At 62.8% G+C, this 57182-nt stretch carries 54 protein-coding genes and 3 tRNA genes (2 of these 57 only partly in view); 24 read left to right on the forward strand and 33 right to left on the reverse strand.

The window, feature by feature from the left end; all coding sequences use genetic code 11:
* Positions 1–85: the 5' portion of a 50S ribosomal protein L34 gene (rpmH, locus tag PQ627_RS04435; RefSeq protein WP_011776797.1), read on the reverse strand. The gene continues 53 nt to the left of window position 1, outside the view; 85 of the gene's 138 nt are visible here — the first part of the coding sequence; its start codon is at positions 83–85; the stop codon falls past the left edge of the window.
* Between the two features lie 465 nt (positions 86–550).
* Between rpmH and dnaA the strand changes: the two genes are divergently transcribed.
* The 12 genes from dnaA to PQ627_RS04495 all read left to right on the forward strand — a co-directional run bounded on the left by dnaA (position 551) and on the right by PQ627_RS04495 (position 13749).
* Positions 551–1972, forward strand: a complete 1422-nt coding sequence (gene dnaA, locus PQ627_RS04440) for a chromosomal replication initiator protein DnaA (protein WP_274258769.1) — start codon at positions 551–553, stop codon at positions 1970–1972.
* A gap of 565 nt (positions 1973–2537) precedes the next feature.
* Complete coding sequence (gene dnaN, locus PQ627_RS04445; RefSeq protein WP_144660255.1) at positions 2538–3662, forward strand: DNA polymerase III subunit beta; 1125 nt, start codon at positions 2538–2540, stop codon at positions 3660–3662.
* The gene (gene gnd / locus PQ627_RS04450) at positions 3662–4588 is read left to right on the forward strand and encodes a phosphogluconate dehydrogenase (NAD(+)-dependent, decarboxylating) (RefSeq protein ID WP_274258998.1); all 927 of its coding nucleotides are present in this window, start codon (positions 3662–3664) and stop codon (positions 4586–4588) included. Before dnaN ends, gnd begins: the two co-directional genes overlap by 1 nt.
* Positions 4589–4611: 23 nt before the next feature.
* Positions 4612–5805 (forward strand): DNA replication/repair protein RecF, encoded by a 1194-nt coding sequence (gene recF / locus PQ627_RS04455; RefSeq protein WP_274258771.1) that lies wholly within the window; start codon positions 4612–4614, stop codon positions 5803–5805.
* Complete coding sequence (locus tag PQ627_RS04460; RefSeq protein WP_144660247.1) at positions 5792–6346, forward strand: DUF721 domain-containing protein; 555 nt, start codon at positions 5792–5794, stop codon at positions 6344–6346. The genes recF and PQ627_RS04460 overlap by 14 nt, the downstream gene beginning before the upstream one ends.
* A 337-nt stretch (positions 6347–6683) precedes the next feature.
* The gene (gene gyrB, locus PQ627_RS04465) at positions 6684–8762 is read left to right on the forward strand and encodes a DNA topoisomerase (ATP-hydrolyzing) subunit B (RefSeq protein ID WP_144660244.1); all 2079 of its coding nucleotides are present in this window, start codon (positions 6684–6686) and stop codon (positions 8760–8762) included.
* Between the two features lie 62 nt (positions 8763–8824).
* A complete protein-coding gene (gyrA, locus tag PQ627_RS04470) occupies positions 8825–11485 on the forward strand; it encodes a DNA gyrase subunit A (RefSeq protein ID WP_144660241.1) in 2661 nt (886 codons plus the stop codon).
* The gene (locus tag PQ627_RS04475) at positions 11482–12207 is read left to right on the forward strand and encodes a DUF3566 domain-containing protein (protein ID WP_144660239.1); all 726 of its coding nucleotides are present in this window, start codon (positions 11482–11484) and stop codon (positions 12205–12207) included. The genes gyrA and PQ627_RS04475 overlap by 4 nt, the downstream gene beginning before the upstream one ends.
* 113 nt (positions 12208–12320) lie before the next feature.
* Positions 12321–12394, forward strand: a tRNA-Ile gene (locus PQ627_RS04480).
* Positions 12395–12442: 48 nt separating this feature from the next.
* Positions 12443–12562, forward strand: a complete 120-nt coding sequence (locus tag PQ627_RS04485) for a DLW-39 family protein (RefSeq protein ID WP_222120623.1) — start codon at positions 12443–12445, stop codon at positions 12560–12562.
* 71 nt (positions 12563–12633) lie between these two features.
* Positions 12634–12706: transfer RNA gene (locus tag PQ627_RS04490), tRNA-Ala, on the forward strand.
* A 119-nt stretch (positions 12707–12825) separates the two neighbouring features.
* Positions 12826–13749, forward strand: coding sequence for a DMT family transporter (locus PQ627_RS04495; RefSeq protein WP_274258778.1), 924 nt, complete (start codon positions 12826–12828; stop codon positions 13747–13749).
* 33 nt (positions 13750–13782) lie between these two features.
* Here the strand turns inward: PQ627_RS04495 and PQ627_RS04500 are convergent, their stop codons facing one another.
* Complete coding sequence (locus PQ627_RS04500; RefSeq protein ID WP_274258780.1) at positions 13783–14658, reverse strand: glycosyltransferase; 876 nt, start codon at positions 14656–14658, stop codon at positions 13783–13785.
* Positions 14659–14786: 128 nt separating this feature from the next.
* Positions 14787–15776, reverse strand: a complete 990-nt coding sequence (locus tag PQ627_RS04505; RefSeq protein ID WP_274258781.1) for a hypothetical protein — start codon at positions 15774–15776, stop codon at positions 14787–14789.
* 153 nt (positions 15777–15929) lie between these two features.
* Between PQ627_RS04505 and PQ627_RS04510 the strand changes: the two genes are divergently transcribed.
* Together PQ627_RS04510 and PQ627_RS04515 are read left to right on the forward strand one after the other, a co-directional pair.
* Complete coding sequence (locus PQ627_RS04510) at positions 15930–16472, forward strand: peptidylprolyl isomerase (protein WP_144660229.1); 543 nt, start codon at positions 15930–15932, stop codon at positions 16470–16472.
* A gap of 21 nt (positions 16473–16493) precedes the next feature.
* Positions 16494–17348 carry a rhomboid family intramembrane serine protease gene (locus PQ627_RS04515; RefSeq protein ID WP_144660227.1) on the forward strand — a complete coding sequence of 285 codons (855 nt, stop codon included), beginning with the start codon at positions 16494–16496 and terminating at the stop codon, positions 17346–17348.
* Positions 17349–17375: 27 nt separating this feature from the next.
* On the opposite strand, the gene PQ627_RS04520 is transcribed toward PQ627_RS04515, so the two are convergent.
* From PQ627_RS04520 to PQ627_RS04550, 7 genes are all read right to left on the reverse strand, one after another.
* Positions 17376–17996 (reverse strand): GyrI-like domain-containing protein, encoded by a 621-nt coding sequence (locus PQ627_RS04520; RefSeq protein WP_274258784.1) that lies wholly within the window; start codon positions 17994–17996, stop codon positions 17376–17378.
* Between the two features lie 760 nt (positions 17997–18756).
* Positions 18757–19356 carry a DNA-3-methyladenine glycosylase I gene (locus PQ627_RS04525; RefSeq protein WP_274258786.1) on the reverse strand — a complete coding sequence of 200 codons (600 nt, stop codon included), beginning with the start codon at positions 19354–19356 and terminating at the stop codon, positions 18757–18759.
* A gap of 102 nt (positions 19357–19458) precedes the next feature.
* The gene (locus tag PQ627_RS04530; RefSeq protein WP_144660219.1) at positions 19459–20175 is read right to left on the reverse strand and encodes an alpha-ketoglutarate-dependent dioxygenase AlkB family protein; all 717 of its coding nucleotides are present in this window, start codon (positions 20173–20175) and stop codon (positions 19459–19461) included.
* Entirely contained in the window at positions 20172–20801 is a 630-nt protein-coding gene (locus tag PQ627_RS04535) for a methylated-DNA--[protein]-cysteine S-methyltransferase (protein ID WP_274258789.1), read from the reverse strand. Before PQ627_RS04535 ends, PQ627_RS04530 begins: the two co-directional genes overlap by 4 nt.
* A complete protein-coding gene (locus PQ627_RS04540; protein ID WP_274258791.1) occupies positions 20798–21325 on the reverse strand; it encodes an RNA polymerase sigma factor in 528 nt (175 codons plus the stop codon). The genes PQ627_RS04535 and PQ627_RS04540 overlap by 4 nt, the downstream gene beginning before the upstream one ends.
* Positions 21325–21834 (reverse strand): methylated-DNA--[protein]-cysteine S-methyltransferase, encoded by a 510-nt coding sequence (locus tag PQ627_RS04545; RefSeq protein ID WP_274258793.1) that lies wholly within the window; start codon positions 21832–21834, stop codon positions 21325–21327. Before PQ627_RS04545 ends, PQ627_RS04540 begins: the two co-directional genes overlap by 1 nt.
* Before the next feature lie 45 nt (positions 21835–21879).
* On the reverse strand, positions 21880–22134 hold the full coding sequence (locus PQ627_RS04550; protein ID WP_144660210.1) for a cell division protein CrgA: 255 nt from the start codon (positions 22132–22134) through the stop codon (positions 21880–21882).
* Between the two features lie 157 nt (positions 22135–22291).
* On the opposite strand from PQ627_RS04550, the gene PQ627_RS04555 reads away from it, so the two are divergent.
* Both PQ627_RS04555 and PQ627_RS04560 read left to right on the forward strand, forming a co-directional pair.
* Entirely contained in the window at positions 22292–23119 is an 828-nt protein-coding gene (locus tag PQ627_RS04555) for a class E sortase (RefSeq protein WP_274259000.1), read from the forward strand.
* 170 nt (positions 23120–23289) lie between these two features.
* Positions 23290–23931, forward strand: coding sequence for an aminodeoxychorismate/anthranilate synthase component II (locus tag PQ627_RS04560; RefSeq protein ID WP_144660206.1), 642 nt, complete (start codon positions 23290–23292; stop codon positions 23929–23931).
* An 18-nt stretch (positions 23932–23949) separates the two neighbouring features.
* Here the strand turns inward: PQ627_RS04560 and pknB are convergent, their stop codons facing one another.
* From pknB to PQ627_RS04595, 7 genes are read right to left on the reverse strand one after another with little or no spacing between them, the layout of a single operon-like run.
* On the reverse strand, positions 23950–25848 hold the full coding sequence (gene pknB, locus PQ627_RS04565; RefSeq protein WP_274258797.1) for a Stk1 family PASTA domain-containing Ser/Thr kinase: 1899 nt from the start codon (positions 25846–25848) through the stop codon (positions 23950–23952).
* A 6-nt stretch (positions 25849–25854) separates the two neighbouring features.
* Entirely contained in the window at positions 25855–27699 is a 1845-nt protein-coding gene (locus PQ627_RS04570; RefSeq protein WP_144660200.1) for a protein kinase domain-containing protein, read from the reverse strand.
* Positions 27696–29153 (reverse strand): peptidoglycan D,D-transpeptidase FtsI family protein, encoded by a 1458-nt coding sequence (locus tag PQ627_RS04575; RefSeq protein ID WP_144660197.1) that lies wholly within the window; start codon positions 29151–29153, stop codon positions 27696–27698. Before PQ627_RS04575 ends, PQ627_RS04570 begins: the two co-directional genes overlap by 4 nt.
* Entirely contained in the window at positions 29150–30577 is a 1428-nt protein-coding gene (locus tag PQ627_RS04580) for an FtsW/RodA/SpoVE family cell cycle protein (protein ID WP_144660196.1), read from the reverse strand. Before PQ627_RS04580 ends, PQ627_RS04575 begins: the two co-directional genes overlap by 4 nt.
* Positions 30574–32307: a PP2C family protein-serine/threonine phosphatase gene (locus PQ627_RS04585; RefSeq protein WP_274258803.1), complete on the reverse strand. Its 1734-nt coding sequence runs from the start codon at positions 32305–32307 to the stop codon at positions 30574–30576. Before PQ627_RS04585 ends, PQ627_RS04580 begins: the two co-directional genes overlap by 4 nt.
* A gap of 3 nt (positions 32308–32310) precedes the next feature.
* Positions 32311–32799, reverse strand: a complete 489-nt coding sequence (locus tag PQ627_RS04590) for an FHA domain-containing protein FhaB/FipA (protein WP_144660191.1) — start codon at positions 32797–32799, stop codon at positions 32311–32313.
* On the reverse strand, positions 32796–33545 hold the full coding sequence (locus PQ627_RS04595) for an FhaA domain-containing protein (protein ID WP_274258805.1): 750 nt from the start codon (positions 33543–33545) through the stop codon (positions 32796–32798). Before PQ627_RS04595 ends, PQ627_RS04590 begins: the two co-directional genes overlap by 4 nt.
* 374 nt (positions 33546–33919) lie before the next feature.
* On the opposite strand from PQ627_RS04595, the gene PQ627_RS04600 reads away from it, so the two are divergent.
* Positions 33920–34002, forward strand: a tRNA-Leu gene (locus tag PQ627_RS04600).
* Positions 34003–34127: 125 nt separating this feature from the next.
* On the opposite strand, the gene PQ627_RS04605 is transcribed toward PQ627_RS04600, so the two are convergent.
* The 13 genes from PQ627_RS04605 to PQ627_RS04665 all read right to left on the reverse strand — a co-directional run bounded on the left by PQ627_RS04605 (position 34128) and on the right by PQ627_RS04665 (position 47819).
* A complete protein-coding gene (locus PQ627_RS04605; protein ID WP_274258807.1) occupies positions 34128–35327 on the reverse strand; it encodes an aminotransferase-like domain-containing protein in 1200 nt (399 codons plus the stop codon).
* Positions 35324–36988: an ABC transporter ATP-binding protein gene (locus PQ627_RS04610; protein ID WP_274258809.1), complete on the reverse strand. Its 1665-nt coding sequence runs from the start codon at positions 36986–36988 to the stop codon at positions 35324–35326. Before PQ627_RS04610 ends, PQ627_RS04605 begins: the two co-directional genes overlap by 4 nt.
* 1 nt (position 36989) lies before the next feature.
* A complete protein-coding gene (locus PQ627_RS04615; protein WP_274258811.1) occupies positions 36990–37844 on the reverse strand; it encodes an ABC transporter permease in 855 nt (284 codons plus the stop codon).
* Entirely contained in the window at positions 37841–38794 is a 954-nt protein-coding gene (locus tag PQ627_RS04620) for an ABC transporter permease (protein WP_274258813.1), read from the reverse strand. Before PQ627_RS04620 ends, PQ627_RS04615 begins: the two co-directional genes overlap by 4 nt.
* Entirely contained in the window at positions 38791–40443 is a 1653-nt protein-coding gene (locus tag PQ627_RS04625) for an ABC transporter substrate-binding protein (RefSeq protein WP_274258815.1), read from the reverse strand. The genes PQ627_RS04620 and PQ627_RS04625 overlap by 4 nt, the downstream gene beginning before the upstream one ends.
* Positions 40444–40501: 58 nt before the next feature.
* Positions 40502–41899 carry an FAD-binding oxidoreductase gene (locus tag PQ627_RS04630; protein ID WP_274258817.1) on the reverse strand — a complete coding sequence of 466 codons (1398 nt, stop codon included), beginning with the start codon at positions 41897–41899 and terminating at the stop codon, positions 40502–40504.
* Between the two features lie 278 nt (positions 41900–42177).
* The gene (locus PQ627_RS04635; RefSeq protein ID WP_274258818.1) at positions 42178–42876 is read right to left on the reverse strand and encodes a FadR/GntR family transcriptional regulator; all 699 of its coding nucleotides are present in this window, start codon (positions 42874–42876) and stop codon (positions 42178–42180) included.
* A gap of 10 nt (positions 42877–42886) precedes the next feature.
* A complete protein-coding gene (locus PQ627_RS04640; protein ID WP_274258820.1) occupies positions 42887–44014 on the reverse strand; it encodes an L-talarate/galactarate dehydratase in 1128 nt (375 codons plus the stop codon).
* A 114-nt stretch (positions 44015–44128) separates the two neighbouring features.
* On the reverse strand, positions 44129–44995 hold the full coding sequence (locus PQ627_RS04645) for an AraC family transcriptional regulator (RefSeq protein ID WP_144660167.1): 867 nt from the start codon (positions 44993–44995) through the stop codon (positions 44129–44131).
* Between the two features lie 97 nt (positions 44996–45092).
* A complete protein-coding gene (locus PQ627_RS04650) occupies positions 45093–46028 on the reverse strand; it encodes an EamA family transporter (RefSeq protein WP_260842384.1) in 936 nt (311 codons plus the stop codon).
* Positions 46021–46626 carry a helix-turn-helix domain-containing protein gene (locus PQ627_RS04655; protein WP_274258825.1) on the reverse strand — a complete coding sequence of 202 codons (606 nt, stop codon included), beginning with the start codon at positions 46624–46626 and terminating at the stop codon, positions 46021–46023. Before PQ627_RS04655 ends, PQ627_RS04650 begins: the two co-directional genes overlap by 8 nt.
* 47 nt (positions 46627–46673) lie before the next feature.
* Positions 46674–47096: an NAD(+)--rifampin ADP-ribosyltransferase gene (arr, locus tag PQ627_RS04660; protein ID WP_144660162.1), complete on the reverse strand. Its 423-nt coding sequence runs from the start codon at positions 47094–47096 to the stop codon at positions 46674–46676.
* Positions 47097–47114: 18 nt separating this feature from the next.
* Positions 47115–47819, reverse strand: coding sequence for a TetR/AcrR family transcriptional regulator (locus PQ627_RS04665; RefSeq protein ID WP_274258828.1), 705 nt, complete (start codon positions 47817–47819; stop codon positions 47115–47117).
* A 107-nt stretch (positions 47820–47926) separates the two neighbouring features.
* Here PQ627_RS04665 and PQ627_RS04670 point away from each other — a divergent pair, with 107 nt between their 5' ends.
* The 3 genes from PQ627_RS04670 to PQ627_RS04680 all read left to right on the forward strand — a co-directional run bounded on the left by PQ627_RS04670 (position 47927) and on the right by PQ627_RS04680 (position 51777).
* A complete protein-coding gene (locus PQ627_RS04670; protein WP_274258830.1) occupies positions 47927–49300 on the forward strand; it encodes a flavin monoamine oxidase family protein in 1374 nt (457 codons plus the stop codon).
* Positions 49301–49384: 84 nt separating this feature from the next.
* Positions 49385–50251: a universal stress protein gene (locus PQ627_RS04675; protein ID WP_274258831.1), complete on the forward strand. Its 867-nt coding sequence runs from the start codon at positions 49385–49387 to the stop codon at positions 50249–50251.
* A 23-nt stretch (positions 50252–50274) separates the two neighbouring features.
* A complete protein-coding gene (locus tag PQ627_RS04680) occupies positions 50275–51777 on the forward strand; it encodes an APC family permease (protein ID WP_274258833.1) in 1503 nt (500 codons plus the stop codon).
* A gap of 60 nt (positions 51778–51837) precedes the next feature.
* Here the strand turns inward: PQ627_RS04680 and PQ627_RS04685 are convergent, their stop codons facing one another.
* Positions 51838–52389, reverse strand: a complete 552-nt coding sequence (locus tag PQ627_RS04685) for a hypothetical protein (protein WP_274258835.1) — start codon at positions 52387–52389, stop codon at positions 51838–51840.
* 518 nt (positions 52390–52907) lie between these two features.
* On the opposite strand from PQ627_RS04685, the gene PQ627_RS04690 reads away from it, so the two are divergent.
* On the forward strand, positions 52908–53288 hold the full coding sequence (locus tag PQ627_RS04690) for a VOC family protein (RefSeq protein WP_274258837.1): 381 nt from the start codon (positions 52908–52910) through the stop codon (positions 53286–53288).
* A 49-nt stretch (positions 53289–53337) separates the two neighbouring features.
* Here the strand turns inward: PQ627_RS04690 and PQ627_RS04695 are convergent, their stop codons facing one another.
* Positions 53338–53787: a DUF5997 family protein gene (locus PQ627_RS04695; RefSeq protein WP_274258839.1), complete on the reverse strand. Its 450-nt coding sequence runs from the start codon at positions 53785–53787 to the stop codon at positions 53338–53340.
* A gap of 33 nt (positions 53788–53820) precedes the next feature.
* Between PQ627_RS04695 and PQ627_RS04700 the strand changes: the two genes are divergently transcribed.
* Positions 53821–54549 (forward strand): LysR family transcriptional regulator substrate-binding protein, encoded by a 729-nt coding sequence (locus PQ627_RS04700; protein ID WP_274258841.1) that lies wholly within the window; start codon positions 53821–53823, stop codon positions 54547–54549.
* Here PQ627_RS04700 and PQ627_RS04705 read toward each other — a convergent pair whose 3' ends face one another.
* Positions 54550–55248 (reverse strand): GntR family transcriptional regulator, encoded by a 699-nt coding sequence (locus tag PQ627_RS04705; RefSeq protein WP_274258843.1) that lies wholly within the window; start codon positions 55246–55248, stop codon positions 54550–54552.
* Positions 55249–55357: 109 nt separating this feature from the next.
* Here PQ627_RS04705 and PQ627_RS04710 point away from each other — a divergent pair, with 109 nt between their 5' ends.
* Entirely contained in the window at positions 55358–56116 is a 759-nt protein-coding gene (locus PQ627_RS04710; protein ID WP_274258845.1) for a LamB/YcsF family protein, read from the forward strand.
* Positions 56117–56166: 50 nt separating this feature from the next.
* Positions 56167–57182: the 5' portion of an MFS transporter gene (locus PQ627_RS04715; RefSeq protein WP_274258846.1), read on the forward strand. It continues 334 nt past the right edge of the window; 1016 of the gene's 1350 nt are visible here — the first part of the coding sequence; the start codon lies at positions 56167–56169; the stop codon falls past the right edge of the window.

Below are 57182 nucleotides of genomic sequence, written 5' to 3' on the forward strand. Positions count from 1 at the left end.
GGCCGGCACGGGTGCGCATACGAAGGCGGAAGCCGTGCTTCTTGGCCCGACGGCGGTTATTCGGCTGAAAAGTCCGCTTGCTCACGTTAGTTACTCCAGTGGATCAAAGGTGCGCCCACCCGATCAAAAAGGGGAAGAACTGGCCGACGCTAAGTTTTGTATGTGTCTGCCGCCGTTGCCTTCCGCACGATGAACGTACGGGGTTACAACTGATCTCAAAAGCGGACACAAAGGACTTCACAACGTTAGGGCAAAAAAGGGGCCACAGTCAAACCGGGAGCCCGCGGCGCCGCTATCCACAGTTGTGTTCAGAGACGGCTGGAAGGCTGTGGATGAAGTGGCTCACAGGCCCGTTTCGAGAACCACAACGGTGTAATTATCCACAGGCAACTTCCCAGCTATCTTCTGGCGTTTCCATCCCCTAGAGTGGCTCAGTAGCCCATTTTCCACCCGCTGTGCATAACTCTGTGGATTAACGACCAGACCTGCGCCCGCCGGAGACACCTCGGCTGCAAGCAACGCCGGCAAGCAAGTATTTAGGAACTGATTGATGACAGTAGACGAAGCCAACCACGCCAACACTGTCGGAAGTTCCTGGCGCAGGGTGCTGAGCCTCCTGGAACAGGACGACCGTGTGACTCCCCGTCAGCGTGGTTTCGTCATTCTCGCCCAAGCCCAGGGCCTCATCGGCTCCACCCTCCTGGTGGCCGTCCCCAACGAGCTCACCCGCGAAGTCCTCCAGACGCAGGTCAAGGACGCTTTGGACGATGCCCTCCGGAACGTTTTCTCGGACGATATCCGCTGCGCCATCGACGTCGATACCGATCTGGTGCCCGTCCATGCTGAGCCGGAACCCGCCGTCGAGCTTGCCGCCGCGCCGGACCTGACGGTCGAGCCCAAGCCGCAACCGACGCCGCCGAGCACCTCGCATGAATTTGGCCGGCTGAACCCGAAGTACATCTTCGACACCTTCGTGATCGGTTCCTCGAACCGGTTCGCGCACGCTGCAGCGGTCGCAGTGGCAGAAGCGCCGGCCAAGGCTTACAACCCCCTGTTCATCTACGGCGATTCAGGTCTGGGTAAGACGCACCTGCTGCACGCCATTGGCCACTATGCCCGCAGGCTCTACAGCGGCATCCGGGTCCGCTACGTGAACTCGGAAGAATTCACCAACGACTTCATCAACTCGATCCGTGATGACGAGGGAACCAGCTTCAAGACCACGTACCGGAATGTCGATGTCCTCCTGATCGATGACATCCAGTTCCTGGCGGGCAAGGACCGGACACAGGAAGAGTTCTTCCACACGTTCAACGCCCTGCACAACGCCAACAAGCAGGTTGTCATCACCTCGGATCAGCCGCCCAAGATGCTTGCCGGCTTTGAGGACCGCATGACCTCCCGCTTCGAGTGGGGACTTTTGACGGACATCCAGCCGCCGGAACTTGAGACGCGTATCGCCATTCTCCGCAAAAAGGGCCTCAGCGAAGGCTTGTCGGCTCCCGACGACGCTCTGGAGTACATCGCTTCGAAAATCTCAAGCAACATCCGTGAACTTGAAGGCGCACTGATCCGCGTCACCGCTTTTGCAAGCCTGAACCGCCAGCCGGTGGACGTTGCCCTCGCGGAGATGGTCCTCAAGGACCTGATTACCGACGACGGTGCCCAGGAAATCACGGCGAAGCAGATCCTTGACCAGACGGCTGACTACTTCAAGCTCAGCATGGAAGAACTCTGCAGCAAGTCCCGGACGCGCACTTTGGTGACGGCCCGCCAGATCGCAATGTACCTCTGCCGTGAGCTCACGGACATGTCTTTGCCGAAGATCGGCCAGGAGCTTGGCGGTCGTGACCACACGACCGTCATCCACGCCGACCGGAAAATCCGCGAGCTGATGGCAGAGCGTCGTGTGATTTACAACCAGGTCACCGAGCTCACCAACCGCATCAAGCAGCAGCAGCGCGACTCCTGAATCCACATCGCAGCCGCCACTACATACCTTATTAACAGGCGCATGTGGATAAGCCTGTGGATACTTAAGGGGACAAGCGCGGTTAATGGGCTTAAAACCCTTAAGCCGTCTGTGGATCGTTAAAAACCGGCTTTGGAGTTGTCCCCATCCACACCCTGTTTAAAACCCAGTTAACGCACAGCCCATGAACAGGGCTTAACCGCGGATCTGAGCCTCAGGATGGGGTTATCCACAGTTTCCACAACAGTTATTAACACTACGAATCCCAAAAAATTGAAATCCCTCAAATAACAATCTCCATCCACCACCCGCCGGACCAGGCCGACAGCCTGGCCAAGGCCAGCCTTGCGGCTGTCCACATAGGACGGGTCCGGGCAAACGGGGATGGGTTAATCGCGGATCTTCCGGCTAAGCTGTCAGCAGCGCTCCCATCCTTGGGTCTTGTTTGTAGTTCGCTCAGTGCGGACCATGCAGGTTCCGATGCCGGACTGCGAAGATTCAGCGGGTTCCAAGCAGGGATCCGCGGCTACTACATGGCAGCAGCAATGAAAGGCGGCACCCCTCCGTGAAGTTCAGAGTCGACCGCGACGTCCTGGCAGAAGCCGTTACGTGGACCGCGCGGTCGTTGTCTCCGCGGCCGCCCGTACCTGTGCTCTCCGGCCTTCTCCTCAAAGCCGAGGCAGGAACCGTAAGCCTCTCAAGCTTCGATTACGAGACCTCAGCCCGTCTGGAAATCCCCGCCGACATCGCCGTCGAGGGCACCATCCTGGTCTCCGGACGCCTTTTGGCAGACATCTGCCGCAGCCTGCCTTCCGCGCCGGTAGATGTTGAAACCGACGGCAGCAAAGTCACTCTCACCTGCCGTCGAAGCAGCTTCCACCTGGCCACCATGCCGGAGTCCGAGTACCCGGCTTTGCCCGCGCTTCCGGCCATCAGCGGCACCCTGCCAGGCGACGCCTTTGCCCAAGCTGTTTCCCAGGTCATCATCGCGGCGAGCAAGGATGACACCCTGCCGATCCTGACTGGTGTCCGGATGGAGATCGAGGACGACCTCATCACCCTCCTCGCCACCGACCGGTACCGCCTTGCGATGCGGGAAGTCCCTTGGAAGCCCGTGACTCCCGGCATTTCAACGAGTGCGCTGGTGAAGTCAAAGACCCTGAACGAGGTTGCCAAGACCTTGGGCGGCAGCGGTGACATCAACCTGGCCCTTGCCGATGACGACAGCCGCCTTATCGGTTTCGAAAGCGGCGGACGAACCACCACTTCGCTTCTTGTGGATGGCGACTACCCCAAGATCCGCTCGCTCTTCCCGGACTCCACCCCGATCCACGCGACAGTCCAGACCCAGGAACTGGTGGAAGCCGTACGCCGTGTTTCACTGGTTGCAGAGCGGAACACCCCTGTTCGACTTGCCTTCACGCAGGGCCTGCTGAACCTCGACGCCGGTACAGGTGAAGATGCGCAGGCTTCCGAAGAGCTCGAAGCACAGCTCTCCGGCGATGACATCACCGTTGCCTTCAACCCGCACTACCTGGTTGAAGGCTTGAGCGTCATCGAGACCAAGTACGTTCGCTTCTCGTTCACCACGGCTCCCAAGCCGGCCATGATCACGGCCCAGGCTGAACCGGACGGCGAAGACCAGGACGACTACCGCTACCTCGTGATGCCGGTCCGCCTTCCCAACTAATCGGCACATACCCACCCGCTTCGCAGAAAAGAGTCCACACTGTGCACATCGGTTTGATCGGCCTTGGAAAAATGGGTTTCAACATGCGCGAACGCATGCGCAAGGGCGGCATCGAGGTCACAGGCTTCGACCGCAACCCGGATGTCACGGATGTGGCTTCAGTGGACGAGCTCATCGCCGCACTGCCTGCTCCGCGGGTCGTGTGGGTCATGGTCCCCTCAGGCGAGATCACTGATGCCGTGGTAACCGAACTCGGGGAGAAACTCAGCCCCGGCGATATGGTGATCGACGGCGGGAACTCACGGTTCACCGAGGACCAGAAGCATGCTGCCGCTCTGGCGGACAAGGGCATTCGCTTCGCTGACTGCGGTGTTTCCGGCGGTGTGTGGGGTCTCCAAAACGGCTACGGCCTCATGGCAGGCGGATCCGAAGAAGATATCGAACTCGCGATGCCCATTTTCGACGCCCTCCGTCCCGAAGGCGATCGGGCGGACAGTTTCGTTCACGTCGGCGGTGTGGGCGCAGGCCACTACGCCAAGATGGTCCACAACGGCATCGAATACGGGCTCATGCAGGCCTACGCCGAAGGATACGAACTCCTGGCGGCCAAGGACATCGTCAAAGATCTTCCGGGAACCTTCCGCGCGTGGCAAAAGGGAACGGTGGTCCGGTCCTGGCTCCTCGACCTCATGGTCAAGGCCCTCGATGAAGATCCCGGCCTGGCGTCGATTGACGACTACGTGGAAGACTCCGGCGAGGGACGCTGGACCGTTGAAGAAGCCATCGCCAACGCAGTTCCGGCACCGGCCATTACAGCCGCGCTCTTCGCCCGCTTTGCTTCGCGCGAAGACAACTCACCGGCCATGAAGATGGTCTCCGCTTTGCGTCACCAGTTCGGCGGACACGCCACCCGTCCGGCCAACTAGGCCGCAGGAGTCCTGCAAACGGCGTGTACCTCGAACATCTCTCGCTGACGGATTTCCGCAGCTACGCACAGGTGGACTTGAAGCTCGGACCAGGGGTGACGGTCCTGGTGGGTTCCAACGGGATCGGCAAGACCAACCTGATGGAAGCCATCGGATACCTGGCTACGCTCAGTTCCCACCGTGTCAGCACGGACGCTCCGCTGCTTCGTTTTGGTGCCGAACGCGCAATGATCCGCGCCAGGTTGGTCCGTGGTGAACAAGCCACGGTCATCGAGCTTGAAATCAACGCGGGTCGTGCAAACCGCGGACGCATCAATCGCGGAAATCCGGTCCGGGCACGTGACATACTCGGCATTTGCCACACTGTCCTGTTCGCTCCCGAAGACCTGGCCCTGGTGAAGGGCGACCCATCCAACCGCCGACGTTTCCTGGATGAGCTGCTGGTCAGCCTGGTACCCCGGCATGCTGCGACGCGTAGCGACTACGACCGTGTACTGAAGCAGCGGAACGCACTCCTGAAATCGGCCCGCACGGGCAAGTTCACGGCAGGCCATGAAGCAACCTTGGACGTCTGGGACCAGCACATGGCCAGGGCCGGGGCCGAATTGCTGCACGCACGGCTCGAATTGGTGGAACGGCTGCGTCCTCACTTGAACAGCGCATACGCGCAGCTCACGGACGGGTCCAAGGAAGCCGGCGCGGTTTACCGCTCCACCATCCAGGACATTCTTGACGACGACGGCGGTCCGGCCAACAGCGGAACGGAACCTCCGGCGTCGTTCGAGGACCTCCGGCTGCTGTCCGTCGATGAACTCACCGAACGCTACGTCCAGGCCTTTGCGGCGTCGAGGAAAAAGGAACTCGAACGGGGCATTTCCTTGGTGGGCCCGCACCGCGACGAACTGGAGCTGACCTTGGGACAAGCTCCGGCCAAGGGCTATGCATCCCACGGCGAAACATGGTCCATGAGCCTGTCGTTGCGCCTGGCTTCCTACTACGTGATGCTGGACGACGCCCGGACCGGCGGCACTGCTCCGATCCTTATCCTGGACGACGTTTTCGCTGAATTGGACGTCCAGCGCCGGCGTAAACTGGCTGCAATAGTCGCCGGCGCCGAGCAGGTTCTGGTGACTGCCGCCGTCGACGCCGACATCCCCGAGGAGCTGGCCGGACGGCGCGTAACCGTTGTTCCGGGAGGCATCGATGGCGAAGGATAGTCCCGACGGACTCCAACCGGGCCGCGACCCGGACGAAATCGATGCTGCCCAGGCGGCGCTGAACCGCATGCGGGAGGCCGCTGCTGCACGCGGCGAAGTGAGGCAACGTGCGCCCCGGCCGGGATCGGCCCCCAAGCGCAAAGGACTGCGGGATACGCGCGGCTTTTCCCAGTTTCACGGCAGCGGCCGTGACCCCTTGGGGCTTGGCAAAGTTGTTGGGCGCCTGGTAGCCGAACGCGGCTGGACTTCACCTGTTGCCGTTGGTTCTGTCATGGCGGAATGGGACACCTTGGTGGGTCCGGATATCTCCGCGCACTGCACGCCGGAGAGCTTCACCGACACAACACTGCATGTCCGCTGCGATTCGACGGCTTGGGCTACACAGCTGCGCTTGCTGAGTACCAGCCTGCTGGAACTGTTCCGGAATGAGTTGGGTGAAGGCGTTGTCACCAGCATTCAGGTCCTGGGCCCGTCCGCACCAAGTTGGCGGAAAGGTGGCCGCAGCGTCAACGGTCGGGGTCCCCGGGATACGTACGGCTGAACGGCGTGCAGGGCGTTTCAACGCCCCTGGGCCGTATAGGCACCCATCGGGACCTCCGCAGGGCCATTGCAGATAGGGCCAGCGGCCTCCCAGCGGCATATTCAGCTCTGGGCTGCCCCTGTATTTGCAAGGATTTACGTGTTTCCACGATAGAATTGGCGTAGATCACTGAGCGCCGGTGAAACGTCGCCGGATCCTGAATCCACTCTCGTGGCTTCCGGGAACCCCGTCGTCTTACCCATCGGCGCAATCAGTCACGTGCCCGTTGGCGGCCGCGGTCCGCCGTGCGCAGCTCCGGGAACGGCCGACATCGAGTACAGAGGAGTCGAAAGCGCCTGTGGCTAACGACAATGCAGAGACCTTGGCAGTAGAGCCCGAAGAGGAGACTGTTCCCACTCCTGACACGCCCGCAGAGGCGCCCAGGGAGTACGGTGCCAGCGATATCACCGTGCTGGAAGGCCTCGAAGCCGTGCGCAAACGCCCCGGCATGTACATCGGTTCAACCGGACCCCGCGGCCTGCACCACTTGGTCTATGAAGTGGTGGACAACTCTGTTGACGAGGCCTTGGCCGGTTACTGCAGCCATATCGAAGTAACTCTCCGCGCTGACGGCGGTGTCCAGGTGGTCGATGACGGCCGCGGAATTCCCGTGGACATCCACCCCACCGAGGGAAAGCCCACAGTTGAGGTGGTCATGACCATCCTGCACGCCGGCGGTAAGTTCGGCGGCGGCGGATACGCTGTTTCAGGCGGTCTGCACGGTGTTGGTATCTCCGTGGTGAACGCCCTTTCCCGCCGGGTGGATACCGAAGTCCGCCGTCAGGGTCACGTTTGGCGCATGTCCTTCGCCGACGGCGGCAAGCCGCAGGGTGAACTCGTCAAGGGTGAAGCAACCGAGGCAACCGGTACTTCGCAGACTTTCTACCCCGACGGCACGATTTTCGAGACCACCGAATTCGATTTCGAGACGCTCCGTGCCCGCTTCCAGCAGATGGCCTTCCTCAACAAGGGCCTGAAGATCACCCTGACTGACGAGCGCCCCGCCGCCCGCGACGGCGACGACGACCTGGACCTGGACGCCGTCGCGACCGAAGGCGAAGTGGCGGCCGAGCACCGCACTGTTGTGTACGAATACCCGGACGGCCTGCTCGATTACGTCAAGCACCTCAACTCGAACAAGAAGGTCGAGATCGTCCACGAGGATGTCATCGCCTTCGAAACCGAAGACACCGAGCGGCACATCGCCGTCGAGGTTGCCATGCAGTGGACCACTGCCTACTCGGAGAGCGTCCACACCTACGCGAACACCATCAACACCCACGAGGGCGGAACGCACGAAGAAGGCTTCCGCGCCGCGATGACATCGCTGATCAACCGCTACGCGCGGGAGAAGAGCATCATCAAGGAAAAGGAAGACAACCTTACTGGTGATGACATCCGCGAAGGCCTGACCGCGGTGATCTCGGTAAAGCTCTCCGAACCGCAGTTCGAAGGCCAGACCAAGACCAAGCTGGGCAACTCCGAGGTAAAGGGCTTTGTACAGCGCGTTGTCACCGACCAGCTTGGTGACTGGCTCGAGCGCAACCCCGGCCCCGCCCGCGACGTGATCCGCAAAGCAATTTCGGCTGCCCAGGCCCGCATGGCGGCCCGGAAGGCGCGTGACAACGCACGCCGGAAGAGCCCGCTGGAGTCGTTCGGCATGCCCGGCAAGTTGTCCGACTGCTCGTCCAAGGATCCCTCGCGCTGCGAGGTCTACCTGGTGGAGGGTGACTCGGCCGGCGGTTCGGCCAAGCGTGGCCGCAACCCCGAAACCCAGGCGATCCTGCCGCTGCGAGGCAAGATCCTCAATGTGGAGCGCGCCCGCCTGGACAAGGCCTTGGGCAACGCTGAAGTCCAGTCCATGATCACCGCATTCGGTACCGGTATTGGCGAGGACTTCGATATCGCCAAGTTGCGGTACCACAAGATCGTGCTGATGGCCGATGCCGACGTTGACGGCCAGCACATCACCACTCTGCTGATGACCCTGCTGTTCCGTTACATGCGTCCGCTCATTGAGAACGGATATGTCTACCTGGCGCAGCCGCCGCTCTACAGGATCAAGTGGTCCAACGCGGCCCACGACTACGTCTACAGCGACCGCGAGCGTGATGAGACCATCCGCAAGGGTGCGGCGTTGAACAAGCGCCTCCCCAAGGACAACGGAATCCAGCGCTACAAGGGTCTTGGCGAGATGGATTACACCGAACTGTGGGACACCACCATGGATCCGGAACGCCGCACCCTCCTGCAGGTCACCATGGACGACGCCTTGGCGGCCGACCAGACCTTCTCCGTGCTGATGGGCGAGGACGTGGAGTCACGCCGTAACTTCATCCAGCAGAACGCCAAGGACGTCAGGTTCCTCGATATCTAGGGTCCGGCAAGGACGCGAAATATTCCAGAACTGACATATACCTGAAACGGAAACCTTAGATTATGAGTGACGAAACTCCTGAAGTTCCGGCGGATTCCACTGCCGACGACGTCGTCCTTGAGGGCGATGTACTGACCGACCGCGTTGAGCAGGTTGACCTGCAGACCGAAATGCAGCGGTCCTACCTGGACTACGCCATGGCCGTCATCGTCGGACGCGCCCTCCCGGACGTCCGCGACGGACTTAAGCCGGTCCACCGCCGCGTGCTGTACGCAATGTTCGACGGCGGATACCGCCCGGACCGTTCGTTCAACAAGTGTGCCCGCGTTGTCGGCGACGTCATGGGTACCTACCACCCGCACGGTGACATGGCGATCTACGACGCATTGGTCCGCCTCATCCAGGACTGGACCATGCGTTATCCCTTGGCTCTCGGACAGGGAAACTTCGGCTCGCCCGGCAACGACGGCGCGGCCGCCCCGCGTTACACCGAAACCAAGATGGCCCAGCTGGCCATGGAAATGGTCCGGGACATCGACGAAGAAACCGTCGACTTCCAGGACAACTACGACGGCAAGAACCAGGAACCCACCATCCTGCCGGCGCGTTTCCCCAACCTGCTGGTCAATGGCTCCTCCGGTATCGCCGTCGGCATGGCCACAAACATCCCGCCCCACAACCTCCGCGAGGTTGCCGATGGCGTGCAGTGGGCACTTGAAAACCCCACAGCCACCCGTGAAGAGCTCCTTGAAGCCCTTCTGCAGCGCATCAAGGGACCCGACTTCCCGACGGGCGCCACCATCCTTGGGCACAAGGGCATCGAGGATGCCTACCGTACGGGCCGTGGTTCCATCACCATGCGTGCCGTGGTCAATGTGGAAGAACTGCAAGGCCGGACATGCCTGGTGGTCACGGAACTGCCGTACCAAGCCAACCCGGACAACCTTGCCATCAAGATTGCTGAACTGGTCAAGGACGGCAAGATCCAGGGCATCGCGGACCTCCGTGACGAAACATCGGGCCGTACAGGCCAGCGTCTTGTCATTGTCCTCAAGCGCGACGCCGTAGCCAAGGTTGTCCTGAACAACCTCTACAAGCACACGCAGCTGCAGGACAACTTCTCCGCCAACATGCTGGCGATTGTCGACGGCGTTCCGCGCACCTTGAGCCTGGATGCCTTCATCAGGCACTGGGTGGCACACCAGATGGACGTCATCGCACGCCGGACCCGGTACCGCCTCCGCAAGGCCGAGGAAGAAGCACACATCCTGCGTGCCCTCCTCAAGGCGTTGGACATGCTGGACGAAGTCATCGCGCTGATCCGTGCGTCCAGCACTACCGAAGCTGCCCGCGAAGGCCTGATGGAGCTCCTGGACATCGACGAGCTCCAGGCCCGCGCCATCCTGGACATGCAGCTGCGCCGGCTCGCAGCCCTGGAGCGCCAGAAGATCCAGGACCGCCACGCCGAGCTCGAGGCACTCATCAGCGAGTACAACGCCATCCTTGGCTCGGAAGAGCGCCAACGCCAGATCATCAGCGAAGAGCTGGCGGAAATCGTCGCCAAGCACGGCGATGACCGCCGCACGCACATCCTGATGGGCTTCGACGGCGACATGTCCATGGAAGACCTGATCCCCGAAGAGGAAATGGTTGTCACCATTACCCGCGGCGGCTACGTCAAGCGGACCCGTAGTGACAACTACCGCTCACAGCAGCGTGGCGGCAAGGGCATCAAGGGCGCCCAGCTGCGCGGCGACGACGTCGTGGAGCACTTCTTCGTCACCACCACGCACCACTGGCTGTTGTTCTTCACGAACCTGGGCCGCGTCTACCGGGCCAAGGCGTACGAACTTGCCGAAGCCGGACGTGACGCCAAGGGCCAGCACGTCGCCAACCTCCTGGCCTTCCAGCCGGATGAGCACATCGCGCAGGTCCTGGATCTCAGGGACTACCAGCAAGCTCCGTACCTGGTGCTGGCGACCAAGAACGGCCTGGTCAAGAAGACGCGACTGGAAGACTACGACACCAACCGCACGGCCGGCGTCATCGCCATCAACCTGCGTGACGGTGACGAACTGGTTTCTGCCCAGTTGGTCAGCGAAACGGACGACCTCCTCCTGGTCTCACGCAAGGGCCAGTCAATCCGCTTCACGGCAACGGATGATGCCCTGCGGCCCATGGGCCGCGCCACCTCAGGTGTCACGGGCATGAAGTTCCGTGAAGACGACGAACTGCTGGCCGCGGACGTGGTCCAGGAGGGCTCGTTCGTGTTCGTTGTGACCGAGGGCGGCTACGCCAAACGAACCGCTGTGGACGAATACCGGCTCCAGGGCCGCGGCGGCTTGGGTATCAAGGTAGCCAAGCTCGCCGAGGACCGTGGAGACCTTGTGGGTGCCTTGATTGTCCAGGAAGAAGACGAAGTCCTGGTGGTCATGGAAGGCGGCAAGGTGGTCCGTTCCGCCGTGGCCGGCGTTCCTGCCAAGGGCCGTGACACCATGGGTGTCATCTTTGCCAAGCCCGACAAGAATGACCGCATTATCGAAGTCGCCCGCAACAGCGAACGCGGTTTGGAGGGCGAGGAATCAGAGGACGCCGCCGACGATGACGTAACGTTGGCTGCAAACGACGGCGCCGCTGCGGTGACCGCAACGGAAAACGACGCTGACCCGGAAAACGAATCGGGCGCGGAGCTGAACGAAGACAATACCGGAGGTAACGAGTGAGTAATTCCGACTCATATCCCAAGCCGAGCACAGGTGTCCCCGGCGGACTCCGGCAGCCCTCAGGCAATGCGCAGGCCGGCACGCCCGCACGTCCCCAGCAACGCCCGGGGGCAGGATCCCCTGGCTCGGGCGCGGCAGGTGCGCGTCCGGCAACGGGTGCCAACTCTGCTCCTCGTCCAGCCGGCGCCCCGGGGCAACGCCCCGCCCAGCCGGGCCAGCGCCCCGCGGCTGCCGGGCAACGGCCGGCAGGTGCCCCGGGCCAGCGTCCGGCCCAGCCGGGCCAGCGTCCGGCCGGCGCTGCAGGACAACGACCCGCCCAAGGTGGTCCCGGACTGGTGAAGCCCGCTCCCAAGGCAAAGGTGCGCCGTGCACGCCTTCTGGTCAGCAAGGTCGATCCCTGGTCAGTGCTCAAGATGGCTTTCCTGCTGTCCGTAGCCTTGGGAATCGTCACCGTGGTGGCGGCAATTGTTTTGTGGACCGTGTTGGATCTCACAGGCATCTTCAATCAGGTGGACAGCCTCCTGGGCACGCTCGCCGGTTCTGAAGGCAGCGGTTTTGAGCTGAAGAAGATCGCTTCCCTGGGACAGGTGGCATCCTTCGCGACGATCATCGCCGTGGTGAATGTTGTCCTGCTGACGGCGCTGTCCATGCTGTCTGCCGTTCTCTATAACATTTCTGCAACGTTGGTGGGTGGCGTCGGCGTCACCCTGACGGACGACTAGGAAAAATCCGCGGAATTCCGCCGTTTCGGGCGGAATTCACCGGTGAAACTGCCTCGATTTGAGATCGGGCCGGGAAGTGCTGTACAGTCATATCTCGGCCCGATGAGGCATCGGGGCGTATAGCTCAGGCGGTTAGAGCGCTTCGCTGATAACGAAGAGGTCCCAGGTTCAAGTCCTGGTACGCCCACGGAACCTAAACAGGTTCAGGTAAAAACTGAACCGGAATGAGGTACTTGTGAAGAAGTTGCTGGTAGTTGTGGCAGCCGCAATCGCAGGTGTCCTGGTTTATAAAAAGAACCAGGAATCCGAAGCCCGGAAAGATGTCTGGAGCAAATCAACCGATACGGTTGACTAGCCGAGGAACCCGGTTCTGAACTGGTAAAACCCAGTCCGGATATGGGGTATGATAGACGGGTTGCTTCTTATGGGGGCATGGCGCAATTGGTAGCGCACCTGCTTTGCAAGCAGGGGGTTCGGGGTTCGAGTCCCCGTGCCTCCACTATAAGGAAAGTCCCGGTCAGAAATGACCGGGACTTTTGCATTTAACGCCTGGCCCGGGAAATTGGGAAACCGGGACTCGGGAACGGACGGGGAACCACGGCCCACTAGTGTTGGTCTGTGAACCTTCTCATCGCCGCCCTGGGAGTCCTGGGTGTGGCTTCCTCCGGACCCCTTATTGCAGGAACACTCGGCGCAACCTCGGTGACCGCATTGGCCATCGCGTTCTGGCGGAATGCGATCGGTGCGGCAGTGATGGCGGCGCCGGTGGCCATCAGGGAGCCCAAGGCGTTCGGCAGGATCAACCGGCGCGAGTTCGGCTGGTCGGTGATGGCCGCCGTCGCACTGGCCTTCCATTTCGCGTGCTTCATCACGGCGCTTCAATTGACGTCTGTCGCGGCGGCCACGGCACTCGTTTGCCTGCAGTCCGCCTGGATCGCTGTCTTCCAGATGTTCCGCGGCACGCGCCATCGCTGGCCCGTCCTGATCGGCCTTGGCATAGCCTTTGTGGGCGTCGTAGCCATCACGGGATTCGATATGGGTTCGTCCCCCGAGGCGCTCTTGGGTGACCTCCTGGCCGTTGCCGGTGGTGCCCTGGCTGGCCTGTACACCTTGGCCGGCGGGAAGGCCCGGCAATCCATGGCTACGGGGACCTACACCACCTTGTGCTACGGGATGTGCGCGGCGTTGGTGGCTGTGATGGCATTGCTCAGCGGGCAGCCGTTGTCAGGGTTCGACGCCGGTGGTTGGCTTGGGATCATCGCCATCACCGTCTGCGCTCAGTTGGTGGGGCACACAGCCTTCAACCATTTGCTGGCTACGATGAGCCCTTTGCTGGTGTCCATGATCATCCTGCTTGAAATCCCCGGCGCGGCCATTCTTGCGGCCATCTTCCTCAATGAGACTTTGCCAGCGGGGACCTATGCCGGCTTGGCGCTCATCCTTGCCGGCTTGGCCGTCGTCGTGACCGGCCAGAGGCGCGGCCGTGTAGGGCGCGGGGAAGACGAAGCTGACCGCAGGGAAGCTGAGCTGGGCACTGACTGAAGTCCCGGCGTCGTGGGTTGATCCCGCAGGGACTCAGAGCCCGCCGCGGCGGGCGCCCTGTGCGGCATTTGCCGTGTGGATGGCGCGGAGCAGCTTGGCAGGGAAATAAACGGAGAAGAACACCACCATGGGCGCCTTCAGGGCCATTTTCTTGACGTTGTGCGCCTTGTACGTACGGTCGAAGCGCTGCACGTAGTAGCGGTAGTCGCGGGGAGAATCCTCGAGCCTGCGTGCGGACATGCCCGAGACCATCTGTGGGACGTACTGGACCTTCAGGTCATGCTCAAAGAGGTGGAGCGAGAGGTCGATGTCCTCGTGCATCTCATCCTTCTCGTCCAGGCACGCCTCATCGCGGATGGTTTCCCAAGCAGACCGACGAAGGGCCATGTTGGAGCCGAAGAGGAAGTGGTACTGGTGCTTTGCCAGGCGGAGCATGAGCTGCCGCATCTTGTCGTCGGCCTTGAGCCCGAACCGCCGCATGGGCATGTCGTAGTAGACCACCGGTCCCGTGGCGGCGGCGACGGACTGGTCCATGAACGCCTTTTGGACCTGCTCGACCCAGTCCGGTTCCAGGACGGAGTCGGCGTCGATGCGGCCCACTACCTCCCCCGTGGCACTGTTCAGGCCGTGGTTGCGGGTGGGAATGAGGCCCTGGGCGCTGTCCTGCCGAAGAAGAAGGATGGGGCTCTCAGGGTATTCCTGCTGCATTTGCCGCACGATCCTGGCGGTCCGGTCCGTGGACAGGTTGTCCACCACGATGATCTCGTCAGCCGGCACGGACTGGTAGATGGCAGCGATGAGGCACTGGCGTATAACGCTTTCTTCGTTGTACGCCGGGATGACGATGGAGACGCCCGGAGGTTCCGGGGCATCCTGGAGGGCACCCGCCAAGGGTCTATCGGCTGACATCTCCTCAAATCTAACACCCGCATCTTTGCCCCTGGCGGAGGCTTTGGTTACAAGCCGGCAAACACTGAAGGGACCCCGGCTGCTGCCGGAGTCCCTTCAGGAGTGGACTGCTTTCCAGGTGAAAGCGCTTAGCTGTTGGTGCCCTTGGCGTCCGAATCAGAGCCTTCGCTGTCCTTGTTCAGGCTCGCCGCGATGTTCTTGACGGCCGTCTTGGCATCCGTGGCTACCTTTGCGCTGGAGTCCTCAACGTTCTTGAAGGCGTCCTTGGTTGCCTGCTCGGCCTCGGCCTTGGCGTCCTCCGGAGTAATGTCCGACGTGCCGGGCTTGGCAGCTTCAGCCCCAGTGGCGGAGGCAGCTGCGTCGGCCGGAGCCGGAGCCGCAGTTTCTGCCGCTGCAGGAGCGGCCGGAACCGGAGCCGGGGTCGGTGTGACCGGGGAAGGGGTCTTCCACGGATCCTCGACCGGCTTGGAAGCCTTCCACGCGGCAACACCGGCAGCGGCAGCTGCGGCGATGACCGTGAAGACCAGCCAACCGCGCTTCTTGGGTTTGGGTTCCTTGCCCAGCTTGGTGGCGACAGCCTTGGAAGCCTCATCTGCCACAGCCTTCAGCTGCTTGCCTGTGGCCTGGGCCTGCTCCTGGACGCTGTGCACAACACCGGAGTCAACAAGCTTCTGGGCAACCGCATCAACCTGCGCCGGAGCATTCTCCAGAACGTGGTGAACCGCTACGGAAGCCTGGCCCAGCTGTTCGGAAAGCTTGGGCAGGTACTCATCCACCACCTTGTCCCGTGCAATCCCCAGTGCCGGAGTTGCCTTGTTGAGGGTCTCCTGGATTTTCGGCGTTGCGTCCTCTACGACATCGTGGATCTTTGGCGCGAGGTGCGCCAGTCCATCCTGGATGCGCGGCGTAACGACTGCCACGCCGTCGGCGAGGTTGTGCGCGGCGGACTTCAGCCCCTCTTGGATCTTGGGGGAAGCGGTGTCAATGCCGTGCTGGATACGCGGAACAGCCCAGTTCACGGCTGCTTCCACACGGGGCGCAGCCCAGTCGCGTGCGTTATCCACACCAACCGCAACGGATTGTTCGAGTTCGCGGGCAATACGGTCTGTTTTCTTCACAACTACCTCCCGATACACGTGCTCGTTTGTTGCTAGCCTACGTCGCTTGGGGAACACCGGCTATTCATCTGGCCGATTCGGCCCGGATTTCACCGAGCGCGGAACCGGCTTTACAACTGCCCCGGCGTTGACCCTGCATGGAAGAATGGGCCTATGACCATTGCAACCGCAAAAGCAACGATCCACACTACCCTCGGCGATATCAAGGTTGACCTCTTCGGCAACCACGCGCCCAAGACCGTGGCGAACTTCATCGGCCTGGCTACGGGCGAGAAGTCCTGGAACCACCCGGAGACGGGCGAGGACAAGACCGGTACTCCCTTGTACAACGGCACCATCTTCCACCGGATCATCAAGGACTTCATGATCCAGGGCGGCGATCCCCTGGGCCGCGGCGTCGGTGGCCCCGGTTACCAGTTCGACGACGAAATCCACCCGGAACTGACGTTCAACGCTCCTTACAAGCTGGCCATGGCGAACGCCGGAATCCAGATGGGCAAGGGCACCAACGGGTCACAATTCTTCATCACCACGGTCAACACCGACTGGCTGTTCGGCAAGCACAGCATCTTCGGCGAGGTCACGGACGAGGAATCCCGCAAGGTTGTGGACGCCATCGAGTCCGTCCGTACCGGCATGGGTGACCGCCCGGTCGAAGATGTCGTCATCAACAGCATCGACATCGAACAGCTCTAGTCGCTCACTGACGCTGAATTAATGAGCTACGGAATCCCGTCGGCAGAGCCGTCCGCTGATATTCCGGTGTGCCCACGGCACCCGGACAGGCCCTCCTATGTGCGGTGCCAGCGCTGCGGGCGCCCTGCGTGCCCCGAGTGCCAGCGGACGGCCGCCGTCGGGTTCCAATGCGTTGACTGCGTCAACGAACAAAAACGTACGACGCCGGCCTACCGGTCCCCGTACGGCGGCGCCCTGGCCGTGGGCCGTCCATTGGTGACGTTCACGATCATCGGTCTCTGCGTGCTGGTGTACATCCTTCAGTGGATTGTGCCCGGCGACCTCATCTTCCAGGACTTTGCGTTTGCCAACGTCTTTGCCGCCACGGAACCGTGGCGCATGCTTACTGCGGCGTTCCTGCACTCCCAAGGCTTCCTTCTCCACATCGTCCTGAACATGTATACGTTGTGGATCTTTGGCCAAGCGCTTGAACCGTTGCTGGGGCGGATTCGTTTCCTGGCGGTGTATGTGATCTCCGCTATCGGAGGTTCAGTCGGCTATCTCCTGCTGACTCCCGATTACCCAATCTCGGGCGTGGTGGGCGCATCCGGCGCGATCTTCGGTCTCTTCGGCGCCATGCTCGTGGTCCAACGCCACAGGGGTGGCGAAACCAAGCAACTGTGGGTTCTGATCGCCATCAATGGCGTCATCGGTTTCTTTATCCCCAACATCGCCTGGCAGGCCCACCTGGGCGGATTGATTACCGGTGGCCTCGCCGCTGCTGCCATCGCCTACGCACCCCGCGGCAAGAACCAGGCTCTCCTCCAAACCGGCGGGTTGGTGCTGGTTGTGGGCTTGTTGGCAGTCCTGACTTGGTTCCGCGTTACCGCCGGCTAACCCTGCCTGGGGTTCCTTCCCTATGTGTCACTCCGCTGTGGGCGCGACGGGTTGCCGCAGGATGGTCCTGAGTTTCTCCGGCGCGCTCCGCCTGGGATCCCCTAGATAGATCTCGTGGTGCTTCCCTGTCATGGTCAGTGACTGTTCCGGTATGAACCGGTGATGCAGCTCATCCAGCACGGGCCCTTCATCATCGTACGGACCAATGTGCAGCGTCTGTACGCTCAGCCCCTCCTCCAGCGGTTCCAACCGGAGCCGCTCCAAGGCAGGGGCGGCTCCCTTTCGGTCCACAGCCTCGCACGCCGCCTCAAAGTGCTCTTGCGTGATCCAGTCCGGCACCATGTTCATCAGGGTCCAATCCCAGAGCGACTTGTCCCTGGCGCTGGTGAAGGCGTCCATGTCATCGGACCACCAGAGTGCCTCCAGCGGCATCACGCCATAGTCCTGGCCCAACTCCGCCTTGCTGAAGAACTTCAGTTTGTACGCCACGGGGTACAACGTGGACAAGGCGTCCTTGTACGACGCCGCAGTATTGGGGTCCCCTGAGCCGTCGATCTTCAAGTACTGAAGGGGCGGAACGGTCAGCACGGAGAACGTACCCCTCGTTGCACTGTAGCTGGGGATCAGCTTCTTGAAGTTGCTCTTCATGGGACAACCGTAAACCTGCCGATTGATGGGCTGCATGAGCTGGAAGACCGTGTTATCCACAGGCGTTATCCACACTGTGAGTAACTTACATGCATGTAGTTAAGGGCTTAACCCTCCAATGGGGCCGTTCCAGGGGCAGATATCCCCCGATTGGCATGGATTTCTCCACACCTGTGGATAACTATGTCCCCACCTATCCCCCTTTTGTGGACAAAGAGGGAGGATTTGAGAGCCCTGTGGACAAGGCTGTTAATTCCCCCGGGGTGAGGGGTCTATCAACAGGGTTATCAACACTGTTAATAACTTACATCTGTGTAGTTCGGCCGGTTGGCAGGGCAGGAAACCCCGGCATTTCAGGGTCTTTCGGACACCAACCCACATGTTTTCCCCATCTGTGGATAACTTGTGGGAACCCTGGTGTTGTTATGTGGGTAACCAGGAAGAGGGGCTCGTCCGCACACCCTCCGAGGCTATGGGGGCGGGCGGAAGGACCGGACTGGAAATGTCGGTTGAGGCCAACGCGGCAATCCCAACGGCTTGAACTTTCGATGAAGATTCGGCCACTATCCACAGCACAGTGCACAGTGGGTAAAACTGTCCCCCGGGCGACGTGGTGGCCTGCTTGGCCGAGGTGCCGGGGTTTTTGGGGCCAAGTGTGTGGATGTCCACAGAAGTTATCCCCGCTTGTGGATAACGTTACGCACTTCTGTGGACAAGAATTCAGGGGAAGGGGTGTTTCAACTGCCCGAGCGGCTTCCGCCTAGGTCCACACCCCTGAGGTCCCACGCCGGTGGCTGTCCACCAGATGGGTGTCGATGATGCCGACCGCTTCCATCAGGGCATACATGGTGGTGGGCCCGACGAAAGCGAAGCCCTTCTTCCTCAGGGCCTTGGAAAGGGCGATGGACTCCGGAGACGTTGTGGGGATCTCCGACAGGCTCCGGGGAGCGGGCGTGCTGTCAGGTTGGAAGGACCACACGAAGTCCACCAGTCCGCCTTCCTCACGCAGGGCAATGGTTGCCTTGGCGTTGGTGATCGCGGCGTGGATCTTCAATCGGTTGCGGACGATACCGGCGTCGAGCATGAGCCGTTCCACGTCAGACTCGGTGAACGCAGCGACACTCTCCGGATGGAAGTCCAGGAACGCCTTCCTGAACGCCTCGCGCTTGCGCAGGATGGTGGCCCACGAAAGGCCAGCCTGGAAAGCCTCCAGGCTGATGCGTTCGTACATCCCCTGCTCGTCGCGCACGGGCATGCCCCACTCGTGGTCATAATAGGCCTGCATCAGTGGATCGGACGCAGCCCACACTGGACGCGCCAGGCCGTCGGGTCCGATGATGCTGCCGTTATCCGGGGTCATGCAATCTCCTCTCAAAGCAACGCGGGGTCACTTATGGCCCCTGGTGAGGTCACTTATGGGCCATAAGTGACCCCGCGTTGCAGGTAGGGGAAGTTTATCTACCTAGGACAATCCCGTGACGCGCATGGTGATGTTGATCCGGCCGTGGTCCAATCCGCAGCCATCAGGAGCAGTGCCCGGGAGCACCTTGGGGATGCCGTGGTAGGCAAACCGGGAAGGACCGCCAAAGACGAAAAGGTCCCCTGAGCGCAGTTCCACGTCCTCATACGGTTTTGTGCGCGTCTGGGTGTTGCCGAACCGGAAAATGCACGACTCACCAATGCTGATGGAGACCACAGGAGCGTCGGAATGCTCGTCTTTGTCCTGGTGCATGCCCATGGCAGCCCCATCGGCGTAGTAGTTCACCAGAGCCGCGTCCGGGGCGTAATCCTCGGAGAGACCCAGCAATGACTCGTCAACGCCCACCTCCCGCGAGTAGGCAGCGGAGACCGCCTTTTTCCCCAGACGGACCATCCAGTCCGGAAAATCGAGGACAGCTTGCCCGTTCACGTCCGTAGCTGTCCGCGAGTAACGGTACGGCTGCCAATGCCAGCCGAGGCACACGGTGCGTACCGACATTTGGTGCCCGCCGGGAAGCGTGGCAGCCCGCAGCGGAACGGGTCCCTGGGACCATTCACCGAAACGGGCTACTATCCAGCGCTGCTGCTCCAAAGTCAGCCAACCCGGGACGTGAACCGCGCCGGGCCGCACCAGGCGAGGACCGGCGTCGTGCGTTTCCGGCTGAACCAGCTCACGCGGAAACAGGGCGTCGTCACTCACGCGGCTGCCTCCAGCGTGAGCAATGCCCGCTTGGCTTCGGGGCCGCCGAGGTAGCCACCGAAGCTGCCATCGGACTTGACCACCCGGTGGCAAGGCACGATCACAGGCAGAGGATTGGTGGCGCAAGCGGTCCCCACCGCGCGGACAGCGTTGGGGCTGCCCGCAGCCTGTGCCACCTGTGCGTAACTCGCAGTGTTTCCATAGGGAATCCTCGGCAGGTGCCGGAGGACGTTGAGACGGAAACCGCGGGACAAGCGGAAGTCGAGGAGGAGGTCGAAATCCCGGCGCTTGCCTGCGAAGTACTCGTCGAGTTCCCGTGCGGCGTCATCCAAGCGGAGGGGGGCTTCCAGGATGCGTGGGCTGACAGTGTCGGCAAGCAGCTGCAAAACGGAGTCGTGGTTTTCCAGTTCAAAGGCGACCCGGATGATTCCCCGGTCCGTTGCCGCGAGCAGCAGCTTCCCCACTGGAGAATCGATCGTACGGTAGGCGATGTCCATGGCGTGGGTCAGTTGGGCGTCGCGGGCAAGCCGGGCGTGGAGGTTGGCCAGGGCGGGCTGGAGCCCAACATCCAGGGGCTCCAGGAGGGAAACCACCTCGTCATGCGCAAGGCTGGGGTCGAGGGTCATTGGACTTCACCTTTCGATGATGAATGGACCAGCGAAGCAGGAGATTGGATAACTGTGCGGAGTGCTTTCACGCCATCGGCGCCTGCACGGCGTGCCGCCTCAGGCGAACTGCCGAGGAGAACGCCGATCTCCTTGTAAGGAAGGCCGGCGAGGTAGTGGTAGGCCACTGCCTGGCGCTGCTTCGCCGGCAGTTTGGCGACGGCGTCGAGAAGTTCGGTGTCCGTGTCGCCCGGCAGGCCCAGGCGGGTCGGCTGTTCGGGCGGATGGTCCACAGGCAGGGCGCGCCGGGCTCCGGCACGGAGGTGGTCAATGCACTTCCGGTGGGCAATGGTGACCAGCCAGGCTTCGACGTTGGCATCCACGGGCAGATCCGGATAGGCCTGGAGCGCCGCAAGGAAGGTGTCCGACCACGCGTCGTCGGCGTCGTGGACACCCAGGATCGCGCGGCACACCCGAAGCACGGTTGCACCGCGTTCCTGCACTACTGCCTCGAAGGGTTTCTTGCTGGCCTGTCCGTTCTCCATCAGAAGAGCTTGCCCTCTCTCACGGAGTCCGGTTCTTCGAGCTCCAAGAGGAAGCGCTTGTTCCGAAGTCCGCCCGCATATCCCGTGAGCTGGCCCTTCCGGCCCACCACGCGGTGGCAGGGGATGATGATGCTGATGGGATTGCGTCCGACGGCGGAACCGACTGCCTGCGCAAGGTGGGGATCTCCCATCTCCGCGGCGAGTTCCCCATAGCTGACGGTTTCCCCAAAGGGAATGTGTTGAAGGCGGGCCCAGACCTTCTCTTGGAAAAGGTTGCCTCGCGCCTCAAAGGGAACGCTGAATTCGGTGCGTTGACCGTTCAGGTACTCGGACAACTCGCTCCAGGCATGGGTGAAGACCGGGTCCTCAAGGGAGACCGGTTCCCCGAAATAGTCGGGCGCGGGCATATGCCAGTGCCCTTCGTAGAAAATGCCCGTCAAACACTCCCTGCGGGCGGTCAGCGTCAACTGCCCCAGCGGGGAATCCAACGTGGTGTGCCGGTTGCTCATATCCTGTAGACGCCAGCGGACACCGGAATGTGAGGTCCGGAATTCCTAGGAGCGCCAGCGGGTGGTCATGAGGAACCCAACAATCGCGATGCCGAAGCCCGCAACGATGTTCCAGGAGGCCCAGTCGCGGACCGGGAATTGGCCTTCAGTGATGTAGAAGGTGATGATCCAGAGGAGGCCGAGGATCATGAGGCCGAACATGACGGCCTTGTACCACACCGGGTTGGGCTTGTATTGCTGTGTGGCCGAGGTCTGTTGGGTCTGGCGGGCAGGCCGCTTGCGGGGCTTGGACTCGGGCACGGATCCTCCTGGACTGCTCTGTTGATACCCGTCGCGCTGGCCTTGATATCCTGCAGGAAGGAAATTTCCAGCGGTTAACGGCCACACGGCGTTCCGGGTTGGTTCTAGCTGTCAAGTCTAGCCGCAACTCGGGATACGCCAGTGACGCCCGCGCCCTATAAGAGGAGACCCTGTGGCGCACCAGCAGACGACGGCGGCATCTGCCGTGCCGTCCGCGAGCCAAGGGGAGGAATTGCGCCCCCGCAAGAAGCGCGGCGCCTCAAATGTCATCCGGAAGATCAGCCAGATCCTGGGTGAGCTGCTCATCACGGCGGGCATTGTCCTGCTCCTCTTCGTGGCGTGGGAATTGTGGTGGACCAACGTTGAAGCCGACGCCAAGCAGACCGAGGCCGTCAAGAGCTTCGCCCAGGAATTCACTGGACCGGTAGCCCCTGCAGCACCCGCGGGCCCTGTGGACTACGGAACACCCGTTGTCGGCAAGGCCCCTGGCCACGGCGGAACCATCGGCATCATGTACATCCCGCGTTTTGGCCAGGACTACACGCGCCCCATCATCGAAGGCACCAGCTCGGATGTCCTGGATACCTTGGGCCTTGGACACTACGGAAGCACCAGCATGCCCGGGGCGCCGGGCAACTTTGCGGTGGCCGGCCACAGGCAAACCCACGGCGCCGTCCTGGACAACATCCATACGCTGGTTCCCGGCGACAAGATCTACGTCCAAACTGCCGACGGCTACTACACCTACGTTTTCCGCAACAACCAGATCGTTCTGCCCGACCGCACCGACGTTCTGCTGCCCGTGCCCACGCAGTCGGGAGCCACCCCCACGGAGAGCTTCCTGACGATGACCAGTTGCAACCCCAGGTTCGGTGCGCAGGAACGCATCATTGCCTACTCCTTACTGGAGAGTTGGCAACCTGCCTCAGCAGGACCGCCGTCGGAAATTGCCGCCCAAGTAGCCCGTGCCCACGGAAAGGGGTAGCAGATGTACGCATGGATCTTCCGGAACTTGCCCGGCCCGCTGTGGGTGCGGATCCTCACTTCGCTGGTACTGGTGGGAGTAGCCCTGGTACTGATGGTCGAGTTCCTGTTCCCCTGGTTTTCCCAATTCACCACCCTGACTGACTCAACGATTGGTTTAGTGCAGCAACCATGAGCACAACAAAGATTTTGGTAGTAGATAACTACGACAGCTTCGTCTACACACTGGTGGGCTACCTCCAGGAACTGGGCGCCGAAACAACTGTCGTCCGGAACGACGACGTCACTTTGGCTGAGGCCACGGAACTGGCGGCAACCCGCGACGGCGTCCTCGTGTCGCCCGGGCCGGGCACCCCTGCCGAAGCCGGCGTCTGCATCGAGCTCATCAAGTGGTGTGGTGAAGCCTCCAAGCCCATGTTCGGCGTCTGCCTTGGGCACCAGGCCCTTGCCGAAGCCTACGGCGGAGTGGTGACCCACGCCCCTGAGCTCATGCACGGCAAGACCTCCCCTGTGCGGCACGAAGGGAAGAGTGTCTTTGCCGGCCTCCCCTCTCCCGTCACAGCAACCAGGTACCACTCCCTCGCAGCCGTTCGCGACTCCATTCCTGATGTCCTGGAGGTCACGGCGGAGACCACGAACGGTGTCGTGATGGGCCTCCAGCACAAGACCGCTCCGCTCTGCGGCGTCCAGTTCCACCCGGAGTCAGTGCTCACCGAGGGCGGTTACCAGATGCTGGGTAACTGGCTCGAATCCCTTGGCATGACCGGCGCAGCCGAGCGTGCCGCGCAGCTGAGCCCGCTGATCAAGCAGTAGCCGCCCGGCCCCCACAGGCTATTTTTTGGTGGGCGTGGGCTTCGGCGTCGGGGTGTCCTCAGTCGGCGTAGGAGTGGGCGTTGGCGGTGGGGCAGGAGCCTTGGCAACCGTAACGGTGACCGTCTTGCCCTGATCGACCTCGGTGTTGAAGACCTCGCTCTGTGCGGTGACCTTGCCCGGCTCTACCTGCGAGTTCTCCTGCTCCACCACCACCATGGTCAGGCCGTTGGCCTTCAGTGCCGCCTCGGCCTCGGCCTGGGGCAGCCCGATGAGCTGTGGCATCAGGACCTTGCCGGAGGAGATCTGCAGCTCCACCGTTGAGTTGGTGGCAATCGGGGCCCCCGGTGCCGGGGCTGTGCCTATGACCTGGCCCATGGGTACGGTGGCGCTGTGCGTCCGGACACTGTTGATATCGCCCGTGATGCCGAGTTTCCGGAGGACATCGGTGGCATTCGCTTCTGTACGTCCCACGATGTCCGCCGGTATGGTCACCGAGCTTGGACCGCTGGAGACCTTGAGGATCACTTCGCCGTCCTGGTTCACCATTGAACCCGCAGCCGGTGTGGTGCCTATGGCCATGTCCTTGGCGACAGTATTGCTGGCCTCGCGTACCGACTTTGGCACGAGCTTCAGTGAATAGAGCTTCTGGATCGCCTGGGATTCGGTCATGTTGGCCACCACCGGCACCTCGACCTTGGCAGGCTCGGCAGGCTTGGCGTTCATGAGGTTGTAGAGCCAGAAACCGCCGCCGGCCAACACCAGGAGCGTGAAGATCACCAGCGTCGCGATCCAAGCACGACGGCGGGACCTCTGCTGGGCAGGCCGCTCACGTTCCGGTGGGAGGCCCAGGGGAAGGGGTTCCTCATGTGCCCGGTCAAGGGGTTCTTCCTTGAACTGGTCCACATCCAGCAATCCCACGGCCGTGGCACTAAGGAGCTGCGTGGAGGGGTTATCGTCTTCCACAAGGTCGTTTGGATCGGTGGGGGCTTCGCTGGCCGCGACGGCGGGCACCGGGATGCCATTGCTCGCGGCACGAAGGGCCCGACGGAAGGCGGCGGCATCCTGGAAGCGATCCGTTCGGCTCTTCTGCAGGGCCTTGACCAGCACCGAGTCCAGCGCCTCGGTGACATCCGGGTTGTGTGCACTCGCAAGGTCCGGAGTTTCGCGGACGTGCTGGTAGGCCACTGACACCGGGCTGTCGCCCACGAAGGGCGGCCGGCTGGTCAGGAGCTCATACAGGAGGCAGCCGGCCGAGTAGAGATCGCTGCGGGCGTCCACGGTTTCGCCCCTGGCCTGCTCCGGTGAGAGGTACTGTGCGGTACCCACAACCGCCTGGGTCTGGGTCATCGTGGCCGCGGAGTCGGCCATGGCACGCGCGATGCCGAAGTCCATGACTTTGACTTCACCGGTGTCCGCGCAGACCATGACGTTGGCCGGCTTGATGTCCCGGTGGACAATCCCGGCACGGTGGCTGTACTCCAAGGCAGCGAGTACACCCAGCGTGTAGCCGATGGAATCCTCTACGCCCAGTTCCTTCGCCTTGATCATGTCCCTCAACGTGCGGCCCGAGACGAACTCCATGACGATGTACGGAACGCGCACATCCTCTCCGGGGCCACCCGGAACGGAATACTCTCCCGTATCAAAGATGGCGACGATGGAGGGATGGTTGAGCGCCGCGACGGCCTGGGCTTCACGCTTGAAACGGGCCTGGAACTGCGGATCGCGGGCAAGGTCCGCGCGCAGGACCTTCACCGCGATGGTTCGTCCCAGCAGGGTGTCTGTTCCCTTGTAGACGTCAGCCATGCCGCCACGACCGATCAACTCACCGAGTTCATAGCGTTCATTGAGGATGCGCTGTGAAGACACAGGTGTGCTCTCCTCTCGATGCGCGGGGCCGGGACGGGGCGTAGACATGGTGGTTTAGCGGCCTGTTGGGGAAGCAGAGCTTGACGGGTTGGCTTTTGTGGAGCCTGGGTTGGTGGGGATGAGCTCCTTGGACAGATAGTAGGTCACAGTGGAACCGGCCGGTACCTCGGTGCCTGCAGCCGGCGACGAACGAACGAACGTTCCGGGCTGCTGGCTGATGGATCCGTTGACGTCCTCACCCTTGACATACTTCAGTCCCGCGCCCTGCAGGGCTGCCTGCACTTGGCTTTCGGGAACACCCTCGCCAATGGTGGGCACCGCAACCATCTCGGGACCCGCGGAGTAGGTCACTGTAATGGTGGTTCCGGGGTCCACCGGACCGGTGGGATTGAGGCTAAGCACCGTTCCAGGTGCTGACTGATCGAATTTCTCTTGTCCGTCGACGCCGAGACCGAGCGCACGGAGCTTGGCGCTGACCGTCTCGAATGGTTGTCCCTGGAATTCCTCCGGGATGATGTTGATCTTCTGCGGGGTCGACTGGGTGGGCGACGGCGCTTCAGAGGTCTGGGTGGGCGTTGGTGACGGAGTGGCCGACGACGACGTGGGGCTGGGCGAGCGGCTGGTGCTGGCCGACGTCGACTGGCTGGGCGAAGGGCTCGGCGAGAAGAATCCGGACTGCGAAATCAGGAAACCAATCAGCGCGAACAACACCAGAAGGATCAACGCGACAAGCGGCCACGTCCAAGGGCTGCGTTTTTTGCGTTCCGGTTCCGGATCGTCGTAGCGCTCGTCATCGCTGTAGATGACTTCTTCATCGTCGTTCAGCTGCCGCTCTGCCTCCAGGGCGTTGGCACGCGTCAGGGGGTTGTCGGCGGAAGCCGCGGCGGCTCCCACAGCAGCTCCGGCTGCGCCGGCGCCCAGCACCGGAAGCGCGGAGGTCGCCGTCGACGATTGCTCCTTGCCGTACGGCGAAGCGACGACGCCGGTGGGTGCCGTTGCGGTGTTGACCGGCGCCGTGATGGGGCCGGTAGCGCCTTCGAACAACAGCATTCCGGGGACGGCGGCGTGTGCCGTGGCGATGTCGCCGTTGCGGATGGCTTCGGCTGCTTCTGCCAGCTTGATGGCGTTGGCCGGCCTGTTCTTGGGGTCCTTGGCCAGCATGGACATCAACAGCGCACGTACGGGAACCGGAAGGGTGTCCGGAAGCGGCGGCGGAGCGTCGTTGACCTGCGCCAGGGCGATGGCAATCTGGGATTCACCGGAGAACGGACGGTGGCCGGTGAGGCACTCGTAACCGATGACGCCAAGCGAATAGATGTCGGACGAACCCGTGGCCGTCTGGCCCGTGGCCTGCTCCGGCGCCAAGTACTGCGCGGTGCCCATGACCTGGCCGGTCTGGGTCAGCGGTACCTGGTCCGCCAGGCGGGCGATGCCAAAGTCAGTAACCTTGACCCGGTTGTCCGGTGTGATCAGCAGGTTGCCGGGCTTGATGTCGCGGTGCACCAGGCCTTGCGCGTGGGCCACGGCAAGGGCGCGGGCCGTCTGGGCGATGATGGAGAGCGTCATGTCCGGGGACAGCACCTGCTCGCGCTCCAGGATCCCGCTGAGAGGGTGCCCGGGCACGAGCTCCATCACGAGGTAGGCGGAGCCGGCTTCCTCGCCGTAATCGAAGACATTGGCAATGCCCACGTGGTTAAGGAGGGCTGTGTGGCGCGCCTCGGCACGGAAGCGCTGCAGGAAGCCGGGGTCCCCCGTGTATTCCTCCTTCAGCACTTTGATGGCCACGATCCGGCCAAGGATCTGGTCCTTGGCCTTCCAGACCTCGCCCATGCCACCAATCGCAATGCGACTGGTCAGCTGGAACCTGCCGCCGAGTGTGATTCCCGAAGTAGGCCTCACTTATTCAACACCGCCTCAAAAATCTTCTTCGCGTTCGGACTGGTTAGCTGGGCACCGCTGAGCACGTCCACACCTTCCATGACGATGGTGACGGCTACTTGCGGGTCGTTTGCCGGGGCGAACCCGGTAAACCAAGAGTTGTTCACACCGGAATCCCCGAGTTCGGCCGTGCCGGTCTTGCCGGCCACCTTGATGCCGGGAACGGCCGCGCCCTTGGCAATACCGTTGTCCACGGCACTGGTCATCCACTCGGTGATCTGGCTGGCAATCGGCTGGGTGGTGCTGGTGCGCAGCGGTTCGGGCTTGGTTTCGCTGATGACACGGAGGTCGGGAGCGCGCACCGTTTGAACCAGGTTGGGTTTCATCTGCACACCGCCGTTGGCGATGGCGGCCGTCATCATGTTGATCTGCAGCGGCGTGGCCTTCACGTCGCGCTGACCCACCGAGGACTGGGCCAGCTGGGCCTGGTCCAGGTCCTTGGGGAACACACTCTTGGCTTGCTGGAGCTTGAGCTGGTCGCCGAAGGTCTCGCCGAAGCCGAACTTTTCAGCCTGTTGGCGGATCGCGTCCTGGCCGAGGTCCAGTGCGATGCTGGCGAACGGCGTGTTGCAGGACTGCTCCAAAGCAAAAGCGAACGACGCCGTCTCCCGGACGTTGCAGTTACCGCCGGCATAGTTGGGGAGGCTGGCGTTCGACCCCGGAAGCGGGAGGCTGCTGGGGTTTGGCAGCTCGCTGTCCTTGTTGTACTTGCCCGAGTTCAGGGCTGCCGCAGTGTCAATGAGCTTGAAGACCGAGCCGGGCGAGAGCAGGTTGCCCGTGGGACCGCTGACATTCTGGTTCAGGTTGATGCCCGGGACCTGGTTCAGCTTGGCCATGTTCGCCTCCGCGGCAGCGGTGTCGTGCGTGGCTATCAGGTTGGGGTCGTATGACGGCTTGGAGACCATGGCAAGGATGGCTCCGGTCTTCGGGTTGGTGACCACGATTGAGCCACGCTGCCCGTCAGGAATGAGGTCGTAAGCCAGTTTCTGGATGGCAGGATCCAAGGTCAGCTCAACTGAGGCACCCTTGGGCTCCTTGCCCAGGAACATCTGGCTGATGCGGTCCAGGAACAGCTGGTCCGAATTGCCCGCCAGTGTCTCGCCCATGGACTGCTCAAGACCTGTGGATCCAAAGCCCCTGGAGAAGAACCCGGTGACGCCTGCGTAAAGCTCAGGCTGGGGGTAGGAGCGCTGGAACGCGCAGGATTCTGTTCCCGGCACGGACTCCGCCACCGGCTTCCCGCCCACGATGATTGCACCGCGTTCATTGCAGAAGGTCGCCAGGATGGCGCGCTGGTTCCAGGGGTTGGCGTTGAGGTCGTCCGCGCCAATGACCTGGACGTAGCTGATGGCGCCGAAAATCAACGCGAACATGGCGACGGCGGCCATCCAGGAGCTGCGAATAGCCTGGTTCATTGATGCTTCACCGCCTCTGTTGGTGCGCTCGGGGTCTGTCCTGTTGCAGTTTTGACTGTGCCCTGGGAACTGGTGGTCGGGGACTTGTTAACCATGGGAGTGGTGTCCACGGGGCCGCGGGCCGTATTGGAGATCATGAGCAGCAGCCCGACGATGATCCAGTTGGCCAACAGGGATGAACCTCCGGCCGCCAGGAACGGCGTGGTCAGGCCGGTCAAGGGAATGAGCCGCGTGACGCCACCGATGACCACGAAGCATTGGAGGGCAATGGCGAACGACAAGCCGCAAGCCAAGAGCTTTCCGAAGGCATCGCGTGTTCCGAGGGCTGCACGGAAACCACGGGTGAAGAGCAGCATGTAGAGCATGACGACGGCGAAGAGGCCGATCAGGCCCAGTTCCTCGCCAATGAGGGCCACGATCATGTCACTGTTGGCGAACGGCACCAGGTCCGGCCTGCCCTGGCCAAGCCCGGTTCCCACCAGGCCACCATCTGCCATGCCGAACAGGCCTTGGACAATCTGTCCGCTGCCGCCCGGTGACCTGCCGAAGACCTCGGGGGTAAAGGCGTTGATCCAGCTGTCGATCCTGAAGGCGACGTGGGAGAAGATTTTCGACGCAATGAAACCACCGCCGAGGATCAACGCAAGGCCAATGACCACCCAGGAGATGCGGCTGGTGGCCACGTAGATCATCACGATGAAAAGTCCGAAGAAGAGGACCGACGAGCCCAGGTCGCGCTGGAAGACCAGGACGCCGATGCTCACGAGCCAGGCGGTGATCATCGGACCCAGATCCTTGAAACGCGGGAACTGCATGGGACCGATCTTGCGGCCTGCCAGGAGGATGAGGTCCCTGTTGGAGGAAAGATAACCGGCGAAGAATATGGCCAGGGTGATCTTGGCGATTTCGCCCGGCTGGAAGGTCATGGGCCCGATGCGGATCCATACGCTTGCGCCCAGCACTTCGCCGGCAGAGATGCCCGGTACCAAGGGCAGGACCAGCAGCAAGGCGCTGGCTGCCAGCGAAATGTAGGTAAACCGGCGAAGAACGCGGTGGTCCTTGAGGAACCAGATCACGGCGATGGACACTGCCATGGCTATGAGCGTCCACCGGAGCTGGTTGTTGCCGGTATCGTCGCCGGGGCCATCCATGCGGTGGATCAGCGCCAGGCCAAGGCCGTTGAGGGCCACGACAATTGGAAGTATTACCGGATCGGCATACTTCGCCCGCAGGCGGAGGACTACGTGGAACGCGAAAGCTGCAACAGCGAGCAGGCTCGACTGGAACCAGAAGTCGCTGTCGAGTCCCTTCCCGGAATTGAGGCTGACCAAGGCGCTGGCGCCGATTCCCACGGCGAGGGCCAGCACGATAAGCAGCAGCTCGACGTTCCGGCGGGGCTTGGGGGCGGTTTCAGTCTGGATCATTTTGCCCCCTCACAGGGAGTCGGTACGGGCGAAGGCGTGGGGCTGGCGACGGCCGCCGTGCTTGGAATCGGCACCGTGGCTGTTGGGGTCGGCGTCGTTGATGCCTTGGGCGTAGCCGTGCCGGTTGGCGAGGTGCTGGGGCAATTCACCGAGGCACTGCCATACTGCTTCAGGTTTTCCACAATCAGCTGGGCATCGTGGAGGTCACCGGCCGGGACGGTCTGGCGAACGCTTTGCTGACCGTACTCGGGCAAGGAATCGACCCTGACATCGGTCACTGCTTCCAGCCGGGACAGCTGGATGGGGCCAAGCCTCTGGGAAATACCGTTGAAGATGGCAACGCGCTGGTCGTATTCACCCACGTAATAGCGCGTCTGCGTCCAGGCATAGCCAAGCCAGAGGCCAACCACGACGCCGAGGACCACAAATGCGGCGACGGCGGGCATCAGCCAGCGGTTGCGGCGACGCGGAGGCTCCTCGATCTCGGGGCGGTCCTGCTCGGCCTTGTGCGTCAGGACTGTGGCGGCCCGACGTGCGACCGTGCGGCCGGCAACGGTGGGGATGGATCCGGTTTCTGCTGCCGAGGCCGCGGCGCCCACCAATTCGTGCGGACGGCTGGCCAGTTCTTCGCGCAGAACTTCCGCTGACAGGTGTTCGCCAAGGTGCGGATCGGTGGTCGCGGGAGGTTCGTCGGCTGATTCGGAATCTTCGGACGATTCGTCCGTCTTTTCCGTGCCCTTTGTCTGCTCACCGTCAGTGGACCGCTTGTCGTCGTCAGCGGAAGACGCTCCTGAGTCCGTCTCCTCGCCGGCCTTCGTCTTTGATGCGGAGGCGGCCCCGGAGGCCTTGCCTGCCGGCGGTTCGTCGGCGGACTTGGTGGCCGTGACAGCGTCCGGTTCATCGACGGCGGCAAGCGCCGCGGCCGGTACGACGTCGACGGCGGCCGTGTTGACGTCGTCGACCGTTTCCTCGGCGATTTCCAGCATGACAACGGTGACGTTGTCCGGGGCCCCGGCCTCGAGGGTCAGGTCCACCAGGATCTCCGCACATTCGCGCAGGTCCTTGGTTTCACGGACCACGCGCTCCACAACGTGTCCTGCCACGTAATTCAAGCCGTCGGAGCACAGCAGCCAGCGTTCACCGGCTTCTACGTCCAGGACGTCCAGGTCCAGTTCAGGGCTGGCGTCAACGTCTCCGAGAACGCGCATCAGGACGTTCTTGTGCGGATGGGTCTCTGCTTCTTCAGGACGGAGCCGGCCCTCGTCAATGAGTCGCTGGACGAAGGTGTGGTCAACGCTGATCTGCTCGAACTTCTTGTTGCGCAGGCGGTACGCGCGGGAATCGCCGATGTGGGCGAAGTGGAGCTTGCGGTCCTCAAGGAGCAAAGCCGTGACCGTCGTACCCATGCCGGACAGCTTGGGATTCTGGTGGACGAGCTCGGAGAGGAGGGAGTTGGCGGTTTGGATCTCGTCAGCCAGGACGGTGTCGGCGCCGTCGGGGTAGTCGTCGTGGTCCAGGTGGATCATGTCCAGGACGGTCGAAGCGGAGGCGACATCGCCGCCGGCATGTCCACCCATGCCGTCGGCAACCACTGCCAGATGGCGGCCCACGTAAGCGGAGTCGTCATTCTTGGAGCGGATCCGGCCGACGTCGGAACGCGCCGCGTAGCGCATGATCAACGGGCGCTCCGCGGGCTGTTCCTTGTCCTTGGGGGTCTCGGGAGAGGCCATGGACTATGGCCTCAATTCAATGACCGTCTTGCCGATTCTCACGGGGACACCGAGCTCCACCGGCAAAGCGCGCGTGAGCTGCTGATCGGCCAGGTAGGTGCCGTTGGTTGAGCCGAGGTCCTCGATGAACCACCGGCTGCCCTGCGGGAACAAACGCGCATGCCGTCCGGAGGCGTAGTCATCCTCGAGGACCAACGTTGCTTCCTGTGCGCGGCCGAGCAGGATCGGGCTGGCGGCGAGGGGAACCGTGGTGCCCTTGAGGGGACCCTCGGTGACAACGAGCTTGCGGGCGTGCTGGATGGCCGGCGGTGGCGAAGCGGCCAGTTCCGGATGTTTGCGGACTTCGCGCGCCGTGGGGACTCCGGTCACGGCCTTGCGGCCGATCTGGAAGTCACGGCGCATGGTGGACACGATGCTGAAGATCAGAATCCACAGCAGCAGGAGGAACCCAAAGCGAAGCGCTGTAATGGTCAGTTCGCTGACATCGTTCACGCGTGGCCACCCGGGGTCTGGGGGAGGAGGCGGAAAATAATCTTGGTACGTCCCATCGTGATGGTTGAGCCGTCTGTAAGCTCCACGCTGCCGTTTACCTTGTGTCCGTTGACGTAGCTGCCGTTCGTGGAGCCGAGGTCCACAGCCCATGTACTGCCGTGTCCGGTGCGCACTTCAAGGTGCTTCCGCGAAACACCGGTGTCATCCACCAGGATGTCAGCTTCCGAAGAGCGGCCCAGCACGACGCTCGGGGCGTTGAGTGAGTACCGCTGGCCGTTGATGTCCAAAACAGGCTGGAGGCGCGTGGGCTGCCGGGCCGGGGCTGCGGGAACATTGGCCCGGGGAGGCTGCGGGGCAGGAGCCCCATCGCCGGAAGACTTCTCGGTCCGGGAAGCAATTTCGAAGTGGCCTGCCCGTTCTTCGTCGTTTCGACGGAACGAGATCCTGACAGCTCCCTGGAGCGTGTAGCCCTGGCTGCGCACGTGCTGGATGACGACATCGCACAGTTCCTCGGCGAGCGGCGTTCCCCACTCCTGGGCCCGGGCGAAATCCTCATCGCTGAGCAGGACATCGAAAACATTGGGAGCGAGCGTACGTCCGGCGGAAATAGTGATGGACTGGTTGTCCAGTTCCCGCCTCAGTTTGCTCGCGATTTCCACCGGCTCAACCCGTGCCCGCGACCCTGTGGAGAAGACGTTGCGGACGGCTTTTTCAATGCCGCGCTCGACTTTGTCCAGCAAACCCATGTTCCTTCTCCTTTCCTTGCCGCGGCACCTGCTGTGCCTGGTCCGATACTCCTGCTGTTGGTCCGTCTGTGCACACACCAAAGTGAGTGCCGAGCGGCCCTTCCACTTCCCGATACTACTGGGACTGACTGGGAATGACCTTAATCCACAACGCCTTGTGCCCCGGAAAAGTTCGGCCGTGGCCCGCGTTGGCGGGGCTCCCGGGGGGTGAAAAAACCTTGAATTTCCGCGGATTCATGGGTATTTGTCCCCTTTCCAAGGCGTGGTACGCGGCTCGATTGGTGTTTTGCTCCGCATGTCCGTTATGCTTGATCTCGCTGCTTTTGAAGGAAGCGAAGCTGGGAAACCAGTGAAGATCCGGAAAAAGAAGTTGCGCGCGAGTGGCGGAACGGCAGACGCGCTGGCTTCAGGTGCCAGTATCCGAAAGGGTGTGGGGGTTCAAATCCCCCCTCGCGCACGCAATGAAAAGCCCCCGATCTACGGATCGGGGGCTTTTTTGTTGCCCGTCCACCCAACCAGGGGACAGCACGCGTCCTAATCAGCCCTCATTAGGGCATGTGCTGTCCCCTAGTTGGGTGAGGGCTAGGGGAGTTGGCGCTTCAGGGCACGTCCCAGGCGTGATGCGGCTTCTTCCAGCTTTTCGGCGGAGACGTCGCCGTAGGCCAGGCGCAGGTGGCGGTCGGCATCCGTTCCCGGTCCCGAGGGGAAGAACGAGCCGCGCTGGTACTCCACACCCTCGGCACTGGCGTCCGCTGCCAGCTGGTCCGGATCCACTGCATCGTCGGCCAGTCGCGGCCACAGGAACAGCCCGCCCTCGGGAAGCAAGGACTCAAACGCGCCCGGCGCTTCCCGGTCCAGCGCTGCCACCAGGGTCTCTGCACGGCTGCGGTAGAGGGCACGTGCCTTGTTCAGCGTGGCGTCGAAGATTCCGGGGTCGGACGTGACGAGCTCGCCGATGATCGCCTGGACCAGCGTCGAGCTATGGGAGTCCTGGCGGCTGCGAAGTGCCACAAGGTCGCGGGCCAGGTGTTCGGGGGTCACGGTCCACCCCAGCCGAAGCCCGGGACCCAGCGTTTTGGTGAACGTATTAATGTGCAGCACGTGGTCGGAGTTGTTGAATTCCTCCACGCTCTCCTGTTCTCCCGCGAAACGCAGCTCACGGTAGGGGTTGTCCGCCAGGATCACGAAGCCATAGTGCTCCGCGAGGCGCACGAGTTCCGCACGGGCTTCCCCCGGCATGGTGCCCTGCGAGGGATTGTGGAAGTCCGGCACTGTATAGAGGGCGGATGGTCGGGCACCGCCGCGCAACAGGTCGCTGAGATGGTCTACGTCCAGCCCGCGCGGCCCGACGAACACCGGCAGGGTCCTGGCGTCGGAGAGCTGCAGCCCACGAAGGAACAACGGGAAGATCGGGTTGTCCACGGCTACCAGGTCGCCGCGCTCCACCACGGCCTGAATCGCCAGGGACAAGCCATGGAAGCCGCCGTTGGTAATCAGGATGCGGTCCACAGGCACCCCTTCACGCTCGGCGATCCATTCGCGCAAGGGCGAGATGCCTTCCGTCCGCGAATACTGCAGGGCGGGAACCCCCGGCCGCGCCAATACACGGGCTGTTGCTTCCGCTATCTCTGTGGTGGGAAGGACGCCCGGATCCGGAATGCCACCCAGCAGTTCGATTGCGTCCGCGCGCTTGTCGCGCAGGGTGGCGTCACCGAAACCCTTGGGTGCCGTGAAGGCCTCGATCAGGACAGGCCTGCGGGTGGTGGTCAGGTTCACGGTCATGCTGATGCCTTCGCTAGTTGTTTGGTGTCGGATACTGGCGCGGCCAAGGGGATCGCCTCCAGGAGTGACTGTGTATAGGGATGCTGCGGCCGCAGGAAGATGTCTTCCACAGGCCCGTCTTCGACGACCTGCCCGCGCCGCAGCACGGAAACTGTGTCCGCCACCTGCCGCACCAGCGCGAGGTCGTGGGAAACGAACAGATACGTCAGGCCCAGTTCGCGCTGCAGCTTGGACAGCAGCTCCAGGATTCCCGCCTGGACGCTCACGTCGAGTGCGGACGTCGGCTCGTCCAGAACGACGACGTCGGGCCGCACCACGAGCGCGCGGGCGATAGCTACGCGCTGCCGTTGGCCGCCGGACAGATTCGCGGGCCTGCGTGATGCCACTGATTCGGGCAGGCCCACCGCATCCAATGCTTCACGGACACGTTGGGCCCGTTCTGCCTTGGTCCCCACTCCGAACTGGTCCAGGGGTTCCCGGATGATCCTGCTGACCTTCCACGTGGGGTCCAGTGACGTGAACGGGTTTTGGTAGACCAGCTGGAGATGGCGCCGGATTTCCCGGACCTCAGCCCGCGACCGTCCAGACGTCGATTCCCCGGCTACCGCGATCTCCCCACCGTCCGCTTGTTCAAGACCGAGCAGCAGCCGGACTGCCGTTGTCTTTCCCGATCCTGATTCGCCCACTAAGGCGTGGGTGCGTCCGCGTTCAACGGAGAACGAGACCCCATCTACGGCCAGCACTTCCTTGCCGCCTGCGGTGAAGCGTTTTGTCACGGCACGCACGTCGATCTGGGCGGGCCCAACAGATGGTGGGCCGGCCGCGTCCGTCCGGGAGCCGCCGTCGTGCACTGCATCAGTGGCGAGCCGCTGGTTCCGGTACCTGTCCGGATGCAAAGCCGGGACGTCCGCTTGGAGATTCCTGGCGTACTTGGTCCTGGGTGCCGCGAAAATCTCGCGCGAAGCGCCGCTTTCCTGGACCGCTCCATCCTTCAAGACGACCAGGGAATCGGCGCGCTCGGCGGCAATTGCGAGGTCGTGCGTGATGAGGAGCAGGCTGATGTCCAACTCGCTCCGGAGCTCGGTCAGCATGTCCAGGATCAGCTTTTGAACGGTGACGTCCAAGGCCGAGGTGGGTTCATCGGCCACGATCACCGACGGCCGCGGCAGCACGGTCAGGGCAATGAGAACGCGCTGCAGCATGCCGCCGGAGAGCTGGTGTGGATAGGAATCGTAGACCCGCGCGGGATCGGGAAGGCCTACCTGCTCCAGGACCTCAAGGATTCTCCGGCGTCGCACCTCGGGATCGGTCTCGCCGAGCAGGGCGGCTGCCTCGTGGGCTTGTGCGCCGATGGTCCGCACCGGATTGAGCGCCGACGCGGGGTCCTGCGGGATGAACCCGAGTTCCCGGCCCCTGTACGGCCGGAACTGCTTCTCCGGCAGGGAGAGGAGATCCTTGCCGTTCAACTCCACTGTCCCGGTGGCGGTCGAACCGTGGGGAAGCAGGCGGAGGACGGCTTTGGCGATGGTCGACTTGCCCGAACCCGACTCGCCGATCAGCGCGAGACTCTCGCCTTTGGCGAGTGAAAACGACACATCATGGACGACGGCGGCATGGTCGTAAGCGATCGACAAACCTTGCACAGTTAATAGGGAGCTCATGTCACTTCGCCTTTCGCAGCCAGCGGCTGATGCGGTTGACGGACAAGACAGTAATGACGATGACCAACGCCGGCGCGTACACGAGCCACGGTGCCGTTACGTAGGTTTTGCCGGAGGCCACCAGCAGACCCCAGTCCGAGGCAGGGGGCGGATCGCCGTAGCCGAGGAAAGCCAGGGACGCGATGATCAGGATGGACGTGCCGAACTGGAGCACGGCCAGGACCAGCACAGAGCGGTAGGCGTTGGGCAGGATGTGTCCCAGCAGGGCGTGGAGGCGGTTGCCGCCTTCGAGGTAGGACGCTTCGACGAATGTGGCGCCGCGGACACGCATCACTTCGGCGCGCATCAGCCTGGCGAAAACCGCGACGGCGGACACACCGGTTGCGATGGCCGCGTTTATGGTCTGGAAACCCAGGGAACTGACGATGACCACAGCCAGGAGGAAGCCCGGAATGGCCAGAAGCACATCGACCAAGCGGCCAAGGATGGAGTCGGTCCAGCCGCCGCGGAATCCTGCTGCGAGGCCGATGATGCTGCCCACTACCAAGCCGATCAGGACGGCCACCAAGGCGCTTGTGACCGAGGATGCCGTGCCGTAAACCACGCGTGCGTACTGGTCCCGGCCAAGGTAGTCGGTCCCGAACCAGTGTGCGGCGCTGGGTGCGGCCAGTTTGCTCGCGGTGTCGCCGGTAACCGGACTGTAGTGCGTGAAGATACCCGGTACCAAGGACCAGAGGATGACGAGGAGAACCACGGCGAAAGACAGGATCACCGTGACCGGGGGAAGTCCGTCCGTCAGCTTCCTCTGGGTGGGCTCTTGTTCATTGAGCTGGGGACTGCTGAGCAGGGCGGTCATGCGCTTACCTTCTCCCGGAGTTTGACGCGCGGATCGAGTACCGGTGACGCGAGGTCCGCAAGGAGGTTGACGGCCACAAACACCACTGCGGAGAGGGAAACGACTGCCTGAAGCACCGGTTGGTCCTCGCCCGTCACAGCTTTCTGCACCACGGTGCCGATGCCGTCCCGTCCAAAGATGGTTTCCGTGATGACCGAACCGCCCAGGAGTTCACCCACGATCAGGGCCACCATGGCTACGGACGGCAGGGCTGACGGCTTCACCAGGTGCTTGGCGAAGAGCCTGGCTTCCGTCAGTCCACGGGAACGGGCTACCACCGCGTACTCCTGCCGGGACTCGTGGTCCAGGCTGGCAATCAACACCTCGGCCAAGGGAGCCGAGACGGGAATTGCCAAGGTGATGGCAGCAAAGAGCGTAGCCACGGGACTGTTCGGGTCGGTGGTGGTGAACGAATGGAGCCGGAATGCGAAAAACTCGATCAGGATGAGGCCGATCACGAAGTTCGGCACGGACAGGAAGAACGACGGGATGGAGCGGACAATCGCGGCCCACTTCCCGGGAAGGTACTGGGCACCGTAGGCGATGGCCACGGCGAAGACGATCGCGATCACCAGGGCACTCGAGGCCAGTGTGAGGGTTGAAGGCAGGGCATCCCCGACAATCTGGGTCACCGGCAGGTTGGACTGCAGCGAAAACCCGAGTTCACCGGTCAGGAAGCGGCCCAATGACAGGAGGAGCTGGACGATCACCGGTTGATCGAGCCCATAGAAGGCCACGATCCGCTGGATGTCTTCCTCGCTGAGGCCGTGCTGCGGGTCGCGGAGCGTGTTGGTGATCGCGTCACCGGGGAGCACGCTGATGACGAGGAACGTCAGGACATAGGCGAGGAGGACAACGATGACCGCCTGGCCCACACGCGTAAGGGCAAAGCGCTTGTAATCGCTGGTCACTGTGAAATCCAGGCGGTGTAGAAGTTGGCGTAGGCCAGGCCGTTGTACTGGACGTCCTTGATCTTCGGGCTGATCAGGTACAGGCGCTGGACCAACTGGTTAAGGGGAACAAAGTAGCCCTGGTCCAGGACGTACTTCTGCAGTTCGTCGGCAACCTTCTCACGGGAGGCCCTGTCCGAAGCGGTGGCGATCGCCGTCGAGAGGTCGTTCAGCTTTTGGTCGCTGGTTCCGACGCTGAACCAGTCTTCGCCCTTGTTCTGGCTGGTCAGGACACCGGCGACCGTTCCGACGTCGACGAAGCTGCGGGAGGTTTGGAACAGCGGCGGCTTGCTGGCCTGGATGGCTGCGTAGCCCGCAACGTCCACTACCTTGAGGTTGACCTTGATGCCTACCTTCTTCAGCTGCTGGGCGATGAGTTCGTCCTCGGCCTTGGTGGAGGGGACGTAGGGGTTGGGCGTGAGCGTGAATTCGAGCGTTTTGCCGTCCTTGGTCCGGTATCCATCGGAGCCCTTGGTCCAGCCGGCGTCGTCGAGCACTTTGTTGGCCTTCTCGGGATCGAACTTGAAGGAGTCGCTGAAGTCGCCGGCTTCGGGGACGTTGCCCTGGATGAAGGTGGTGGCGGCGTTCCAGTCGTCGGTGTAGACGGTCTTGCGGATCTCTTCGCGGTCGATGCCGTGTTGGATGGCCTGGCGGACGGCGAGTTCGTTGGTGGGGAAGGCTGTGGTGTTCACCTGGAAGCCGTCCACGAAGCCGAGGTAGCGGGGTGTGCCGACGGTAAAGCCCTGGGCCTTGAGGGATTCGATCTCCTGCGGCTCAACGTTGAAGGCAACATCTGCCTGGCCCGAAACCACGGTGGAGGTACGGACCGAGGTGTCCTTGATGACCTTGTACGTGATGGTGTCCAAGCGGGCCGGACCCGTGTGACCGAGCGCCGCCGGGCCCCAGTTGTAGTCCTTGCGCTTCTCCAGGACGTAGCTGTCGCCCTGCTTCCAGGACTTGACCACAAACGGACCGCTGCCAATTTCCTGGCTGAGGTCTGCCTGTGCTTCAACCGGCAAGGCCAAGGTCTTCGGCGAGAGCAGGATGCAGCCGTGGTAGGCCAGCGTGGCAATGAAGCCGAGGGCCGGAGAGGAGAAACTGACCTTGACCGTTTTGGGATCGGTGGCTTCGGCGGAGGCGAAGTTGGTGGAAGGGAACAGGCCAACCTTGCTGATGCCGCGCGCAGAGTCGCCCTTGGCCCAGGCGTTCAGGTTGGCAACCACGGCTGCGGCATCCAACGGGGTTCCGTCCGAGAAGGTTACGCCTTCCTTCAGGTGGAGGACAAAGTCCTTGGCCCCGTTGAGCTCCTCCCACTTCTCGGCAACCCAGGGGCTGAGCTCGCCCTTTTCATTGACGTAGACCAGCTTGTCCGTGATCTGGCCCCAGAGGTTTCCCTCATAGCTGGAGATTGCGGTCTTGCTGGGGACCCAGCCGGTGTCGTAGCCCTGGATCAGGAAGGTGATGTTCCCGCCTTCCACCGGGGTGCCACCGTTCGCGCCGGTGCTGGCAGTTGGCCCGCCGCAGGCGGTGATCAAGGCCGACGTGGACAGGGCGCCGAGGCCCGCAAGGAAGGCGCGCCTGCGGAATTCAGGGGTTGCGAAGGTGTTCATGGATTCTCCTGGGATGCGTTGGGTGTGGCCGGTGGGGTGGCCGGGTTTTACTGATTGGCTAGATGGCCTTGCCGGGGTTCAGCAGCTGCTGGGGGTCGATCGCTGCTTTGATGGCGTGCTGGAGCTCGCGGCTGCGCTGGGAAAGTTCCAGTGCGGCCCACTCCTTCTTGATGGAGCCCACGCCGTGTTCACCGGTGACCGTTCCGCCGAGCGAGAGCGCAACTTTCACGAGTTCAGTGGCTGCTTCCTGCAGGGCTGCAGGTGGGTTGGGGCCGTCGTCGGGCGTCTTGTCCAAGGTGATGAGCGGATGAAGGTTCCCGTCGCCGGCGTGCGACACAGCGGAAATATCGACGCCGAAGCGGGCTTCGAGCGCGGGGAAAGCGGCGTAGACCTTGCCGAGTTGGGATTTCGGGACGGCGATGTCCTCGCCGATGTACCACTTGTCCTGCGGTAGGCCTCGGCCGCTGCGGCGCAGTTCCCAAAGCCGCACGCCGTCGTCGTCGGCTTCCACGGTCACCCGACCGCCGGCAGCAGTGAGCGCCGTCGCCAGTGCGGCAGCTTGGTCGCCGATGCCGAAGCCGTCCAGTTCGATCAGGATCAGCGCACCGCCGCGCTCACGGAGCGCAGTACCGGAGTGGGCGTCGATGTTGTGCAGGCTCGGGGTGTCGAAAAATTCGATGGCCGCCGGGCGTACGGGCGAGAGCGTGATGGCTGCAAGGCCCTCCGTTCCCTGGGCCGTGGTGTCGAAGAAAGCGCTGACGGTTTTCCGGGCGACGGGGATGGGGCGGAGCCTCACTGTAGCGCTCACGACGATGCCGAGGATGCCCTCGGAACCGACAAACAGCGAGGTGAGGTCCAGGCCCGTGACGCCCTTTATGGAACGGTGCCCTACGGTGATGAGGCTTCCGTCGGCGAGTACGACGTCGAGGGACAGGATGGATTCGCGAGTCACCCCGTACTTGGCGCACCGCAGCCCACCGGCGTTGGTGGCGATATTCCCGCCGATTGAGGAAATGTCAAAACTCGCAGGATCCGGCGCGTAGAAAAGGCCGTAGGGCTCGAGGTATTTGTTGAGTTCGGCATTGATGACGCCAGGTTCAACAACGGCGACTTCGTCCAGCGGTGAAACTTCGATAATCCGATTGAGCTTTTCCGTGGAAATGACCACCTGATTTACCCTGGCAGTCGCCCCGCCCGACAGGCCGCTGCCGGCCCCGCGGGGGACCACCGTAACGCCGAGTTCCGCGGCGAGCCTTACTGCCTCTTGGACTTCGGCCGCTGACGCAGGAAGAACGACGGCGGGCCCTTCTGTTTGGGCTGCCGGCACAGTTTTGGCGGTGGCGGCGTCGTGGCTGTAGCGGATGGTCTGCGTGCCGGGTTCGATGACCTCGATGCTCTTCGGCAGCTGCCCAAGGTAGGCGTGGATGGTTGATGCTTCGGTCTGCTGAGTTGTCATGCCGGGGTGCTTTCTGTCCGGGTGCATGACAAGACAGAAGTCCCTGCAACGAAGCACCCAAAGGCTTTGATGGATATCCCGGTCCATAAAATGACTGGGTCATCAAAAATTACCGGTCCTCGGAATTCGGATGCCAGTTTCGTGAAACTTCAATCAATAGTTCTCAATGGGACGACGTGGGGATTCCAATTCCGTTAAACGGCGTCGCTAAAGGACGAAATGTTTCCTCGCGGGAACACGTAAAACGTCATGTGACAGTTGGGCGTGCCGCTAGGAGGTCAGTCGCGTGCGGAACCCGTGAGCCGGCGTCGTGAGTTGCTGAGGTGGAGGCGCATCGCTGCCGCGGCAGCCACGGGATCGCGCTCCGCGATTGCCGCATAGATGGAGGAGTGCTCGTGGATCACGTGGTCGAAGCGGTCGCGGCTTTCCTGGTCGTCCCCCGCGACGAGGCGCGGGCGGGGCATGGCGATCATGGTTTGGCCGAGAGCGGTAATGCAGTCCGTATAAAAGGGATTGCCGGAGGCGGCGGCGACGGCGCGGTGGAATTCGAAATCCGCCTTCATGGCGTGCGCCGGGTGGGCGACGTTCGCGGTGAACTGCTCCAAGGCGCCGTGGACTGCTTTCAGTTGCAGCTCGTTGTGGTTCTTGGCCGCAAGGGCCGCCGCCTCGGTTTCGACGCCGATCCGGAAGTCCAGCATCTGAAGCCGTTCTTCCATGCTGGAAACCGGCCGTGTTCCCGGCGCTTGTGTCGGGCCTTCCGCGGGGGGAGTCAGCGCGAAGCTGCCCCGTCCGCGTTCGGTTTCCACAAGGCCCTCGGCTTGCAGCCGGGTCAGGGCGGAGCGGACCACGGTCCTGCTCACCCCGAACTCGCTGATGAGGGTGTTTTCGCTGGGGAGCTTTTCACCTGGCTGGATGACGCCGTCGACGATGCGGTTGCGGAGGTCGGCGGCGAGATCCGCGGTGAGGTTTCGGCTCATGGGTTCCAGATTACGCGCCGAACTCCACGGATTCGGTGGTCCACGCACGGGCCTGATCGCTCAAGGTGACGCCAAGTCCGGGACGGTCCGGGACGATCATGCGGCCATTCTTGGTCTCCAACCGTTCCTCAAAGAGCGGGTCCAACCAGTCGAAGTGCTCCACCCAAGGTTCACGTGGATAGGCAGCCGCCAGGTGAAGGTGGATTTCCATGGCGAAATGCGGCGCCAGGCCAAGGCCTCTCTCATCCGCCAGGGCAGCGAGGCGCAGGAACTGGGTGATGCCGCCGACGCGCGGGGCATCAGGCTGGATGATGTCGCAGCTGTTGGCGTTGATGAGGCCTTTGTGTTCGGCGACGGAGGCCAGCATCTCGCCCGTGGCGATGGGGGTGTCCAGGATCTGCGCGAGGTGTGCGTGACCTTCGAAGTCGTAGGCATCCAGTGGTTCTTCGATCCAGATGAGGTTGAACTCTTCCAACTGGCGGCCCATGCGCAGGGCGGTGGCACGGTCCCACTGCTGGTTGGCGTCCACCATAAGCGGCACGTCCCAGCCGATGTGCTCCCGGATCCCGGCCACGCGGCGAAGGTCTTCCTTGGAATCGGGCAGGCCAACCTTGATTTTGATCCCGCCGATGCCCTCCTCGAGGGACTGCGTGGCACGTGCTTTGACCTCCTCCAAGGTGGCGTTGAGGAAGCCGCCGGAGGTGTTGTAGGTCTGGACGGAGTCGCGGTAAGAGCCCAGGAGTTTGGCCAAGGGGAGGCCTGCGCGTTTGGCTTTGAGGTCGTAGAGGGCGATGTCGACGGCGGCCAACGCCTGTGTTGCCACGCCTGACCTTCCGACGGAAGCGCCGGCCCAGAGGAGCTTGGTGTAGATCTTGCCGATGTCGTTGGGGTCCTCGCCGATGATGCCCTCCGCGACCTCCTTGGCGTGGGCATACTGGGCGGGTCCGCCGGCGCGCTTGGAGTAGCTGAAACCCAAGCCGCTGTGGCCCTGTTCGGTGGTGATCTCGGCGAACAGGAAAACGACCTCGGTCATCGGCTTCTGGCGCCCGGTGAAAACTTTGGCGTCGCTGATGGGTACGGCGAGGGGCAATCTCGCGGTGGACAGTTTGACGTGCCGGATGAGGTCGACGGTGCTCACGGGGTCTCCTAAATTGTTTTACTTAGGATACAAGTTGAGTACTTGTTCTACAAGAGATGATGTTTCCGGAGGAGCCCGCCGGTATGGCCATTGGCCTGCCGGCGGGCTGATCGTTCAGCCGCGTTCCACAGGGAGCCACAGTTCGCAGCTCGCTGTGCTGAAGTCCTCCGCGCGGTCGAGGACTGCCACAATCGCTGGTCCTGGACGGAGCCGCCACGGATTGGAGGGGAACCAATCGGTGGCAGTGGAGGCCCACGTGGACTGAAGAACCTCCGGGTAAGCCCCTTCGGCATGGAACACCGCCCAGATGCCCGCGGGAACCTCGATCGCGTCGAGCTCCTGGGGCGCGGGTGTCGATTCGGTGACGGCGACTCCATGAAGGTAGGTCAGCTCGCTGCCCTCCTTATAGTCCGGGTCTACGTCGGCGCTCACCTGGAGCAGGCCACCGGGGTCGGTGTTGCTCAATTCCTTGAGCCGGGCGTGCTCTGCTATTGGCAGTGAGGCGATGTGTGCCTGGATGTGCGGGTTTGGGCCGTTGTGTATAAGCGGTACACGTGCCGAACGACCGATGAGTTTGAATGCCGGCCGTTCTGCGATGCGAGTGTCCATTGTGGTGTTCCCTTCTACGGTCAGGCGGAACCTGAGCTGCGGTTGTGTGCGAAGGGGGCCGCCGTTCCGGCGCACGTCGCTCGGACCGACGCCGTGTACTGACCGGAATGCCCGGCTAAAAGCCTCCGTTGAGCCGTAGCCATACCGCACAGCGATAGCCAGCAGGTCGCCCGTCCCGAGAACGTCCGTTGCAGCCACCGTCATTCGGCGCCTGCGGACGTACTCGGAGAGCGGCATGCCCGCCAGCGATGAGAACATTCGGCGGAGGTGGTACTCTGTCATGCCGAGCCTGACCGCCAAGTCATCAATATTGATCTCCTCGGTGAGGTGACCATCGATAAAATCGACGAGTTGGTTTAGCGCTGAGATCACGGTTCTCCCTTCACCTACAAGCCTGCTCGTCCGGTTCACCCCGAACCCTACTATCGCGGTCCGATTCGATCACCGCTCGCAGAGCACCCGTCCTCAACTAGCTTCCAACGCGTCCCTCTCCGTTCCTCACGCCACCAGGCGCCGCCGGTACATCCGTCGTCACCACCGGCTTGGGCGCACGCTTCCCGTCCTGCTGCGCCGCCGTCCCGGCCACCACCACCAGCGCAACCCCAACAAGCTGCATCAGCGTGGGCGACTGCGCCAGCACCAGCAGGCCGATCAGCACGCCAAAAGCAGGCTCAATGGACAGCAGTGTGCCAAAAGCCGTGTGGGTCATGCGCCGCAAGGCCAGCATTTCCAAACCAAAAGCGATCACTGGAGTAATCAGCGCGATCCCCGCGGCCATCGGCAGAACCCACCACTCAAGCGAGCCACCCAGTACCTGCGGCAACCCAAAGGGCAGGGTGGCCAACGCGGCAACCGGAATGGTGAGCGACAACCCGCTGATGCCCGAGAATCGATCACCCACATGCTGCGTCAGCACGTTGTACAGGCCCCAGCAAACACCGGCCGCCAAGGCGAATCCCACTCCGGCCAGGTCGATCGCGCCATGCCAGGGTTCCGTCAGCAGAACCACGCCGATGAAGGCCAGCAGCGGCCACACCAGCGCCTTTCGGCGGTGACTCATGATGCCGGCCACCGTGAGGGGTCCCAGGAATTCGATCGCGACGGCGGTTCCCAGCGGAATACGCTCGACGGCGGCAAGGAAGAACGTGGTCATGAAACCCGTGACCACTCCTAGGGCTATCAACGCGGGGAGATCCCTACGGCGCAAAGACCGGATTGCCGGCCGGCTGACCATCCACAGGAAAACGACTCCAAAGCACATGCGCATCCATGCTGTACCTGCCGGTCCGATCTGACCGATCACGCTCACCGACAGGGCGTTGGATAGTTGAACCGCCATCATGGCGGCAACAGCCATGGACCAAGGCGGAAGTCCACCAATTGCTCCGGACAGGCGGTTACGCATTGGGAGCCTCCGTTCGGTGTCCCGCTCCGACCCCGGGTTCGAAGACCGCCAGCGTGAAGCGGGACGGGGATATGCCGGGGTTGGCATATGAGTGCGGGACATCGCTGCGGAAAGTGAGGGCATCGCCAGCGCTGAGCTCGTAGCTCTCTGCCTCGATCTCTATGGTGAGGGCACCTTCCTGCACTTGCAGCAGCTCGCGCGTTCCTGCGGAGTGTGCCTCACTCCCGTGCAGTTCCCCGGGTGCCAAGGTCCAGTCCCACAGCTCGACGACGTCGGGAGACTCAGTGCCCGCGACCAGCACGCCGCGGCCGCCCGACGGGCCGGTCCAGAGCAGCGCGCCTTCACCTGAACGGGTGATCCTGGCCGCCCGGGGTGCCGGCGGCTCGACAAGCGCGGGCAAGCCTACTCCCAGGGCGTCACTGATCCGAAGGAGGGTTCCGATGCTCGGATTCACGGCGCCTTGCTCTACGTTGACCAGCATCCTGCGGCTCACGCCGGCGAGTTCGGCCAACTTGTCGAGCGTCCAGTCGCGGCCCTTGCGTTCTTGCTTGACGCGCTCTCCAATGGCGCGAGCCAGGCTCTCTGCACTGTCTTCCATGTAGTGCAGCATACTGCACTATCTTGGCAATGAAGTGTCGAGGCGCCTTAATTGATGATTTCTGCCCGCTCATCAGCCCGGATTGCGGCAAGCCGCTCCCGCCACATCTCTAGTGCTTCGGGGGTAAGTCGCGTCCAGTCGGTGACTTCCTCGACGACCCTGAGCGGAAACGTACTGCGGTAGGAGCGCGTGGGATTTCCGGGGAACTTCTTGTCCGTCACGTTGGGGTCGTTCTCGTAGGGACCAGTGGGTTCCACGAGATAGACGTGCGGCTCACCGTCGCCGGACGCCAGTTCGACGGCGAGCTCCGCCGCCAGTCCGGCCCCGTCGCGCAGGGCAGTGAAGTAGATATGGTTCATGACGACGTCGGGCTTGTAGTTCGAGCGATACCCCGGCGAGAGAATGTCGCCCGCCCGGACTTCAGCTTTCGTGCCGTGGTAAAAAGGGCCCTCATCCAGCGCTTCAGTCATGGACCCAGCCTAGGCAACTTACGCCCGCATCGCTCCAAAGCCTGCGATCAACGCTTCAAGTCCCAGGCTGAAGGCTGTATCCGTGGGTCGTTCATGGCCTGCCAGGGACAGCCGGTCCACGGCGGAGGTGAAGTTCGGGACGTCCTCGGCGAGGTCGCCGGCGTCGAAAATGTCCTCGGGAGCGGTGACGTCGTAAGCGGCGCCGAACACGAAGGCTTCCAGTGCCACAATCGCGGAAATGATGCGGTCCTCGGGGAAGCCGGCGTCGCGGAAGCCGGCGGTCACGGCCTCGTACATGGCGAGGGTCTTGGGGGCGTTGGCTACCGGCAGTACGGCGATGATGGGGATCAGGGGAGTGTGCTCGGAGAAGACATCGCGGTAGGACCATGCCCAGCGCCGTACGGCAACGTCCCACGGCTCCACCCCGAATGCCGAGACATCCACCATTGCGGCGAGGTGGTCTTCAAGCAGCACCAGCACGTCGTCCTTGGAGGAGACGTGGTTGTACAGGGCGGACGGGGCAACCCCCAGGGAGCGGGCCAATGCCGCCATGGTGAGTCCGTCGTAACCCTTGCTGCTGATCAAGGTGAGCGCCGCCGTCGTAATGCCGTCCTGGTCCAGGACCGCCGCCGTTGGTCGGCCGGCGCGCCGCCGGGAGGTCGCGGAGGGGGCTGGGGTTGGTGCGGGCATCGGGAGCCTTTCTGCTGCCTGTGTCCCCAGCATTATTCCACCGGCCCTTCCCAGCTGCTCACTCAGCCGCTACTATGGATCTAAATGAATGCCATTCATTTATTGGTCAGCCACCAACGGACGGCCACGGAGAGGACATCATGCAGAATCTTGATCGCGACGTTGTGATCGTCGGTGCCGGACCGTCAGGGTTGACGGCGGCACGCGAATTGAAGAAGGCCGGACTCAGCGTCGCAGTGCTCGAAGCACGCGACCGCGTGGGCGGCCGTACCTGGACCGACACCATCGACGGCGCCATGCTGGAGATCGGCGGCCAGTGGGTTTCCCCCGACCAGACGGCCCTCATGGACCTGCTGGACGAGCTCGGCCTGAAAATGTACTCGCGCTACCGCGATGGCGAATCTGTCTACATCGGCGCAGACGGCAAGGCCACCCGCTACACCGGCGACACGTTCCCGGTCAACGAGACCACCAAGGCCGAAATGGACAAGCTCGTCGCCATCCTGGACGAGCTCGCTGCGGAGATCGGTCCCACCGAACCCTGGGCACACCCCAAGGCCCGCGAGCTGGACACCATCTCCTTCCACCACTGGCTCCGTCAGAACTCGAACGACGAGGAAGCCTGCAACAACATCGGCCTCTTCATCGCCGGCGGCATGCTCACCAAGCCCGCCCACGCCTTCTCGGCCCTGCAGGCGATCCTCATGGCCGCTTCTGCCGGATCCTTCACGCACCTGACGGATGAGGACTTCATCCTGGACAAGCGCGTGATCGGCGGCATGCAGCAGGTTTCGCTCCTGCAGGCAGCCGAGTTGGGTTCCGACGTCGTTCTCAACAGTCCAGTGCGCAGCATCAATTGGGAAGACAACAACGTCACTGTTGTTTCCGACGGCGCCACCGTGAACGCCCGTTACGTGATCATGGCTGTCCCGCCGAACCTGTACTCCCGCGTTTCCTTCAACCCGCCGCTGCCGCGCCGCCAGCACCAGATGCACCAGCACCAGTCCCTGGGCCTGGTCATCAAGGTGCACGCCGTCTACGAGACGCCGTTCTGGCGCGAAGACGGACTGTCCGGCACGGGCTTCAGCGCCGGTGCGCTGGTCCAGGAGGTCTACGACAACACCAACCACGGCGACACCCGCGGCACCCTGGTGGGCTTCGTATCCGATGAAAAGGCCGACGCCGTATTCGAGCTCAGCGCGGAAGACCGCAAGCAGGCCATCCTGGAATCCATCGCCGGCTTCCTGGGTGACAAGGCCCTGACCCCCGAGGTCTACTACGAGTCCGACTGGGGCTCCGAAGAGTGGACCCGCGGCGCGTACGCCTCCAGCTACGACCTCGGCGGCCTGCACCGCTACGGCAAGGACCAGCACGCCAACGTCGGCCCGATCTACTGGTCCTCGTCCGACCTCGCAGCTGAGGGCTACCAGCACGTCGATGGCGCGGTCCGCATGGGCCAGGCCACCGCAGCACGCATCGTCGAAGCCAACAAGCTGGCGTCGGTAGCGGTCTAGCCGCAGAATCAAGCAACCGGCAGTCCGGGGGAAGTGCCGTCCCCGGACTGCCGGCAGCACTGTTTAAGTATCGAAAGGGCAACCATGCGCTACGTCGTCGGCTACACCGCCAATGCCAGGGGGCACGACGCCGTCCACCTCGCCATTGCGCTGGCCCGCGGCCAGGACGCCAGCCTGGACCTGGTCCTGGTGGTCCCGGAGGATTCTCCATACAACGCCGTGTACCCGCCGGAGCCTGGCTACGAGTCCATCCTCAATGAGCAGGCACAGCAGTGGTTGGACGAAGGCCTCGCCCTGGTTCCGGCCGATGTCACCGCCCGCGCGCACATCCGCCGCGGTGACTCGGAAGCCCAGGCCCTCATTGATGCCGCTGTTGAATTCGACGCTGCAGCCTTGGTGATCGGTGCCACCAACAGTGGCTTGTTCAGGCGGTTCACCATCGGCTCCGTGGCCAGTTCGCTGCTCCACTCATCGCCGGTCCCGGTCGCTTTGGCACCCCACGGGTTTGATCGGCTGGAGGGCATCACGCGCCTCAGCTGCGGTTTCGGCACGCGGCCGGGCGCGGATGAACTGCTCGACGTTGCCGCCGAGTCCGCACGGGATCGTCACCTGCCGCTGCGGCTCGTCTCCCTCTTGGCGCTCGACGCCGGCAACTCGCCCGGGCTCGCCGACGCCGCCTGGGTGCATGCTGCGGACCGGCTTGCCGCCGTCGGGGGTTCCGGCTTGGGTGACGCAGGCACCGAGCCCGAAATCGTCGTCGCCCAAGGCCGCACCATCGAGGAAGCCGTGGACCGGCTCGACTGGGAAGACGGCGAAATCCTGCTCATCGGCTCCAGCCGCCTGGCGCAGCACCGCGCCACCTTCCTGGGCACCACCGCGAACCGCATCCTGCGTGCCCTGCCAGTTCCCATGATCGTGGTTCCCCGCGACTACACGCGACAGCGCTCCTAGCCGTCGCCTGAGAGGCAATACCCATGTCAACTGCACCAAAGACGGTCCAGTCGAAAGATTCGGCCCTGAGTGAGAAGGGCCTCAAAGCCGGATCGGTGGGCCTCATCGGCGCCGTCGTGATCGGCGTTTCCTGCATTGCTCCGGCCTACACGCTCACCGCGGCCCTTGGCCCCACGGTGTCCGAAGTGGGCGTCCACCTTCCCGCGATCTTCCTGGTGGGCTTCATTCCGATGCTGCTGGTGGCGCTCGGCTACCGCGAACTCAACAACGCCATGCCCGACGCCGGAACGTCCTTTACGTGGGCGACGCGCGCCTTCGGTCCGTGGATCGGATGGATGGGTGGGTGGGGCCTCATCGCGGCGACGATCATCGTGTTGTCCAATCTCGCGGCGGTCGCCGTGGACTTCTTCTACCTGATGCTCGGGCAAGTGTTCAGCAATCCGTCGCTAGCCGATCTCAGCAAGATCCTGCCCTTGAACATCGCCACCACGCTGGTGTTTATTGCGGTGGCTTGCTGGATTTCCTACCGGGGCATGGAAACAACCAAGGGTGTGCAGTACGTGCTGGTGGCCTTCCAGTTGCTGGTCCTTGGGTGGTTCGCTGTTTCGGCGTTTTCGCATGTTGCCAACGGCACGGCCTTCGATGCCACGGCCATTTCGCCCGACTGGTTCAACCCGTTTGCGGTGGACTCCTTCACGACGTTCACAGCGGGTGTGTCCCTCTCGATCTTCATTTACTGGGGCTGGGACGTCACCCTGACCATGAACGAGGAAACCCGGAATCCCGAAAAAACCCCTGGCCGTGCAGCAACCGTGACCGTGTTGGTGATCGTGATCATCTACATGACCGTTGCGCTGGCAACCTTGTCCTTCGCCGGCGTGGGGGACACGGGCCTGGGTGCGGGCAACCCGGAGAACCAGTCGAGCATCTTCGCCGTACTGGCCGGTCCGGTGATGGGTCCTTTCGCGATTTTGATGTCCCTGGCCATCCTGAGCAGCTCCGCGGCATCCTTGCAGTCGACGTTCGTCTCACCCGCCCGGACGCTGTTGGCGATGGGTCACTACCGCGCCATTTCGCCAAAGTTCGGTCGCATCAGTCCCACGTTCAAGTCCCCGAGCACAGCCACGATTGCCGCAGCCATCGCAGCTGCGGGCTTCTACGTGATCACCCGGACAGTTTCCGAGAATGCCCTCTGGGACACCATCACCGCGCTGGGCATGATGATCTGCTTCTACTACGGCATCACCGCGCTGGCCTGTGTTTGGTACTTCCGGGCTTCGGCGTTCAGCGGTGTCCGCTCCTTCTTCTTCAAGTTCCTGGCACCCCTGCTGGGTGGCGTGATCCTGCTCGTCATGTTCGTCAAGACTGCCGTTGATTCCCTGGATCCGGCCTATGGTTCGGGTTCATCGGTGGGCGGCATTGGCTTGGTGTTCATCCTGGGCATGGGCGTGATCCTGCTGGGCGTGGTGGTGATGCTGGTGATGTACCGGGTGCGGCCCGAGTTCTTCAAAAATTTCTCCCGCTAGCCTTGCCTTGCGAGGCCCGCTATGCGCGCTAAGTCTCCATTTTGAGGCGCAGAGCAGGCCTCACAATGTAGCTGTCGGGACGCCCGCTGCCCGCTCCGCTTCGGTTAACGCTTGGGCGAGGCGTTCGACGGCAGCCCGGTAGTCGGTCCCGGCGGTCACCTTGCAGTACTCGGCCTCCCGCATGGCCCTCGTCAGCGCAGCCGTTTCCTGGGTCCGCACGTCAGTCATGGCCGGAAAATCGATGGTCTGCGCCGGATCCAGTTCGTAACGCCGCCATTGGGCCAGGATGCGTTGGTGCCGCGCGGCGTCGTCGGCATAACCAGCACGACGCCGGGGCTCGGCAGCGTGCACGCGCTCGACTTTCCGGATGGCACCCAAGGTCCCGGCCGCCGTCGTTCCTGCCAGGATGAGCAACACCAATCCAGCGGGTGGCCACTGCACTGTGGGAACCAAAATGGCGGGTGCAATCACCGTTAATCCGGCGAAGAGATCCCAGAAGACCGTGTCCGGCTCAGGCCCGCGGCCGTGGGTGAGTTTTCTGCGCAAGACGTATGTTGTTGCCGCGGTTGCGAGAACCAAGGCAACGCCCCACAGGAGCATCATGGCGGGCATCGGACCACCTCCAGGCGAATTCGCTGCTTTGAAACCAGTATGCGCCGGGGGATGCGTGGAGGCGAGGATGGTTTGTGTCCCCGGCAAATCAGGTAGTGAACTCTCGGTAGACTCGATGTCAGCAGGCAAGAGTCTGCTGCATCGTTAAAAACAAAAGACCCGAGTGCAATCGGGTCTTTGTTCAGCGCGATGCGCTCTTTGGTGCGATTTCAAGGACATACCCTTGACTCTCACACTTCAAGAGTATGCCCCTTCGCGGACGGCGTGCAAGCACGCCAACCGCGGTCGCACCCCATCCAAGGGAGGGGGTGCACCATGTCTCGACGGCGGCAACGTCCCGAGCCCTGGGGCTGCCTGAACCTGCTGGTCAATCTGACGCGCTTTGCGTGGGAGATCGTCCGCACGTTCTGGCGAATCGAACCCTAACGGGTTGGCGGCGGCCGCGGATGCATGACCGCGGCCGCCGTCCCGTGGAGGCGAGGGGTCTTCCTGTCGCACCCGGGGCGTAGCCTTGGGCCATGAGACTGAAAATGTGCAGCATCCACGTCAAGGACCCGGCAATAGCCCACGCGTTCTATACGGAAACGTTGGGCTTCGAGACCTTGATGGCGATGCCTGAGTACAACCTCTTCATCATTAAGGATCCCGGCGCCGGTGAGAACGCCACCGGGCTGCTCCTGGAGCCCAGCGACAACCCCATCGGCGCGAATTACATGAACGCCGTTTATCAGGCTGGGATGCCCGCGGTGGTCCTCGGCGTTCCCGACGTCCAGGCCGAATACGAGCGCTTGCTGGCTGCGGGCGTGAAGTTCAAGGGCGAGCCGGCGGAGGATCCGTCGGGCATCAGCGCAGTTTTCGACGACGGTTGCGGCAACTACGTCCAACTGCACCAGGACTAGTTAAACAGCTATGGCCGGGACACAGGTCCCGGCCATACATGATCAAACCTTAGGCGCGGTCGCGCTTGGTTCCCCTGGGAGCTTCACGTTTGGCCGCGGCGTTCTCCCGGGCTTCCTTCGTCGCGGCCTTTTTGTGGGCCTCTTCCTTCACGCGCTGGGCCTCGGAGCGGACAGCAGCGTGGGTGGCGCGTTCGGTGACCAGCCACTGCGGGGGAGTCTGAAGCAGTTCGGTGATTTCCGCCGTCGTGAGTGCTTCCTGTACGCCGCCGCGGGCCAAACCGCTGATGGAGATGTTGAGTTTCTGCGCCACGACCGGGCGCGGGTGCGGGCCGTTACGGCGCAATTCGGCCAGCCATTCCGGCGGGTTGGCCTGGAGTTCGTTGAATTCCTCGCGGGAGATGGACGAATCCTGGAACTCCTGGGGTGTCGCGGGCAGATAGATGCCGAGTTTCTTGGCGACCGTTGCCGGCTTCATGGACTGGGAGTTCGAGGACGTCATGCTTCAAGGGTATCTGGCCGGTACTGTGAGTGTGTGCCAGATGCTGAAGAATCCACGGAAACTCCCGAGTCCCAACCCGCGCTTTGCTTTGCGTACGTCGCCGGCGTGACTCCTGGAAAGTGGATCCGCCGCTGGGAAGAGCGGATGCCGGATGTTCCTCTGCACTCCTTTATGTCCGACGACGACTCGCAGCTTTCGGTGTTGCGCGACGGTTCCGCGGACCTCAGTTTTGTTCGGTTGCCCGTGGACCGGGACGGCCTGAACGTCATCCCTTTGTATGAAGAGCAACCCGTAGTGGTGGCGCCCAAAGGCCACGAGATTTCCGTTTTCGAGGAAGTGGCGCTGGAGGACCTGGCCGAGGAGAACTTCCTTGACGTTGGGGAAATGGGTGGCCCGGCCATGGCCCTCCAAGTGGTTGCTTCCGGCGCCGGTCTGGTGATCATGCCCATGTCCGTCGCTCGGCATCTGAACGCCAAAGACACAGTGATGCGGCGTCTCACCGGTGCTCCCGGAACGCAGATCGGTCTGGCATGGCTTGTTGGGACGGACAGCCCGGTGGTCGAGGAATTCATTGGAATTGTGCGTGGCCGGACCGCGCAGAGTTCCCGCCAACCGTCCGCCAAGCAGGAGAAGCCCAAGAAGGCGCCAAAGCCGGATCGCCGGGGCTCATCGGGTGCGAAAAAGCCCGCAGTTGCCCAGCGCTACGCACCGAACCCGGACAAAGGACGCGGCCGCGGTTCGCGGAAAAAGGGCAAGCGCTGACTATTCGCCGTGGATTGCGGCCTGCTGCTGCTCTGAACGGTTGAGATAGGCAAGGAGCAGGTCGCCCGCGCGTTCCAGTTCGCCGGCCTCCAGCGCTGCGCAGATCTGCTCATTTTCCGCGAGCCAGTCGCTGTAGAAGTGTGCGTTGACGGTGGCTTTGTGGAAGTAAAGCCTCATCTCAGCCAGGATCTGGGCCATGATCGTGTTCAGGCGGTTGCTCTCCGCCAAAGCCACGATTGCCCCGTGGAAATGCTGGTTCGCGCTGCCCAGTCCTTCGTTGTCGTCAGCCGCTGCGGCGCGTTTTCCCTCGTCGACGGCGGCCCTGACGGCGGCTATGCGCTCCGGCGAACCTCCCGCACGGATGGAGCTGACCTCGATGGCGCGACGGACGGTGTAGACATCGTGGATGTCACCTGCCTCGAGGGTGGCTACGAACACACCTTTGTTCGGCTGGCGGAGCAGGAGGCGTTCGGCGGCGAGCTCGGCAAAGGCTTCCCTGACGGTGTTCCGGGAAACGCCAAGATCCTCGGCGATGGTGGCCTCGGTGAGTTTGGCGCCGGGTACAAGGAAGCCCTCTGCCAATTGGTAACGGAGTTCCTCGGCTACGCGTTCGGCCACTGAAGGAACCCTGAGCCGCATGCGTGCGCGGGCACCGTCCAGGCCGGGATGTTCGTTTGATTCCTGATCTGCTCCGGCCATAACCACAAAATTACACGATCGCCGAAAATATGGATCGCCGGATTGTTGAACAATCCAGCGATTTGGTGCATGCTGGATGTAACGCGCATCACGAGGCAGGGATCACACCATGGCAACAATCGACCTGAATAGCGACGTCGGAGAGTCATTCGGACGCTGGACACTTGGCGACGATGCTGCCATGTTCCAATCCGTCTCCAGTGCCAACGTGGCTTGTGGATTCCACGCCGGTGACCCCAGCGTTATCCGCAGCACGTGCGCGAAGGCGGTCCAGGCCGGCGTCGTTATTGGTGCCCACGTCGGGTACCGCGATCTCGCGGGATTCGGCCGTCGCTTCATGGATATGGACCCCGTGGAGTTGGCCGACGACGTGGTGTACCAAATCGGTGCGCTGCAGGCTCTGGCAGCTCTTTCCGGCGCCCGGGTGCAGTACGTGAAACCCCACGGCGGCCTGTACAACGCTATCGTCAAGCACACGGCCCAGGCACGAGCTGTGGTTGATGCCGTGAAATCGGTGGACGCCAACCTTCCGATCCTCGGCCTGCCCGGCTCTGAAGTCCTGCGTCTGGCAGAGGAAGCGGGCCTTCGCGGCATTTCCGAAGCGTTCGCTGACCGCGCCTATACCCCGGAAGGAACGCTCGTCCCGCGCTCCCAGCCCGGCGCCGTCCTGCACGATCCCGCCGAAGTGGCCGAACATGTCCTGCGGATGGCCACCGAACAATCCGTCAAGGCAATCGACGGTTCCATCCTCAAAATCAACGCAGAGAGCATCTGCGTGCACGGTGACTCACCCGGCGCAGTTGCAATGGCTGCCGCAGTGAAGTCCGCATTGGGCGATGCCGGTGTAACCATCGGCTCGTTCCTCTAACCCACTCCCACTTGGACTCCGCACCACACCTCATCCCCCCGGAGGGCATCATGACCAGCACCAACAACGCAGCGAAGGCAGTGACGAGGAAGCCACCGCCCGGCGCACTCAAGGCCTACATCGCCAGCCTCACCGGCACGTCGCTGGAATACTACGACTTTGCGATCTATTCGGTAGCTTCGGCTCTGGTATTCCCCAAGATCTTCTTCCCGGGCAATGACGAATTCGTTGCTCTGCTGCTTTCCTTCTCGGCATTCGCGGTCGGCTACCTGGCCCGCCCGATTGGTGGCATCATCTTCGGCCGCCTCGGCGACAAGATCGGCCGCAAATACGTCCTCGTCTTCACCTTGGTGCTGATCGGCGTGGCAACAGTGCTGATTGGTGCGTTGCCGGATTACTCAGTGATTGGCGTCGCGGCACCCACCATCCTGGTGCTTTTGCGGCTCGCCCAAGGTATCGGTGTCGGCGGTGAATGGGGCGGCGCAGTTCTGCTGTCCAGCGAATTCGGCGACCCCAACAAGCGCGGCTTCTGGTCATCCGCCGCCCAGATCGGTCCGCCCGCGGGCAACCTCATGGCCAACGGTGTGCTTGCCGTGCTGGCCGCATCGCTCAGCAACGAAGCCTTCCTCTCCTGGGGTTGGCGCGTAGCGTTCCTTGCCTCCGCCCTCCTCGTGGTCTTCGGCCTGCTCATCCGCCTCAAGCTTGAGGAAACGCCCGTCTTCAAGGCCATTCAGGCCCAGGGCGATCGTCCCAAGGCGCCCATCAAGGAAGTCTTCACCCAGCAGCCCAAGGCTCTGGTCGCTGCAGCCCTCTCCCGTGTTTGCCCCGACATCCTCTACGCGCTGTTCACGGTATTCGTGGCCGTTTACGCCACCAAGGAACTGGGGATGACCACCGGAAACGTCCTGTCCGCGATCCTGATCGGTTCAGCTTTCCAACTGGTATTGATTCCAGCTGCCGGCGCGTTGACCGACCGGTTCAACCGTCGCTGGGTCTACGGCATCGCCGCAGCAGCTACAGCTGCCTACATCCCGCTGTTCTTCCTGATGATCCAGGGCAAGTCGGT

This window comes from Paenarthrobacter sp. AB444, assembly GCF_028736865.1.
Classification (GTDB): Bacteria; Actinomycetota; Actinomycetes; order Actinomycetales; family Micrococcaceae; genus Arthrobacter; species Arthrobacter nicotinovorans_B.

Bases quoted from the DNA above. Each gene is read 5' to 3' on its own strand.
- PQ627_RS04545 (WP_274258793.1), bottom strand. From the start codon at position 21,834: ATGAGCAACCGGCACACCACGTTGGATTCCCCGCTGGGGCAGTTGACG.
- PQ627_RS04535 (WP_274258789.1), bottom strand. From the start codon at position 20,801: ATGACCCTCGACCCCAGCCTTGCGCATGACGAGGTGGTTTCCCTCCTG.
- PQ627_RS04510 (WP_144660229.1), top strand. From the start codon at position 15,930: ATGACCATTGCAACCGCAAAAGCAACGATCCACACTACCCTCGGCGAT.
- PQ627_RS04710 (WP_274258845.1), top strand. From the start codon at position 55,358: ATGGCAACAATCGACCTGAATAGCGACGTCGGAGAGTCATTCGGACGC.
- PQ627_RS04690 (WP_274258837.1), top strand. From the start codon at position 52,908: ATGAGACTGAAAATGTGCAGCATCCACGTCAAGGACCCGGCAATAGCC.
- PQ627_RS04560 (WP_144660206.1), top strand. From the start codon at position 23,290: ATGAGCACAACAAAGATTTTGGTAGTAGATAACTACGACAGCTTCGTC.
- PQ627_RS04575 (WP_144660197.1), bottom strand. From the start codon at position 29,153: ATGAACCAGGCTATTCGCAGCTCCTGGATGGCCGCCGTCGCCATGTTC.
- PQ627_RS04595 (WP_274258805.1), bottom strand. From the start codon at position 33,545: ATGGGTTTGCTGGACAAAGTCGAGCGCGGCATTGAAAAAGCCGTCCGC.
- PQ627_RS04520 (WP_274258784.1), bottom strand. From the start codon at position 17,996: ATGAAGAGCAACTTCAAGAAGCTGATCCCCAGCTACAGTGCAACGAGG.
- PQ627_RS04615 (WP_274258811.1), bottom strand. From the start codon at position 37,844: ATGACCGCCCTGCTCAGCAGTCCCCAGCTCAATGAACAAGAGCCCACC.
- PQ627_RS04500 (WP_274258780.1), bottom strand. From the start codon at position 14,658: ATGTCAGCCGATAGACCCTTGGCGGGTGCCCTCCAGGATGCCCCGGAA.
- PQ627_RS04625 (WP_274258815.1), bottom strand. From the start codon at position 40,443: ATGAACACCTTCGCAACCCCTGAATTCCGCAGGCGCGCCTTCCTTGCG.
- dnaA (WP_274258769.1), top strand. From the start codon at position 551: ATGACAGTAGACGAAGCCAACCACGCCAACACTGTCGGAAGTTCCTGG.
- PQ627_RS04680 (WP_274258833.1), top strand. From the start codon at position 50,275: ATGTCAACTGCACCAAAGACGGTCCAGTCGAAAGATTCGGCCCTGAGT.
- PQ627_RS04695 (WP_274258839.1), bottom strand. From the start codon at position 53,787: ATGACGTCCTCGAACTCCCAGTCCATGAAGCCGGCAACGGTCGCCAAG.
- PQ627_RS04670 (WP_274258830.1), top strand. From the start codon at position 47,927: ATGCAGAATCTTGATCGCGACGTTGTGATCGTCGGTGCCGGACCGTCA.
- arr (WP_144660162.1), bottom strand. From the start codon at position 47,096: ATGACTGAAGCGCTGGATGAGGGCCCTTTTTACCACGGCACGAAAGCT.
- PQ627_RS04665 (WP_274258828.1), bottom strand. From the start codon at position 47,819: ATGCTGGGGACACAGGCAGCAGAAAGGCTCCCGATGCCCGCACCAACC.
- PQ627_RS04610 (WP_274258809.1), bottom strand. From the start codon at position 36,988: ATGAGCTCCCTATTAACTGTGCAAGGTTTGTCGATCGCTTACGACCAT.
- PQ627_RS04605 (WP_274258807.1), bottom strand. From the start codon at position 35,327: ATGACCGTGAACCTGACCACCACCCGCAGGCCTGTCCTGATCGAGGCC.
- gyrA (WP_144660241.1), top strand. From the start codon at position 8,825: ATGAGTGACGAAACTCCTGAAGTTCCGGCGGATTCCACTGCCGACGAC.
- PQ627_RS04635 (WP_274258818.1), bottom strand. From the start codon at position 42,876: ATGAGCCGAAACCTCACCGCGGATCTCGCCGCCGACCTCCGCAACCGC.
- PQ627_RS04705 (WP_274258843.1), bottom strand. From the start codon at position 55,248: ATGGCCGGAGCAGATCAGGAATCAAACGAACATCCCGGCCTGGACGGT.
- PQ627_RS04630 (WP_274258817.1), bottom strand. From the start codon at position 41,899: ATGACAACTCAGCAGACCGAAGCATCAACCATCCACGCCTACCTTGGG.
- PQ627_RS04525 (WP_274258786.1), bottom strand. From the start codon at position 19,356: ATGACCCCGGATAACGGCAGCATCATCGGACCCGACGGCCTGGCGCGT.
- PQ627_RS04460 (WP_144660247.1), top strand. From the start codon at position 5,792: ATGGCGAAGGATAGTCCCGACGGACTCCAACCGGGCCGCGACCCGGAC.
- pknB (WP_274258797.1), bottom strand. From the start codon at position 25,848: ATGTCTACGCCCCGTCCCGGCCCCGCGCATCGAGAGGAGAGCACACCT.
- PQ627_RS04655 (WP_274258825.1), bottom strand. From the start codon at position 46,626: ATGGAAGACAGTGCAGAGAGCCTGGCTCGCGCCATTGGAGAGCGCGTC.
- PQ627_RS04580 (WP_144660196.1), bottom strand. From the start codon at position 30,577: ATGATCCAGACTGAAACCGCCCCCAAGCCCCGCCGGAACGTCGAGCTG.
- PQ627_RS04685 (WP_274258835.1), bottom strand. From the start codon at position 52,389: ATGCCCGCCATGATGCTCCTGTGGGGCGTTGCCTTGGTTCTCGCAACC.
- PQ627_RS04675 (WP_274258831.1), top strand. From the start codon at position 49,385: ATGCGCTACGTCGTCGGCTACACCGCCAATGCCAGGGGGCACGACGCC.
- PQ627_RS04650 (WP_260842384.1), bottom strand. From the start codon at position 46,028: ATGCGTAACCGCCTGTCCGGAGCAATTGGTGGACTTCCGCCTTGGTCC.
- PQ627_RS04515 (WP_144660227.1), top strand. From the start codon at position 16,494: ATGAGCTACGGAATCCCGTCGGCAGAGCCGTCCGCTGATATTCCGGTG.
- PQ627_RS04540 (WP_274258791.1), bottom strand. From the start codon at position 21,325: ATGGAGAACGGACAGGCCAGCAAGAAACCCTTCGAGGCAGTAGTGCAG.
- PQ627_RS04585 (WP_274258803.1), bottom strand. From the start codon at position 32,307: ATGGCCTCTCCCGAGACCCCCAAGGACAAGGAACAGCCCGCGGAGCGC.